The sequence below is a fragment of the Olsenella uli genome (assembly GCF_016899935.1).
Lineage (GTDB): Bacteria > Actinomycetota > Coriobacteriia > Coriobacteriales > Atopobiaceae > Thermophilibacter > Thermophilibacter uli_B.
On sequence record NZ_JACJJK010000010.1, the window covers coordinates 1 to 54,986 of the forward strand.

General features: G+C 71.6%; 57 protein-coding genes, 3 tRNA genes and 1 other RNA gene (1 of these 61 running past the window's edge). 19 read left to right on the forward strand and 42 right to left on the reverse strand.

All coding sequences use genetic code 11. The features are described from left to right. A partial coding sequence (locus H6A07_RS08755) for a hypothetical protein (RefSeq protein WP_204814545.1) occupies window positions 1-284 on the forward strand: 284 nt, incomplete at its 5' end. 155 nt (window positions 285-439) lie between these two features. Here the strand turns inward: H6A07_RS08755 and H6A07_RS08760 are convergent. From H6A07_RS08760 to H6A07_RS08785, 6 genes are all read right to left on the reverse strand, one after another. Then, window positions 440-1,141 carry an AAA family ATPase gene (locus H6A07_RS08760; RefSeq protein ID WP_239471193.1) on the reverse strand — a complete coding sequence of 234 codons (702 nt, stop codon included), beginning with the start codon at window positions 1,139-1,141 and terminating at the stop codon, window positions 440-442. An 18-nt stretch (window positions 1,142-1,159) separates the two neighbouring features. After that, window positions 1,160-1,642, reverse strand: coding sequence for an ABC transporter permease subunit (locus H6A07_RS08765; RefSeq protein ID WP_342636583.1), 483 nt, complete (start codon window positions 1,640-1,642; stop codon window positions 1,160-1,162). 24 nt (window positions 1,643-1,666) lie between these two features. Then, window positions 1,667-1,743, reverse strand: a tRNA-Glu gene (locus tag H6A07_RS08770). 3 nt (window positions 1,744-1,746) lie between these two features. Next, window positions 1,747-1,823: transfer RNA gene (locus tag H6A07_RS08775), tRNA-Glu, on the reverse strand. Between the two features lie 29 nt (window positions 1,824-1,852). After that, window positions 1,853-1,926 (reverse strand) — tRNA-Gln (locus H6A07_RS08780). 131 nt (window positions 1,927-2,057) lie between these two features. After that, a complete protein-coding gene (locus H6A07_RS08785) occupies window positions 2,058-3,452 on the reverse strand; it encodes a CCA tRNA nucleotidyltransferase (RefSeq protein ID WP_204814546.1) in 1,395 nt (464 codons plus the stop codon). A gap of 124 nt (window positions 3,453-3,576) precedes the next feature. Between H6A07_RS08785 and H6A07_RS08790 the strand changes: the two genes are divergently transcribed. Then, on the forward strand, window positions 3,577-4,941 hold the full coding sequence (locus H6A07_RS08790) for an aminopeptidase C (RefSeq protein WP_204814547.1): 1,365 nt from the start codon (window positions 3,577-3,579) through the stop codon (window positions 4,939-4,941). Window positions 4,942-4,986: 45 nt separating this feature from the next. Here the strand turns inward: H6A07_RS08790 and H6A07_RS08795 are convergent, their stop codons facing one another. Both H6A07_RS08795 and H6A07_RS08800 read right to left on the reverse strand, forming a co-directional pair. Next, window positions 4,987-5,631: an IMPACT family protein gene (locus tag H6A07_RS08795; RefSeq protein WP_204814617.1), complete on the reverse strand. Its 645-nt coding sequence runs from the start codon at window positions 5,629-5,631 to the stop codon at window positions 4,987-4,989. Further along, window positions 5,631-6,164, reverse strand: coding sequence for a glucose PTS transporter subunit IIA (locus H6A07_RS08800; protein ID WP_204814548.1), 534 nt, complete (start codon window positions 6,162-6,164; stop codon window positions 5,631-5,633). The genes H6A07_RS08795 and H6A07_RS08800 overlap by 1 nt, the downstream gene beginning before the upstream one ends. Window positions 6,165-6,276: 112 nt before the next feature. Here H6A07_RS08800 and rnpB point away from each other — a divergent pair. Beyond that, an RNA gene (gene rnpB / locus H6A07_RS08805) (RNase P RNA component class A) lies at window positions 6,277-6,637 on the forward strand. Window positions 6,638-6,981: 344 nt separating this feature from the next. On the opposite strand, the gene H6A07_RS08810 is transcribed toward rnpB, so the two are convergent. The 19 genes from H6A07_RS08810 to H6A07_RS08900 form a co-directional block, all read right to left on the reverse strand. After that, window positions 6,982-7,659 (reverse strand): DivIVA domain-containing protein, encoded by a 678-nt coding sequence (locus H6A07_RS08810; protein WP_204814549.1) that lies wholly within the window; start codon window positions 7,657-7,659, stop codon window positions 6,982-6,984. A 60-nt stretch (window positions 7,660-7,719) separates the two neighbouring features. After that, window positions 7,720-7,989 carry a YggT family protein gene (locus H6A07_RS08815; protein WP_204814550.1) on the reverse strand — a complete coding sequence of 90 codons (270 nt, stop codon included), beginning with the start codon at window positions 7,987-7,989 and terminating at the stop codon, window positions 7,720-7,722. Between the two features lie 31 nt (window positions 7,990-8,020). Beyond that, the gene (gene proC, locus H6A07_RS08820; protein ID WP_204814551.1) at window positions 8,021-8,833 is read right to left on the reverse strand and encodes a pyrroline-5-carboxylate reductase; all 813 of its coding nucleotides are present in this window, start codon (window positions 8,831-8,833) and stop codon (window positions 8,021-8,023) included. A 10-nt stretch (window positions 8,834-8,843) separates the two neighbouring features. After that, window positions 8,844-9,485 (reverse strand): cell division protein SepF, encoded by a 642-nt coding sequence (gene sepF / locus H6A07_RS08825; protein ID WP_204814552.1) that lies wholly within the window; start codon window positions 9,483-9,485, stop codon window positions 8,844-8,846. Window positions 9,486-9,524: 39 nt separating this feature from the next. Further along, on the reverse strand, window positions 9,525-10,253 hold the full coding sequence (locus H6A07_RS08830) for a YggS family pyridoxal phosphate-dependent enzyme (RefSeq protein ID WP_204814553.1): 729 nt from the start codon (window positions 10,251-10,253) through the stop codon (window positions 9,525-9,527). After that, the gene (locus H6A07_RS08835) at window positions 10,250-11,065 is read right to left on the reverse strand and encodes a polyphenol oxidase family protein (RefSeq protein WP_204814554.1); all 816 of its coding nucleotides are present in this window, start codon (window positions 11,063-11,065) and stop codon (window positions 10,250-10,252) included. The genes H6A07_RS08830 and H6A07_RS08835 overlap by 4 nt, the downstream gene beginning before the upstream one ends. A gap of 2 nt (window positions 11,066-11,067) precedes the next feature. Next, window positions 11,068-12,231 (reverse strand): cell division protein FtsZ, encoded by a 1,164-nt coding sequence (ftsZ, locus tag H6A07_RS08840; RefSeq protein WP_204814555.1) that lies wholly within the window; start codon window positions 12,229-12,231, stop codon window positions 11,068-11,070. A gap of 207 nt (window positions 12,232-12,438) precedes the next feature. Beyond that, window positions 12,439-13,491 carry a cell division protein FtsQ/DivIB gene (locus H6A07_RS08845; protein ID WP_204814556.1) on the reverse strand — a complete coding sequence of 351 codons (1,053 nt, stop codon included), beginning with the start codon at window positions 13,489-13,491 and terminating at the stop codon, window positions 12,439-12,441. A gap of 3 nt (window positions 13,492-13,494) precedes the next feature. Continuing rightward, a complete protein-coding gene (murB, locus tag H6A07_RS08850; protein WP_204814557.1) occupies window positions 13,495-14,412 on the reverse strand; it encodes a UDP-N-acetylmuramate dehydrogenase in 918 nt (305 codons plus the stop codon). Window positions 14,413-14,421: 9 nt separating this feature from the next. Next, window positions 14,422-15,828 (reverse strand): UDP-N-acetylmuramate--L-alanine ligase, encoded by a 1,407-nt coding sequence (gene murC / locus H6A07_RS08855; protein ID WP_204814558.1) that lies wholly within the window; start codon window positions 15,826-15,828, stop codon window positions 14,422-14,424. Between the two features lie 943 nt (window positions 15,829-16,771). Continuing rightward, a complete protein-coding gene (locus H6A07_RS08860) occupies window positions 16,772-17,902 on the reverse strand; it encodes a UDP-N-acetylglucosamine--N-acetylmuramyl-(pentapeptide) pyrophosphoryl-undecaprenol N-acetylglucosamine transferase (protein WP_204814559.1) in 1,131 nt (376 codons plus the stop codon). 8 nt (window positions 17,903-17,910) lie between these two features. Next, on the reverse strand, window positions 17,911-19,392 hold the full coding sequence (locus H6A07_RS08865; protein ID WP_342636584.1) for an FtsW/RodA/SpoVE family cell cycle protein: 1,482 nt from the start codon (window positions 19,390-19,392) through the stop codon (window positions 17,911-17,913). Beyond that, window positions 19,389-20,795, reverse strand: coding sequence for a UDP-N-acetylmuramoyl-L-alanine--D-glutamate ligase (gene murD, locus H6A07_RS08870; protein WP_204814560.1), 1,407 nt, complete (start codon window positions 20,793-20,795; stop codon window positions 19,389-19,391). Before murD ends, H6A07_RS08865 begins: the two co-directional genes overlap by 4 nt. 13 nt (window positions 20,796-20,808) lie before the next feature. Continuing rightward, complete coding sequence (mraY, locus tag H6A07_RS08875; protein ID WP_204814561.1) at window positions 20,809-21,840, reverse strand: phospho-N-acetylmuramoyl-pentapeptide-transferase; 1,032 nt, start codon at window positions 21,838-21,840, stop codon at window positions 20,809-20,811. Further along, window positions 21,837-23,276 (reverse strand): UDP-N-acetylmuramoyl-tripeptide--D-alanyl-D-alanine ligase, encoded by a 1,440-nt coding sequence (locus tag H6A07_RS08880; protein ID WP_204814562.1) that lies wholly within the window; start codon window positions 23,274-23,276, stop codon window positions 21,837-21,839. The genes mraY and H6A07_RS08880 overlap by 4 nt, the downstream gene beginning before the upstream one ends. A 13-nt stretch (window positions 23,277-23,289) precedes the next feature. Continuing rightward, on the reverse strand, window positions 23,290-25,074 hold the full coding sequence (locus H6A07_RS08885; RefSeq protein WP_204814563.1) for a penicillin-binding transpeptidase domain-containing protein: 1,785 nt from the start codon (window positions 25,072-25,074) through the stop codon (window positions 23,290-23,292). Window positions 25,075-25,085: 11 nt separating this feature from the next. Further along, on the reverse strand, window positions 25,086-25,568 hold the full coding sequence (locus tag H6A07_RS08890; RefSeq protein WP_204814564.1) for a cell division protein FtsL: 483 nt from the start codon (window positions 25,566-25,568) through the stop codon (window positions 25,086-25,088). Window positions 25,569-25,821: 253 nt separating this feature from the next. Further along, window positions 25,822-26,781 (reverse strand): 16S rRNA (cytosine(1402)-N(4))-methyltransferase RsmH, encoded by a 960-nt coding sequence (gene rsmH, locus H6A07_RS08895; protein WP_204814619.1) that lies wholly within the window; start codon window positions 26,779-26,781, stop codon window positions 25,822-25,824. 12 nt (window positions 26,782-26,793) lie between these two features. Further along, a complete protein-coding gene (locus tag H6A07_RS08900) occupies window positions 26,794-27,252 on the reverse strand; it encodes a division/cell wall cluster transcriptional repressor MraZ (protein WP_204814565.1) in 459 nt (152 codons plus the stop codon). 462 nt (window positions 27,253-27,714) lie between these two features. Here H6A07_RS08900 and H6A07_RS08905 point away from each other — a divergent pair, with 462 nt between their 5' ends. Continuing rightward, window positions 27,715-28,341 (forward strand): hypothetical protein, encoded by a 627-nt coding sequence (locus tag H6A07_RS08905; RefSeq protein ID WP_204814566.1) that lies wholly within the window; start codon window positions 27,715-27,717, stop codon window positions 28,339-28,341. Here the strand turns inward: H6A07_RS08905 and H6A07_RS08910 are convergent. The 4 genes from H6A07_RS08910 to H6A07_RS08925 all read right to left on the reverse strand — a co-directional run bounded on the left by H6A07_RS08910 (window position 28,338) and on the right by H6A07_RS08925 (window position 34,411). Next, window positions 28,338-30,725: a tetratricopeptide repeat protein gene (locus H6A07_RS08910; RefSeq protein ID WP_204814567.1), complete on the reverse strand. Its 2,388-nt coding sequence runs from the start codon at window positions 30,723-30,725 to the stop codon at window positions 28,338-28,340. The two genes, H6A07_RS08905 and H6A07_RS08910, sit on opposite strands and share 4 nt — an antisense overlap. 66 nt (window positions 30,726-30,791) lie before the next feature. Continuing rightward, window positions 30,792-31,688, reverse strand: a complete 897-nt coding sequence (locus H6A07_RS08915) for a tyrosine recombinase (RefSeq protein WP_204814568.1) — start codon at window positions 31,686-31,688, stop codon at window positions 30,792-30,794. Between the two features lie 8 nt (window positions 31,689-31,696). Next, complete coding sequence (locus tag H6A07_RS08920; protein ID WP_204814569.1) at window positions 31,697-33,346, reverse strand: CTP synthase; 1,650 nt, start codon at window positions 33,344-33,346, stop codon at window positions 31,697-31,699. 153 nt (window positions 33,347-33,499) lie between these two features. Beyond that, the gene (locus H6A07_RS08925) at window positions 33,500-34,411 is read right to left on the reverse strand and encodes a TIGR02452 family protein (RefSeq protein ID WP_204814570.1); all 912 of its coding nucleotides are present in this window, start codon (window positions 34,409-34,411) and stop codon (window positions 33,500-33,502) included. Window positions 34,412-34,842: 431 nt separating this feature from the next. On the opposite strand from H6A07_RS08925, the gene H6A07_RS08930 reads away from it, so the two are divergent. Further along, a complete protein-coding gene (locus tag H6A07_RS08930; RefSeq protein WP_204814571.1) occupies window positions 34,843-35,145 on the forward strand; it encodes a helix-turn-helix domain-containing protein in 303 nt (100 codons plus the stop codon). Here the strand turns inward: H6A07_RS08930 and recN are convergent. The 6 genes from recN to H6A07_RS08960 form a co-directional block, all read right to left on the reverse strand. Continuing rightward, complete coding sequence (gene recN / locus H6A07_RS08935) at window positions 35,142-36,785, reverse strand: DNA repair protein RecN (RefSeq protein ID WP_204814572.1); 1,644 nt, start codon at window positions 36,783-36,785, stop codon at window positions 35,142-35,144. The two genes, H6A07_RS08930 and recN, sit on opposite strands and share 4 nt — an antisense overlap. Window positions 36,786-36,819: 34 nt before the next feature. Then, window positions 36,820-37,674, reverse strand: coding sequence for an NAD(+)/NADH kinase (locus H6A07_RS08940; protein WP_204814573.1), 855 nt, complete (start codon window positions 37,672-37,674; stop codon window positions 36,820-36,822). A gap of 105 nt (window positions 37,675-37,779) precedes the next feature. Then, a complete protein-coding gene (locus H6A07_RS08945; protein ID WP_204814574.1) occupies window positions 37,780-38,517 on the reverse strand; it encodes a TlyA family rRNA (cytidine-2'-O)-methyltransferase in 738 nt (245 codons plus the stop codon). Between the two features lie 4 nt (window positions 38,518-38,521). Continuing rightward, the gene (locus H6A07_RS08950) at window positions 38,522-38,809 is read right to left on the reverse strand and encodes an exodeoxyribonuclease VII small subunit (protein ID WP_239471195.1); all 288 of its coding nucleotides are present in this window, start codon (window positions 38,807-38,809) and stop codon (window positions 38,522-38,524) included. Continuing rightward, a complete protein-coding gene (gene nusB / locus H6A07_RS08955; RefSeq protein ID WP_204814575.1) occupies window positions 38,809-39,336 on the reverse strand; it encodes a transcription antitermination factor NusB in 528 nt (175 codons plus the stop codon). The genes H6A07_RS08950 and nusB overlap by 1 nt, the downstream gene beginning before the upstream one ends. Window positions 39,337-39,343: 7 nt before the next feature. Next, window positions 39,344-39,706, reverse strand: a complete 363-nt coding sequence (locus H6A07_RS08960; RefSeq protein WP_204814576.1) for an Asp23/Gls24 family envelope stress response protein — start codon at window positions 39,704-39,706, stop codon at window positions 39,344-39,346. A 236-nt stretch (window positions 39,707-39,942) separates the two neighbouring features. Between H6A07_RS08960 and H6A07_RS08965 the strand changes: the two genes are divergently transcribed. The 14 genes from H6A07_RS08965 (at window position 39,943) to H6A07_RS09030 (ending at window position 50,923) form a co-directional block, all read left to right on the forward strand. Next, window positions 39,943-40,179, forward strand: coding sequence for a hypothetical protein (locus H6A07_RS08965; protein ID WP_204814577.1), 237 nt, complete (start codon window positions 39,943-39,945; stop codon window positions 40,177-40,179). 1 nt (window position 40,180) lies between these two features. Then, on the forward strand, window positions 40,181-40,654 hold the full coding sequence (locus H6A07_RS08970; RefSeq protein ID WP_204814578.1) for a hypothetical protein: 474 nt from the start codon (window positions 40,181-40,183) through the stop codon (window positions 40,652-40,654). Next, window positions 40,641-41,759 (forward strand): Mov34/MPN/PAD-1 family protein, encoded by a 1,119-nt coding sequence (locus H6A07_RS08975; RefSeq protein ID WP_204814579.1) that lies wholly within the window; start codon window positions 40,641-40,643, stop codon window positions 41,757-41,759. Before H6A07_RS08970 ends, H6A07_RS08975 begins: the two co-directional genes overlap by 14 nt. A gap of 22 nt (window positions 41,760-41,781) precedes the next feature. After that, window positions 41,782-43,074 carry a HesA/MoeB/ThiF family protein gene (locus H6A07_RS08980; protein WP_204814580.1) on the forward strand — a complete coding sequence of 431 codons (1,293 nt, stop codon included), beginning with the start codon at window positions 41,782-41,784 and terminating at the stop codon, window positions 43,072-43,074. After that, window positions 43,071-43,349, forward strand: a complete 279-nt coding sequence (locus H6A07_RS08985; protein WP_204814581.1) for a hypothetical protein — start codon at window positions 43,071-43,073, stop codon at window positions 43,347-43,349. The genes H6A07_RS08980 and H6A07_RS08985 overlap by 4 nt, the downstream gene beginning before the upstream one ends. Window positions 43,350-43,353: 4 nt before the next feature. After that, entirely contained in the window at window positions 43,354-46,869 is a 3,516-nt protein-coding gene (locus H6A07_RS10395) for an FtsK/SpoIIIE domain-containing protein (protein WP_204814582.1), read from the forward strand. Window positions 46,870-46,896: 27 nt separating this feature from the next. Then, window positions 46,897-47,178 carry a hypothetical protein gene (locus tag H6A07_RS08995; protein WP_204814583.1) on the forward strand — a complete coding sequence of 94 codons (282 nt, stop codon included), beginning with the start codon at window positions 46,897-46,899 and terminating at the stop codon, window positions 47,176-47,178. A gap of 20 nt (window positions 47,179-47,198) precedes the next feature. Next, window positions 47,199-47,714 (forward strand): hypothetical protein, encoded by a 516-nt coding sequence (locus tag H6A07_RS09000; RefSeq protein ID WP_204814584.1) that lies wholly within the window; start codon window positions 47,199-47,201, stop codon window positions 47,712-47,714. Window positions 47,715-47,728: 14 nt separating this feature from the next. After that, the gene (locus tag H6A07_RS09005; RefSeq protein WP_204814585.1) at window positions 47,729-48,508 is read left to right on the forward strand and encodes a hypothetical protein; all 780 of its coding nucleotides are present in this window, start codon (window positions 47,729-47,731) and stop codon (window positions 48,506-48,508) included. Between the two features lie 28 nt (window positions 48,509-48,536). After that, window positions 48,537-49,049: a hypothetical protein gene (locus H6A07_RS09010; RefSeq protein ID WP_204814586.1), complete on the forward strand. Its 513-nt coding sequence runs from the start codon at window positions 48,537-48,539 to the stop codon at window positions 49,047-49,049. A 24-nt stretch (window positions 49,050-49,073) separates the two neighbouring features. Next, window positions 49,074-49,592: a hypothetical protein gene (locus tag H6A07_RS09015; RefSeq protein WP_204814587.1), complete on the forward strand. Its 519-nt coding sequence runs from the start codon at window positions 49,074-49,076 to the stop codon at window positions 49,590-49,592. Then, on the forward strand, window positions 49,589-49,834 hold the full coding sequence (locus H6A07_RS09020) for a hypothetical protein (RefSeq protein ID WP_204814588.1): 246 nt from the start codon (window positions 49,589-49,591) through the stop codon (window positions 49,832-49,834). Before H6A07_RS09015 ends, H6A07_RS09020 begins: the two co-directional genes overlap by 4 nt. Window positions 49,835-50,237: 403 nt before the next feature. Continuing rightward, window positions 50,238-50,522 (forward strand): AbrB/MazE/SpoVT family DNA-binding domain-containing protein, encoded by a 285-nt coding sequence (locus tag H6A07_RS09025; RefSeq protein WP_204814589.1) that lies wholly within the window; start codon window positions 50,238-50,240, stop codon window positions 50,520-50,522. Continuing rightward, window positions 50,513-50,923: a putative toxin-antitoxin system toxin component, PIN family gene (locus H6A07_RS09030; protein WP_204814590.1), complete on the forward strand. Its 411-nt coding sequence runs from the start codon at window positions 50,513-50,515 to the stop codon at window positions 50,921-50,923. Before H6A07_RS09025 ends, H6A07_RS09030 begins: the two co-directional genes overlap by 10 nt. Before the next feature lie 118 nt (window positions 50,924-51,041). Here the strand turns inward: H6A07_RS09030 and efp are convergent, their stop codons facing one another. The 5 genes from efp to H6A07_RS09055 all read right to left on the reverse strand — a co-directional run. Beyond that, on the reverse strand, window positions 51,042-51,608 hold the full coding sequence (gene efp, locus H6A07_RS09035; RefSeq protein ID WP_204814591.1) for an elongation factor P: 567 nt from the start codon (window positions 51,606-51,608) through the stop codon (window positions 51,042-51,044). A gap of 242 nt (window positions 51,609-51,850) precedes the next feature. Beyond that, the gene (locus H6A07_RS09040; protein WP_204814592.1) at window positions 51,851-52,237 is read right to left on the reverse strand and encodes a DUF956 family protein; all 387 of its coding nucleotides are present in this window, start codon (window positions 52,235-52,237) and stop codon (window positions 51,851-51,853) included. Window positions 52,238-52,354: 117 nt separating this feature from the next. Then, a complete protein-coding gene (locus tag H6A07_RS09045) occupies window positions 52,355-53,299 on the reverse strand; it encodes a PTS system mannose/fructose/sorbose family transporter subunit IID (RefSeq protein ID WP_204814593.1) in 945 nt (314 codons plus the stop codon). 18 nt (window positions 53,300-53,317) lie between these two features. Next, entirely contained in the window at window positions 53,318-54,130 is an 813-nt protein-coding gene (locus H6A07_RS09050; protein WP_204814594.1) for a PTS mannose/fructose/sorbose transporter subunit IIC, read from the reverse strand. 13 nt (window positions 54,131-54,143) lie between these two features. Further along, on the reverse strand, window positions 54,144-54,986 hold the 3' portion of the coding sequence (locus H6A07_RS09055; RefSeq protein WP_204814595.1) for a PTS sugar transporter subunit IIB. The gene runs 168 nt beyond the window's last position; 843 of the gene's 1,011 nt are visible here — the last part of the coding sequence; its start codon lies beyond the right edge, outside the window — the gene reads right to left on this strand; it ends in the stop codon at window positions 54,144-54,146.

Sequence of the window (54,986 nt, forward strand, 5' to 3'; positions counted from 1 at the left end):
CCGCCGACCCCCTGACGCTCGCCCCCCTCACCCGGATCCGCAACCTGCTCGCCGGCGTCAGCGCGGGCTCCCTGGCGCTCTGGGCCCTGCTGAACCTCATCTCCAACGTCGTCTTCAACGGTACCCGGACCGCCGAGTACGGCACGACGGCCTACTATGCGGCGTCCGACATGGCCGCGAACATCAACCTCCTGGCGGGCGCGCTCAGCTACGTCGTCTCCGCCGCGCTCACCGCGCTGCTGGTCTCGATCGTGCTCATCGCGTATCGCAAGACGCTCAGGTAGCGCACGGTTCTTCTCGGCTACTCGCGCGCCATCGAAATAACGCGCTGAATCGTACAAGTACGTTATTCTCAACTGCGGATATAGATAGTTGTGCTTGATTCAGCACGTTAATCGGCGCCGCCTGCGCACACCGCCGCCGCGCGCGGCCGGCCCGCTCACTCCCCGCCCGGGGCCTCCGGCGCCCGGCGCTTCGCCAGTTCCTCGAGCTTGGCGCGGTAGGCCGCCTCGATGACCTCGCAGCAGCCCTCCCGGCCAAAGGCCGCGCGGTCCACCACCAGGCTCTTGTGGTCGTGCAGCCGGCACCTGCCCGCCGAGTAGCGCCGGTAGAACGCCTCGCGCTCGCGCTGCCGCTGGCGCACGAGCCGCTCGCCCCGGGCCCTGCTGAGCCCGCGCTTGGCGCGCACGATCTCCACGCGCGCGGAGAACGGCGCCGTCACCAGCACGGAGACCACGTTGGGGTTGGCGCGCAGGATGTACTCGGAGAGGCGTCCCACGATGATGCACGGGCGGCTGCTGCCCAGGTCCGTGATGACCCGGGCCACGGCGTCGAAGAGCTCGTCGCCACGGGTGCGGGCGTCCGCGCGGTCCGGGAGGAAGGCCCCGGAGGCAGCTGCGGGGCGCTCGTCGAAGGCGGCCACGTCATCCACCGAGGCGCCGTTGCGCAGGGCGGCGCGAACGAGGATCTCGTTGTCGTAGAGCGGCAGGCCCAGCCGCACGGAGAGCATCTTCCCTATCTCGTGGCCCTCCGCGCCGAAGTCGCGCGCGATGGTGATGACGACGGGCGCGTCCGCCACGTCGGCGAGCGCGGGGTCCGGCGGGGCCGCGGGTGCGACGGGCTTCTCGGGCATGGTCTGCATGGCGGTTCTCCCCTCTCGCTAGGCCGCGACCAGCCGTCGCTGGTAGGCGCGCACCAGAAGCGATATGCCGAACTTCAGCGCGAAGTACATCAGGAACACGAGGCCATAGAGCAGCAGCACCTGGCTGAGGCTCGTGGTGTAGCCCATCACGACCTTGGCGGAGAACATGAGCTCGGCCACGTTGATGCCCGCAAGGTACGAGGAGTCCTTGATGACCGTGGTGCACTGGCTGAAGAGCGCCGGGACGATGGTGCGGAACGTCTGCGGCAGGATGACGTGGCGCATCGTCGAGAAGAACCCGAAGCCCTGGCTCTGCGCGGCCTCGAACTGGCTTCGGGAGATCGAGTTGAACCCTCCGCGCACGATCTCCGCCACGACCGCGGAGGTGAAGATCGTGAACGCCAGCACCGAGACGAAGACGTCGGAGCCCTTGACCGTAAGGTAAATGACCGACGAAACGTGAGGAGGAGGCGGCGCTCGGGCAAGAAAAAGGGCCGACACCCTGAGGCACCGACCCTGAACGTTTGGTAGCCCGTACCAGATTCGAACTGGTGATCTCCGCCTTGAGAGGGCGGCGTCCTGAACCGCTAGACGAACGGGCCGTTTGGTAGCCCGTACCAGATTCGAACTGGTGATCTCCGCCTTGAGAGGGCGGCGTCCTGAACCGCTAGACGAACGGGCCACATATGCGATTGTGAGGCAAGCGGCAAATGGCTGGGACTGAGAGAGTCGAACTCCCGTTGACGGAACCAGAATCCGCTGTCCTACCACTAGACGAAGTCCCAATCTGCCACTTCGTGCGCCTCTCAGCGCAAGGAAGTACTATACGGGAACTCCCCCGGAAGCGCAACCGTCATTTTTTGGAGAAGTTGTGCGCTAAAACTTGCCTAAAAGGGGTCTGACCCCTTTTAGGCAACTACCAGCGGAGCCAGGCGAGAAGGGCGGCGCGCTCGTTGGGGACCTCGCCGTCCTTGACGGCCTCCAGAAGCTGCGCGAGGACCATGCCCACGCCGGGCCCGGGCTCGATCCCGCGCTCGCGGATCACGTCCGCACCGCCCACGGCGAGGTCGCGCACGCGCCACACCCCTCCGGCCGCAAGCTCGCGGCGCAGCGCCGCGCTCATGGCGTCGAGCTCCACCGCGTAGCCCATGCACCGCGGCGCCTTGGCGACCGCGTCCGCGCGCTTGAGGTCGAGCAGGGCAAAGGCCAGCGGCCGCGCCTGCCCCGGCGCCGCCGCCTCCAGCTCCGCGAGCATCCGCCGCATGGAGGGCGCCGCCGCGCGGATCTCGAAGTCGTGCAGCAGCACGAGCGCCGCTGCCGCACGCGTCACCTCTCCCGGAACCGCCAGGCGCCCCATCACGCGCCGCGCCACGCGCGCCCCCTCCTCCGGGTGTCCGAAGAAGTGCCCGCGCCCGGAGACGTCCTCGCTCCAGCAGGCCGGCTTGGCCACGTCGTGCAGGAGCGCCGCCCAGCGCAGCGCCGGCAGCGGCCGGCCGCCCGCGAACTCCTCCGCGCCCGCGCAGACGCGCGCCGTGTGCTCGAGCACGTCGTGGGCGTGATAGGGGCTCCTCTGGTCAAAGCCCGCCATCGGCCCGAGCTCCGGCACCGCGGCCGCGAGCACGGAAAACTCGTGGCGCAGCGCCCACGCCGTGCGCCCCGTAGCGAGGATCCCGTCCAGCTCCTGGCCGATGCGCTCCGAGGCGATGTCCGCGAGCCCCGGCGCGCACGCCTCGAGCGCGGCCTGCGTGGCGGGCTCGATCGCGGCGCCCAGACGGCAGGCGAAGCGCACCGCCCGCAGCACGCGCAGCGCGTCCTCCTCGAAGCGCCTCCGGGGCTCCCCCACCGCGCGGATGACGCGCGCCGCGAGGTCCTTCTCGCCGCCGAAGGGGTCGAGCAGGCCGCGCTCGGGGTGGAAGGCCATCGCGTTCACCGTGAAGTCGCGCCGCGCCAGGTCCTCGCGCACGTCCGTGACGAAGCGCACCTCGTCCGGGTGGCGCCGGTCCGAGTAGGTCCCCTCCACGCGGTAGGTCGTCGTCTCCACGGGGTGCCCGTCCACGACGGCCGTGACTGTCCCGTGGTCGGTCCCCGTCTCGTGCACGGCCATGCCTGCGGCGCGCAGCACGCGCGCGGTCTCCCGCCACGGGGCCGAGGTCGTCACGTCCACGTCGTGGCCCGGCCGGCCGAGAAGGGCGTCGCGCACCCAGCCGCCCACGACCCAGGCCTCGAAGCCGGCCGCCTCGAGCGCGTCCAGCACCCGCCGCGCGTAGGCGGGCAGCTCGCGCGCCAGGCGCGCCTCGGTCACGGCGTCCATGCGAGCACCTCCCCCGCGCTTCTCGGCCCCTCGTTCTTCTCGCCTGATTCTAGCAGGAACGACGCCGCGACCCGGCCCGCCCGTGCTATGCTCGCCTCGGACGCCCCCGTGAGAAAGGACCCACATGACCAGCCCCGCGATCAGCCCCATTACCGCCGACGACCTCGCCGCCGCCCGCGACGCCTTTGCCGCCGAGCGCGCCAGCGTCGTCGCCAGAAACGCCGTCACCTCCTCCGGCATCCGCGCCGCCGCGCGCGTGCCCGAGGCCGTGGCCGCCAACGCCATGACCTTTGACGTGGAGGTCCGCCAGGGCGAGCGCTGCGACCAGCAGCGATCCGGCCGCTGCTGGATGTTCGCGAGCCTGAACACCATGCGCCACCGCGTCATCTCCCGCTACGACCTCAAGACCTTCGAGCTCAGCCAGGCCTACCCCCTCTTCTGGGACAAGCTCGAGAAGAGCAACTGGTTCCTCGGGAACGTCCTGGACACCCTGGACGAGCCGCTCGACGGGCGCCTCGTGAGCTACCTCCTCTCGGACCCGGTCTGCGACGGCGGCCAGTGGGACATGTTCCGCAGCCTCGTCCGCAAGTACGGCGTGGTGCCCAAGGAGGCCATGCCCGAGACCGCGTGCTCGCGCAACACGCGCGAGCTGGACAAGTACCTGACGCGCTACCTGCGCGGGTGCGCGCGGCGCCTGCGCGAGAGCGCGGGGGCGGGCGTCGGCGGGGACGACCTGCGCGCCATGTGCGCCGAGATGATGGGCGACGTCCACCGTCTCCTGGTGACCTGCCTCGGCATGCCGCCCGAGCGCTTTGACGTGCGCCTGCGCGACAAGGACGACGAGCTCGTGCTCTCCGGCACCTTCACGCCGACCGAGTTCTTCGCCGAGGCCGTTGGCATGGAGCTCGACGACTACGTGAGCCTCATCTCCGCCCCCACCGCCGACAAGCCCTTCGGGCACGTCTACACCGTGAGCCGCCTGGGCAACGTCGTGGAGGACGGCGGCGTGCGCTACCTCAACCTGCCGGTCGAGCGCCTGAAGGAGGCGGCCGTGGCGCAGCTGAGGGACGGCCTGCCCGTCTGGTTTGGCTGCGACGTGGACCAGAGCTACGTGCGCGCGGAGGGCATCATGGACACGGCGGCGCTCGACGTGGACGCGCTCTTCGGCTTCCCAGTGGAGGGCTGCCTGAACCGCGCGGAGCGCCTGGACTACGGAGAGTCCCTCATGACCCACGCGATGGTCCTCGAGGGCGTGAACCTGGACACCGACGGGCGTCCCACGCTCTGGAAGGTCGAGAACAGCTGGGGCAAGGAGCACGGTCGCGACGGCTTTGACACGCTCTCCGACGCGTGGTTCGACGAGTACGTCTACCAGGTCGTGGTTGACCGGCGCTACCTCACGGAGGAGGAGCGCGCCGCCTACGAGACCGAGGAGGCCCGCGTGCTCGCGCCGTGGGACCCGATGGGCTCGCTCGCGCGCGTGCGGTAGCAAAGCTGACGGGGCGCGGCGCTCGGACGGCCGAACCGCGCCCCGCTAGAACTCCGCGAAGCGCGGCTCCCCCGCACGCGCCAGCTCCTCGCCGTTCGCGAGCTCGCGCACGGCCGAGCAGAACCGCTCCTCGTCGCCCGCGCGGAACACGCACGTGAGCTGCACGTCCTCGGCGAAGAGCTGCTCGGTCACGCGCCCGCCGGCCTCGGCGCACAGCCGCGCCACCCGGTCGTAGAGCGCGTAGGGCAGCTGGACCGTCACCGGGCAGACGAGCGTCATCTCTGAGACCGCACCGTTCTTCTCGGCCGCCGCCACCGCCGCCTGCGCCGCAGCGGTGTAGGCGCGCACGAGGCCCCCCGGCCCGAGCAGCGTCCCGCCGAAGTAGCGCGTCACCACGCAGCACACGTCCGCGAGGCCCGCGCCGCGCAGGACCTCCAGCACCGGCATCCCGCTCGTGCGGCTGGGCTCGCCGTCGTCCGAGCAGCGCTCGCGGCCGTCCGCCAGGACCCATGCGGGCACGTTGTGGCGCGCGTCATGGTGGCGGGAGCGCACCTCGGCGAGAAACGCCTCGGCCTCGGCCTCGCTGCCCACGTGCCTGAGCTGTGCGATGAAGCGGCTGCGACGGTCCTCGACCTCGCCCGTCGCCTCGGTGCCCGCCCGCAGCGTCCGGTAGCCGCCCGCCGGGCTCATCACGGGACGCACCTCATCACGGCGGCGCCGGCGGCGACGTCTTCCGCCGGGAGCACCTCGACGCGCGAGAAGTCGTCCGGGTTGGTGACGGTGACCACGACCGTGTCGTCGAGCCCGCGCGCCTCCATGAGGGAGCGGTCGAACCCCAGGACCGGCTCGCCCGCGCGGACCGCGTCGCCCTTGCGCACGAGCTGCCTGAAGCCCGCCCCGCGCAGCGCCACGGAGTCGAGCCCCACGTGGAGCAGGACCTCGGCGCCGCTCTCGGCGCGTATGAGCAGGGCGTGCCTGGTCTTGACCTCGGCGGCGACGACGCCGGTGACCGGCGCGTACGCCACGTCGCCCGCCGGCGCGATCCCCAGCCCGACGCCGAGCATGCCCCCCGAGAACGCCGGGTCGCCTACGTCGCCGAGCGCAATCGCGCGCCCCGTCACCGGGGCGAGCACGGCCTGGGGGTCCTCGGGGGTGGGCACAGGCTTGAGCGTCGGCTTGGCGCGGTCGGCGAGCGCCCGGCCCAGCTTGTCGAACAGACCCACGTACCTGCCTTTCCGCAGCATGCCGCCACGCGGGCGGCCCTTCACACGCAAGTATTGTAGAACAAGCGGAGGGAGCCGGCGCAAGGCGCGTTCATGGTAGAATCGACCACGCGAGGTGGGCCAGGCGACCGCGGGACGCGCTTGCGCGTCATGAGGAAAGTCCGGGCTCCCCAGGGCAGGATGCCGGCTAACGGCCGGGCGGGGTAACCCGACGGAAAGCGCCGCAGAAAAGAAGACTCCAACTGGCCGGCCCTCGGGCCGCGCAAAGGGAAAAGCTGAAACGGTGGTGTAAGAGACCACCAGCGTCGTGGCAACACGGCGGCTTGGCAAGCCCCATCCGGAGCAAACGCAAATAGGAGCGCCATGGTGTGGCCCGCACTGCGCTCGGGTTGCGCGCTAGAGGCGGTCGGTGACGACCGTCGTAGATAAATGGCCGCCCACGACAGAACCCGGCTTACAGGCCCACCTCGCACCTTCGTCGTTCTTCTCGCCCGCTCCGAGAATCCGGGGCCGTGTTCCGGCGGCGTCCGGGAATTAGGGGGCTTGTCCCGGGCGCTTCCGCAAATCCGTGGGGTTGCGCGCCGGAGGGGCCGTGCGGGCGCGCACGGTCGGCGATTCCCGGAAGAATCCGGGTCAGGGTCGGCGATTCTCGGAACGCTCTGCGCACGGTCCCGAATTCTTGGACGTCCCCGCAACAACCCCGGGAATTTCAGGAAGAGCCCCGACAGGCGGCCGAGAAGGACCGCGCGCCCGCCACGAAAAAACGACCCCGGGCCCTCACGGTCCGGGGTCGCGTGCGCTCGTTGCGCGCTGCGCGCTAGTCGAGGTCGCCGAAGTCGCCGGGGTTCACCGTCACGGCGGGGGCCGGCGTCGGGATGGGCGCAGCCACGGCGGCCGGGGCGCTCACGGGCGCGTCGGCGTGCGTGGTGCCGGCCGATCCGCTCGGCGCGCCGGAGAGGCTGGCCTGCGTGGGGAACATGGCCTCGGCGTCGTCCATGAAGTGCTGCAGGAGCTTCTTGTACTCGCCGCGGAACTCCTCGCGGGAGGCCTTGAGGCGGTCGATCTCGTCGAGCTCGTTCTGCTTCTCGGCGAGGGCCTGGCGGATGACCTCGCGGGCCTTGGCGTCGGCCTCGTTGCGGATGCGGTCGGCGTTGTCGCGGGCCTCGGAGAGGAGCTTGTCGGCGGACTGCTGGGCGACGATCAGCACCTGCGAGATCTGGCGCTCGGAGGCGGAGAGGTCGGGCACGGGCGCGGCGGCCTGCGTGGGCGCCGGCGCGGGGGCGGGGCGCTCCTCGAGGCTCGCGATCTGCGCCTGGGCGGCGGAGAGCTGCTGCTCGGTGGAGGTCAGGCGGCCCTTGAGGTCCGCGATCTTCTGGAGCATCGCGTCGACCTCGGAGGAGAGCTGCTCGAGGAAGGCGTCGACCTCCTCGGTGTCGTAGCCGTGCTTGGAGGGGGAGAAGGTCTGCTGTTCGATGTCTGCGGGTGTGATTGCCATTCCTGTTCCCTTTCCTTCGACGGGGGCGGGCTCGGCCCGCGCCCCTGTGTACACCAAATCTTACAGGAGAATCGTGTAGACGAGCCGCTCGATGACGCCCAGGACCAATATCGCCACAACGGGCGACCAGTCCACGCCCATAATCGGCGGGATGAAGCGGCGGAAGAGCCCGAGGTAGGGCTCCACCAGCATGCCCACCGCGCCGCGCAGGTCGTCGAAGAAGCCGCCGGGGCGCGCGGGCACCCACGACATGAGGCACCACGCGACGATGAGCCACCCGTAGATGTCAAAGAGCCGTTGAACGATCGAGACGAGCTGATAGAGTCCCATGACTGCCTTTCCTGAGGGCGCCGCCCGCCGGCTATCCTTCGGCGAGCTCGCGCGTGCGGGCGAGGGCCGCGTCGATCGCCGCGTAGGTCCCCTTCGTGAGCGGGCCCTCGAGCTCGTAGAGGGCCGCCGCGGTGGTCCCGCCCGGCGACGTCACGCGCTCCATATATTCCCTCGGGTGGACGCCCTCAGTCAGGAGCTGCTCGGCGCAGCCGCGCATCGTGGAGGCGACCATCTCGCGCGCGCAGGCCGCCGGGAGCCCCGCGCGGACGCCGGCGCGCGTGAGAGCGTCGACAAAGAGCGAGAAGAACGCCGGCGCGCAGCCCGAGACGGCGCCCGCGACGTCGAGCTGGTCCTCGCGCATGACCGCGACCGCGCCCAGGGCCGAGAAGAGCGTGCGCACGAGCTCCACGTCCTTCTCGCCCGCGCGCGACCCGGCCGTGACGGCCGTGGCGCCCGAGCGCACCTGGACGGGCAGGTTGGGCATCACGCGAACCACGCGCGCGGACGGCAGCGCCGCCTCGATCGCGGACACGGGGACGCCCGCCGCGATCGAGACCACGAGCCGCTCCCCCACCAGCGGCGCGAGCTCGGCCATGACGCCGCCGAGCACCTGCGGCTTCACCGCGAGCACGAGGACGTCGGGGCCGTCGGCGAGAAGCGCGGCGCCGTCCGGGAACGTGCGCGCGCCGAGCGCGGAGAAGGGCCCGAGGCGCGCCGGGTCGCTGTCGGCGACGAGCAGGCGCGCGGCGTCCACCGTGCCGGCCTCGACGAGGCCGCGCGCGATCGAGCCGCCCATGGCGCCCGCGCCGACGACGCCGACGCTCACCGAGAGCTGGTCTGCCATCGCGCGCCCCCTAGCGGACGAGGTCGCCGTCGGCGACCAGCTTGTCGATGTCGGTGGCCGTGAGCGTCACGCCCTGCGGCAGCACGGCGAAGACGCGGTCGCCGAGCTCGGTGACCTCGCCGTTCACGCCGTAGGAGAAGCCGAAGCAGAAGTCGAGGATGCGCTTGGCGCACTCGATGTTGGTGTTGCGGAAGACGACCACCACGGGCTGGTTGGTGCGCACGCGGCGCACGACGGTCTGCACGTCGTCGTAGGAGACGGGGCGCAGCACGTAGGGCGGCAGCTGCCCGGAGCTCACGCGGGAGGCGCGCCCCGTGGAGAGGTCGGTGGTGGGCTGCGGCGCGACGTCGTAGCCGGACGGGCCGCCGGCGACGGGCATGACCGGGGTCGGGTCGGCGTAGGAGGGGCGCGCGGGGGCTCCCTGGTCGCGCCCGCCCACGGGCCGGCCGGAGCGCGTGTAGACCGAGACGCTCTCCGCCTCGGGGCGCGGGGTCGTGCCGAGCAGGCGCCCGCTGCCGGAGGAGGTGTCGCGGCGCGAGCCGCCCTCGCGGCTGTAGCCGTCGTCCTCGTAGCCCTCGTCGTAGTAGTCGTCCTCGTAGTAGTCGTCGCCACCGCCGCGCAGGCGGTCCTTGATCGTGTCGAGGAAGCTCATGTGCCCTCCTTCGCTCGTGCGCCTCGCGGCGCAGCACCGTTAGTCGAGGTTGTACCCCGGGTCGAACACGCACCTTCCGAGGCGGACGAGGGTCGAGCCCTCCTCCACCGCGATCTCAAAGTCGTCGCTCATGCCGCACGAGAGCGTCTCGAGCGCAAGCCCCGTCCGCGCGCGCAGCTCGTCCGCGAGCTCCCGCAGGCCCGAGAAGGTCCTTCTCGCCGCGGACGGGTCGCCGGCCGGGGCCATCGTCATGAGGCCGCGCACCGAGAGCCCCGGCAGGGCCACGACCTCCTCCGCACACGCGCGCAGCTCGTCCGGCGAGAAGCCCGACTTGGAGGCCTCGCCGGAGACGTTGGTCTCGAGCAGCACGTCCGCGACGATCCCGCGCGCCGCGCAGCGCGTGGAGACGGCCTCGGCGAGGTGCGCCGAGGAGATCGAGTGAATCAGCCGGACCCGGCCGATCACCTGGTTGATCTTGTTCTTCTGGAGGTTGCCGATCATGTCGAAGGTCGCCCCGGCGGCCTCGGGCGCGCCCTCGAGGGCGTCGAGCTTGCGCCCGAGCTCCTGCGGGCGGTTCTCGCCGAAGCGCGACCATCCCGCGCGCAGGGCGAGAAGGACCGCGTCGACGTCGACCGTCTTGGAGACCGCGATGGCCTCCGTCTCGCGCGGGTCCCTCCCCGCGCGGGCGGCCGCCGCCGCGACGCGCTCGACGATCTCCTCGCGCCGGCTCCTCAGGAACTCCTCGTATGACCTCGGGTCGCCCGTCATCCGAGCGTCGCCTCCCCTGTTCTCATGAGTGCGATCGCGCCGTGGCGGCCGGTCTCGCCGCCCTCGGCGCGGTACGAGTAGAAGCGCTCCGTCGCGCTCGCCGTCGAGACGTCGCAGACCGCCACGTTCTTCTCGGGCACGCCGGCCTCCGCGAGCGCGGCGACCACGGCGGCGCCGAGGTCGAGGTGGCGCGGCGTCGGCACGACCGAGGGGCCAAACTCAGTAGCGAAGCGGGCGGCAAGGTCCTCGGAGACCTCGTAGTCGGCGGCGCCGACGTGCGGGCCCACGTAGGCGAGAAGGTCGGCGGGCGCGCAGCCGGCCTCGGCGCAGAGGGAGCGCACGGCCGTGCCGCAGATGCGCGCGACCGTGCCGCGCCAGCCGGAGTGGACGACGGCGAACGCGCCCGGGGCCGCGAGGACCACGGGGACGCAGTCGGCGAAGCACAGGAGGACCGGCACGTCCGGGGCCGTGCAGACCACGGCGTCCGCGCCCGCCTCGGCCTCGGCGCGCGCGGCGTCGAGCGCGGCCGGGTCGGCCGAGCGCACGACGACCACGTGGTCGCCGTGGACCTGGTGCGGCACCACGAGACGGTCGAGAAGGTCCTCGGCTCCGAGCGCCGCGAGCGCGCGACGGCGGTTCTCCGCGACGCGCGCGGGGTCGTCGCCGCAGCGCGCGCCGAGGTTGAGCGAGGCGTAGGGCGCCTCGGAGACGCCGCCCGTCCGCTCGGTGAACGCGAGCGTGACCCCGCCCGGACGGGAATCGTCCGAGAGCAGGGTCACGCCGCACGAGGTCTGTCGCGTGAGCGCGGCCATCGCTAGAGGCGGCTGCGCTTGAGGAAGTCGGGGATGTCGAACTCCTTGTCGTTGGACGAGGAGGCCGAGGCCGGGCGGCTCACGTTGATCGGCATGGAGGCCGGCTGCTGCGAGGCGGGCGTGGGCGCCGGGCGCACGTCGCGCGCGGGGGCCTGGCGCTCGCGGCGCGGGGCCATGTTGAGCGACGGGAGCGGCTGCTGCACGTTGGCGTCGTTGAAGCCGGTGGCGATGACGGTCACGCGGACCTGGTCGCCGAGGGACTCGTCGACGACGGTGCCGAAGATGATGTTGGCTTCGGGGTCGACGTTCTTGGCCACGAGGTCGGCGGCGTCGTTGATCTCCTGGATGCCGAGGTCCTTGTTGCCGGCGATCGAGAGGAGGACGCGGGTGGCACCGTCGATCGAGCTCTCGAGCAGGCGGCTGGAGATGGCCTCCTCGGCGGCGTCGGTGGCGCGGTTGTCGCCGGAGGCGGTTCCGATGCCCATCATGGCCGTGCCCGCGCCCTTCATGATGGTGCAGACGTCGGCGAAGTCGAGGTTGATGAGGCCCGGGACCGTGATGAGGTCGGTGATGCCCTGGGTGCCCTGGCACAGCACGTCGTCGGCCATGCGGAAGGCCTCGAGCATCGTGGTCTTCTTCTCGGAGAGGTCGAGCAGGCGGTCGTTGGGGATCACGATGAGCGTGTCCACGTTCTCGGAGAGGTTGGCGATGCCCTGGGTGGCCGAGGCGTAGCGCTTGCGGCCCTCGAAGGTGAAGGGCTTGGTCACGACGCCCACGGTGAGGGCGCCCACGTCGTTCTTGGCGATGTCGGCCACCACGGGCGCGGCGCCGGTGCCGGTGCCGCCGCCCTCGCCGGCGGTGATGAAGACCATGTCGGAGCCGGCGAGCGCGGCCTTAATCTCGTCGCGAGAGTCCTCGGCTGCCTCCTTGCCGACCTCGGGGTTGGCGCCGGCGCCGAGGCCCTTGGTGATGTCGGTGCCGATGTGGACCTTGATGTCGGCGTCGGAGATGGCGAGCGCCTGCGCGTCGGTGTTGACGGCGACGAACTCGACGCCGCGGATGCCCTCCTCGATCATGCGGTTCACCGCGTTGGTGCCGCCGCCGCCCACGCCCACGACCTTGATCACGGCGAGATAGTTGCTGAGGGTGTCGGTGTCCTTGATCATCGTGCTCTCCTTTTGCCTTTCGTGCCTCGTTGCGGAGCGTGCCTGAGGTCGTGCTTCTCGCTCGGTCCCGTGCGAGGCAAACCCTAAAGGTCAAGTTAACCCCGAAGCTTGGGATAAAGCGAAGCATATTTGCACACTTGAGGCTTGCTCGTCAAGTCGTGTGACGAATCTGTGGACGCCGCAGCTCGGAGGGGCTGCGAGCGGCCGTCACTCCCCCGAGGTCTGCGCCGCGCCCACGCCGTCGCCGGGCTGGACGTTGTCGGAGTCGAGCTCGCGGTAGGCGGGGCTCGAGGGAACGCGCACGTTGATGCGCACGACGTGACCGTCGCTCTGGGCGAGGTAGCCCTCGACGATGCGCTCCTTCTCGGAGATGTCGGTCGGCTCGCCGAGGGAGACCTCGACGCCGCTCTCCAGCACGCAGGAGACGTTCTCCGTCGAGGGGGCGCTGTAGCACGCGACCTGCGCGGCGAAGTCGTCCGAGAAGCCCTCCTGGAACTGGCGCACGGCGTCGAGCACGGCGTCGGTGGCCGCCGAGCCGGGAGCGGGGTCCACGGTGGAGGGGACGTCGGTGACGAGGAGGCAGCCGGCCTGCTGGGCGAGCGCGAGGGCGGCGTCGCTCACGGACTGCCCCTCCGCCGCCTCCACGCTGACGGGCTCGATCCAGGTGTTCTGCTCGCTCAGGTACCAGGCGACGGTCCCCGAGCTCATGAGCACGAGCATGGCGGGGCGCTGCTCCTCCACGCTGATCACGAGGGTGCCGGGGAAGGAGCGCGAGAAGCTCGCGGAGGCCACCCAGGGGTTCTTCCGGAGCGACTCCTCGATGGCGTCGGTGTCCACGTTGAGCAGGGTCGCCCCCTCGGGCACCTGGGCGAGGCTCTGGACGTCCTCGGCGCTCACGTGCTCGGTGGGCTCGAACTCGATCGAGGTGATCGCGAAGACCGGCGAGTTGCGCAGCGCGAAGAGCGCGACCACGGCGACGAGGGCGAGGGCGAGCAGGCCCGCCGCGACGAGCGCCGCGACCCTGAGCATGCCGGCGCGCTGGTGCCGGACGCGGCGGTCGCGGGGGCGCTGGGGCTTCGCAGCGGCGCGGCCCGGCCCCGCGAGCTGCGGGCCCGAGCGGCGGGCGGTCACGGGCGCCTTCGCGCGGGCGCGCGGCGCGGGCGCCTGGGCCGTGCGCGGCGCCGGGGCGCGACGGGCGCGCCCGGCGGCCTTGGGCGCCCGTCCCCGGGGCGTGGGCCGCCTGTCCTTCTCGCCCGCCATGGGCTAGCCCCCGAATCCGAGGAACTTCACCTCGGGGGAGAGGTCGATGCCGTAGCGCCCCATGACGGCGTCGTGGGCGCGCGTGATGAGGGCGAGCACGTCCGCGGCGCGGGCGCCGCCCCGGTTGACGATGAAGTTGGCGTGCGTCGGCGAGATCTCGGCGCCGCCGCACGTGAGACCGGAGAGGCCGCACGACTCGATCAGCGCCCCCACCGAGCGGTCGGGCGGGTTGCGGAAGACCGAGCCGCAGCTCGGCAGCGACAGCGGCTGGCTCTGGCGGCGCCGGCGCAGACGGGCGTCCATGTCGGCGGCGATCGCGTCCTTCTCGGCGGGCATGAGCTGGAGCGTGGCCTCGAGGATGACCTCCGAGGTGGGCAGCGTCGTCGTGCGATAGCCCCACTCGACCTCCTCGCCGGCGTAGCGGTGCATCCCCTCCCCGGGCCGGTACACCACGAGGTCACGGACGCGCCGGCCGATCCACTCGCGCCGCGACCCGGCGTTCATGGAGAGCGCCCCGCCGAGCGTGCCGGGGATGCCCGCGCACGGCTCGAGCCCCGAGAGCGAGGCCCGCAGCGCCTCGTTGACCACGCGGGAGAGCGCGGCGCCGGCGCCGGCCGTGATCGTGCGGTCCTCGGCCGAGACGTTCACGCGCGTGAAGTCGCCGTCCAGGACGATGACGCAGCCGTCGTAGCCGGCGTCGTCGGCCAGGACGTTGCTCCCCTTGCCGAGCACGACCCAGCGGACGTGCTCCTCGGCGAGCACCTCGACGGTGCGCACGAGGGCAGCGTAGTCGCGCACGCGCACGAACAGCGCCGCCGGCCCGCCGATGCGATAGCTCGTCCGGCGGGAGAGCGGCTCGTCGCGCGAGACGTCGGCGTCGACGGCCCCCGAGAGGCTCATGTAGGCGTTGAAGACGCTCAAGCGTGCCCCCTAGCGGCCCGCGCGCTCGCGCATGGCCTCGATGAAGGCGGGGCCGATTGCGGTCACGTCGCCGGCGCCCTGCGTGATCAGCAGGTCACCGGGGCGGCAGGTGGCGCAGAGGTCGTCAATCAGGGCGTGGCGGTTCGGCACGTACGCGACGTCACCGACGTGCCCGCGGGCGCGCACGGCCGAGACGACGGTCTTGCCGGAGACGCCCGGGATGGGCATCTCGCCCGCGCTGAAGACGTCCATGACGCGCAGGACGTCGGCGTGGTCGAAGGCCGTGCCGAACTCGTCGGCGAGCGCCTGCGTGCGGCTGTAGCGGTGCGGCTGGAAGACGCACACGATCCGCTCGAAGGGCAGGTCGGCGGCCGCGCCGAGGGTCGCCGCGATCTCGGTCGGATGGTGGCCGTAGTCGTCCACGACCGTCACGCCCGCGACGTCGCCGACGTGCGTGAAGCGGCGGCGCGCGCCCTTGAACTGGGAGAGCGCGGCGGCCGCGTCCTCGGCGTCGAGGCCGAGCACGCCGGCCACGGCGATCGCGGCGGTGGCGTTGGCCATGTTGTGGCGGCCGGGGTTGGCAGCGATGGTCACGTGGACGTTCTTCTCGCCGCCCGGCAGGCGCACCGAGAAGCTGCTCGCGAGCGCGTGGTTGGACGGCTCGGGGACGCACACGTAGTCGCAGGCGGGGTCGAAGCCGTAGGTCACGACGCGCCGGCCGGTGGAGCGGGCGAGCTCCACGTAGCGGGCCACGTCGCCGTTGACGATGACCGTGCCCTCGTCGCCGACGAGGCCCATGAACGTGCAGAAGGTCTTCTCGATGTTCTCGAGCGTGCCGTAGTGGTCGAGGTGGTCGGCCTCGATGTTGGTCACCACCACGACGCGCGGGTTCAGGTAGAGGAAGGAGCCGTCGGACTCGTCCGCCTCGCAGACGAAGTGCTCGCCGGAGCCGTTGCGGCCGTTGGTGCCGTAGCCCTCCACCACGCCGCCAATCAGAAACGACGGGTCGAGGCCCATCTTGTCGAGCATCGTGGCCACCATCGAGGAGGTGGTCGTCTTGCCGTGCGTGCCGGCGACGGCCACCGTGGTGGAGGCGCCGGAGAGGTAGGAGAGCATCTTGGCGCGCGGCCAGATGGGGATGCCCAGCTCGCGGGCGCGCACGACCTCGGGGTTGGTCTCGGGGATCGCCGTGGAGGTGACCACGACCTGCGGCGCGACGACGTCGATCGTGGCCGCGTCGTGGCCCACGGTGACGTCGATGCCGGCCGCCTCGAGCTCGCGGACGTAGTGCGAGCTCTTGAGGTCCGAGCCCGTGACGCGGCATCCGCGCTCGTGGAGCACCAGGGCGATGCCGCTCATGCCGGCCCCGCCGATGCCGATGAAGTGCGCGCTGGTGACGTTCTGCATGTCGGACATTCTGCCGACCCTCCGTCCTTCTCGGTGCATATCGCATCTACTGTAGCCCAAACGGGCGCCGCCCACGCCGGCTTGCGCCCTCGTGCACAAATCCCGCTTGACGCGCTGCCCAAGAAACGGCGCCCTTGTCCCAAGGCGTTCCGTGAATCGGGGACGTTGGTGCAGGACGTTCCGGGAATCCGCGACGTTGTCATGGGGCGTTCTAGCAATCCGGGACGTTGTCACGGAATCTTCCGGGAATCGCGGGGGTTGCGCGCCCAGCGGGCCCGCAGGTGTAACAAGCCCAGCGTTTCCTGGGGCACCGCGCGACAAGGGCGGCGATTCTCGGAGCGCGCCGGGCCACGGCCAGGGATTCCCGGACGGGCGCGTGCCCACTCTAGAGAACGGCGACCTTGTCCCAGGGTCGTCCAAGAAACGGCGCCCTTGTCCCGGGGCGTTCTAGCAATCCACGCCCTTGTCCCGAGGTGCTCCAGGAATCCGGTCCCCTGTCGCAAAAACATCCAAGAATCCGAGAGGTTGCGCGGCCGACGCGATCCGCAGGCGTGTCAAGCCCGGCGTTTCCCGGACGGCGGCGCGACAAGGGCGGCGATTCTCGGGGCGCAGCGGGACGCGGTCGGGGATTCCCGGACGGACACGTGACCGCTCCAGAGAGCGGCGACCTTGTCCCGAAGCGTTCTAGCAATCCGCGCCGCTGTCCCAGGGCGTTCCGGGAATCCGCGACCTTGTTCCGGGACGTTCTAGCAATCCGCGGCGTTGTCACGGGACGTTCTAGCAATCCGGGAGGTTGGCGCGGAATCGTCCGGGAATCCGGGGGGTTGCGCGGCCGGCGGGCCCGCAGGCGTGTCAAGCCCGGCTTTTCCCAGACGGCACCGGGACAAACGCGGCGTTTCCTGGACGGCGCCGGGACAAGGCCCCCGATTCTCGGGCGGGGCGAGAAGAACGCCTAGCGTAGGCCCGCTGCGGCCTCCACCTCGTCGGCCAGCGCGGCCGCCGCGCGCGACTGGCCGAGGCCCAGCGCCGCGGCGCGCATGGCCTCCCGGCGCGCCGGGTCGTCCACGAGGCCGAGCAGCGTCTCGGCGAACACGGGGTCGTCGATGCGGTCATCCGGCAGGAGCTCGGCGGCGCCGGCGTCCGTGAGGAAGCGGGCGTTGGTGGTCTGGTGGCCGGCCGTGGCGTGCGGGTAGGGCACGAGCAGGCTCGGCACGCCCACGGCGGCGATCTCCGCGATCGAGGAGGCGCCGGCGCGCGAGAGCACGAGGTCGGCGGCCGCGAGCGCCTCGCCCATGTTGGAGATGTAGGGCATCACGCGCCAGCGGAGCTGCTCCTCGGGCGTGAGCGCGAGCGCGGACACCGTCTCGTCGAAGCCGTCGGCGCCCGTGGAGTGCACCACCACGAGCCCCTCGCGGGAGAGGAGCTCGCGCTTGAGGCGGCAGACGCCCTCGTTGATGTGGGCCGCGCCGAGCGAGCCGCCAAAGACGAGCAGCACCGTCTGGTCCGCGCCCACGCCCAGCGCCGCGCGGCCCGCCTCCCGGCTCGCGTGCGTCACGCTGCGGCGGACCGGGTTGCCGGTGAGCACCACCGACGGCGCGCGGCGCCCCTCGCGCTCGAAGACCGCGCGGGCGGCCGGCACGGAGATGCACACGGCGGCCGCGTGCGGCGCGAGCGCCTTGTTCGCAAGGCCCGCCACGGAGTTCTGCTCGTGGAGCACGTAGGGCACGCCGAGGCGGTGGCAGCAGTTGAGCAGCGCCATCTCCACGTAGGCGCCGAAGCCCACGGCCACGTCGGGCGCTCCCTCCTCCGAGAAGAGCCGCGCGATCTTGGCCTGCGCGCGCCGCATGCGCACGAGCGAGCTCACGAGCGTCCACGGCCGCTCCCGGTCGAAGCCGCTCACAACGACCGGCACCAGCTCGAAGCCCGCCTCCGGGACGAGGCGGCCCTCGAGCTTGGCCGTCTGCCCGAAGAACCGCACGCGGTGGCCGCGGTCGCGCAGCTCCTCGGCCAGCGCGAGCGCCGGGTTGATGTGGCCGGCCGTGCCGCCGGCCGCGATCGCGATCTGGAGGTTCTTCTCGCCCATGCTCGCTCCTATCGTCTGGTCCTCGGGCCGGAGCCGCGCCCGCGCAGGCGCTCCGTGGCGCTCGGGCCGAGGTCGATCCTTCTCCTGCCGCCGCTCTCGCTCACGCGCCCGCGCGGGGCCCCCCGACCGCCGCGACCGGACGAGCCGCCCTCCACGACGCGCAGCCCCGAGCCCGACCGCGCGGAGGGGCCCGGCGCCGAGGTGCGCGCCGAGCGCGGCGTCGCCTCCCCGACCAGCGAGAGGCCACCCGAGTCGACCCGCTCGTCCACCTCGCGCCAGGAGCGGCGCGCGCTGTCGTGGGCGGTCTCGGGCAGGCGCGAGTGCACCGAGACTGAGACCACGAGCCCCACGAGCATGAGGCTCGCGAGGATCGAGGAGCCGCCGTAGCTCACGAACGGGATCGGCTTGCCCGAGAGCGGGAAGAGCCCCAGAACGCCGAACACGTTGAGGAAGAGCTGGATGACCACGATCGAGGTGCACCCCGCCGCGACGAGGCGCCCGGCGAGGTCCGGGGCGTGGCGGGCGATCTGCAGGCCCGCCCAGAGGAACACCATGAAGCCGGCGATCAGGCCGAGCGTGCCCACGAGCCCGCACTCCTCGCCGATCACGGCGAAGATGAAGTCGTTGTGCGCCATGGGGAGGTAGGCGTACTTCTGCCGCGAGAAGCCCACGCCCACGCCGAAAAGGCCGCCCGACCCGAAGGCGTAGAAGCCCTGGATGAGCTGCCAGCCGTTGCCGTAGGGGTCGGACCAGGGGTCGAGCATCGCGAGGAAGCGGGCGCGGGAGTAGTCGTCCTTCAGCGAGAGGAAGAGGAAGAGCGCGCCCGCGAGCACGAGGATGAATATCAGAAGGCGCTTGGGCAGGCCCGCGAGGTAGCCCATCACCACGAGCGTAAGGCCGCAGACCATGGTCGTGCCCTTGTCCGGCTGCATGATGATGAGCAGGAGCGGCAGGCACACGCCCACGCCCAGGAGCATGAGAAAGTGGGACCAGTCGAGCGAGCCCCGCTCGAAGTAGGCCTCCGCGAGGTTGGCGGCGGTGAAGATCACCGTGATCTTTGCGAACTCCGACGGCTGGAGGTCAAAGAAGCCGAGGTCGATCCAACGCGTGGCGCCCATGCCGTTGTCGGTGCCGAGCACGATGACGGCGAGCAGCAGAGCGAGCGTGACGACCCAGACGGGCATGAGGGCGCCGCGGACCCAGACGTGGTAGTCCACCTTGGCGAGCGCGACGGCGATCGCGGTGCCCAGCGCGACGAAGGCGAGCTGACGCTTGAGGTAGTAGGCGGCGTCCCCGGTGGCATTGAGCGCGGTGACCGAGGAGGCCGAGAAGACCATCAGCGCGCCGAAGGCGACGAGCACGGCCACGACCGCGAGCAGCACGAGACGCGGGCGCATGAACCGCTCGGGGACGCCGAACAGGCTCCGCTCCCCCCGCTCCCGGGCGCCCCCGCGCGGCGCACGCCCGGCGACGGCCCCCCGCGCCGTCACGCGCCCGCCCCCTCGGCGAGCTCGCGGACCAGCCGCTTGAAGAGGAGGCCGCGCTCGGCCATGTCGGAGAACTCGTCGAAGGACGAGCACGCGGGCGAGAGGAGCACCGTCTCGCCGGGCCGCGCCGCAGACGCGGCGGCGGCGAAGGCCTCGCGCAGGTGCGGCGCGCGCAGGACGCAGAGGCCGGGCGCCTCCCCCTCGAGGGCGCGGGCGATCCGCTCCCCCGCCTCGCCGAAGCAGACGGCGACGCGGCAGCGCTCGCGCACCGCCCGGACGAGCGGACCGAGCTCGGTGCCCTTGTCGTGGCCGCCGAGCAGAACGACGACCGTCCCCGGCTCGAAGGACGCGAGCGCCTTGACCACGGAGTCCACGTTGGTGGCCTTGGAGTCGTTGACAAAGCGGACGCCGCCGACCTCGCCGGCGGGCTCGATACGGTGCTCGATGGGCGAGAAGGACCTGAGGCCGTCACGGACGTCGTCCGCGCCGACGCCGAGCTCGAGCGCGACCGCCGCGGCGGCGAGGGCGTTCTCGGCGTTGTGGCGGCCGAAGATCCTGAGCTCGGAGGCGTCCACGAGCGCGAGCTCGACGCCCCGGCGGCGCACGACGAGGGCGTCGTCGCGCAGGAAGGCCGCATCGGGCGCGTCCGGCTCGCCCTCGACGCTCAGGCGGCAGACGGCGAGGCCGCGCGCCTCGGCGCGCCCCGCGACCGCGCGGCACCACGCGTCGTCGACCGAGACGACGGCGAGGTCGCCCGGCGCGAGGTTGGCGAGGGCGCGCTCCTTGGCCGCAGCGTAGGCCTCCATCGTGTGGTGCCACTCGAGGTGGTCGGGGGTCACGTTGAGCAGCACCGCGACACGCGGGTGGAAGAGGCGCGTCGTGGCGAGCTGGAAGCTCGAGAGCTCGGCCACGAACCAGGTGCGCTCCCCGCGCGCGGCGAGCGCCTCGGTCGGCGTGGTGCCGATGTTGCCGACCGACGCGGCGTCGAGCCCGCCCCGGCGCAGCAGGTGCGTGACGAGCGAGGTGGTCGTGGTCTTGCCGTTGGTGCCGGTGACGGCGACCCAGCGCTCGGGGCTCTCGCGCCAGGCGAGCTCGGGCTCGCCGATCACCTCGGCCGCGTGGGCGGCGGCGGAGCGGAAGAACGCGGAGGAGTCCGGGATGCCCGGCGAGGCGACCGCCAGGTCGAAGCGGCCCTCGACCTCCTCGGTGCCGCAGACGACGGTGACGCCGAGCGCCTCGAGCGCACGGGTCTTCTCGCCCGGCGCGGACGAGGCGCCCCCGAAGAGGGTGACCGAGGAGACGCGGGACGGGACGAGCCCCTGCAGGTAGCGCGCGACCGCCTCGCCGGTGCGGCCGAGGCCCAGGACGGCGATGTCGCCGAGGAACCGCTGAGAGCTGACGGCCATGGTGCTCGCCCCCCTACCCGAGCTGGAAGTAGAGGGCGAAGCCGAGCGCGGCAAAGGCGGCGGAGACGATCCAGAACCGCACGACGACCTTGTTCTCCTTCCAGCCCATCTTCTCGAAGTGGTGATGGATCGGCGCCATCAGGAAGACGCGCTTCCCGGTGAGCTTGAAGCTTATGACCTGGATCATGACCGAGAGGGCCTCGCAGATGAACAGGCCGCCCATGATGAGCGAGGTGACCTCGGTCTTGGTGAGCACGGCGAGCGAGGCGAAGGCGGCGCCGAGCGCGAGCGAGCCGGTGTCGCCCATGAAGATCGAGGCGGGGTAGCAGTTGTGCCAGAGGAAGCCCACGCAGGCGCCGGCGATCGACGCGGCGAGGATCGCGAGGTCGAGCTCGTTGTAGCGGAACGCGACCATGGCCATGAACAGCATCACGACCATCGTGCAGCCGCCCGCCAGACCGTCCAGGCCGTCGGTGAGGTTGACGGCGTTGGAGAGGCCGGCCATGAGCAGGAACACGAAGGCGAGGTAGACCCAGGGGACCATGACGCTCGCGCCGCCCACGACGAAGGTGGTGGAGAGGGCGCCCAGGTCGATGACGAGGCCGCCGGGGAAGCTGATCGTGGGCTCGATGCCGCAGACGTTGACGGCGACGAGGCAGAAGGTGACGGAGATGAGGATCAGGCCCGCCATCTTCTGGGAGGGGGTGAGCCCGAGCGAGCGGCCGTGCGCCACGCTCTCGATGTCGTCGAGCAGGCCCAGCGAGCCGGTGACGAGCGTCGCCCCGACGGCGAGCACGAGGCCCGGCGTCCACTCGGCGACGAGCGCGCACGTGACGACCACGCCCACGAGGATGACCACGCCGCCCATCGTCGGCGTGCCCTGCTTGACGAGGTGGCGCTGCGGGCCGTCGGCGCGGATCTGCTGGCCCACGCCCTCATGGCGCATGAGACGGATGAAGGGCGGCATCAGAAGGCCGGTCACGAGCGCGGCGATGCCGACGGCGAGAAACACCTGGTAGGTGGGATAGGCGGGATTTCCGATCATTGGGCGAGCACTCCCCTCACAAAGCGGTCGAGACCGGCGGCGCGCGAGGCCTTGGCCAGGACGAGGTCCCCGTCGGCGAGGACGGGGCCGATCACGGAGACGGCCTCCTCGACCGTGGCGAGGCGGCAGATGGCGTCCTCGGAGAGCCCCATCGTGCGGGCCGCCTCCGCCATCTCGTCGGCGAGCGCGCCGCCGACGATCACGAGCAGGTCGACCCCCGTGGCGGCCGCGTAGGCGCCCACGTAGCCGTGGAGGCGCGCGGCCTCGTCGCCGAGCTCGCCCATCTCGCCGAGCACCGCGATGCGGCGGCCCGTGCAGGCCATGCTCGCGAGCACGCCGAGCGAGGCGGCCATCGAGGCGGGCGCGGCGTTGTAGGAGTCGTCGATCACGCGGGCGCCCGAGGGGGCGACGCGGACGTCGAGGCGCATCCTCGTGGACGGCATGGCCGCGATCGCGGCGAGCGCGGCGTCGCGGTCGAGCCCCGCGCGCCAGACGAGGGCGAGCGCGAGCAGCAGGTCGTCGACGGGCGCGCGGCCGGGCATGGGCAGGCGCAGCGAGCCGGACCAGCCGTCCGAGCACGCGAGCGTGACGCGCGCGCGGCCCTCCTCGTCGAGCTCGAGCGCCGTGCGGCGCACCGCGTCGGCCGCGCCGCGCCCGACGAGCATGACGTCGACGCCTGCGGGGCGCGCGAAGCCGTCGGCGATGAGGGGGGTGAAGTCACCCGAGGAGCCGAGCGCGAGGGTCGCGGGGACGTCGGAGCGGCCGACCATGCCCGAGACGATCTCCGCCTTGGCCCGGGCGATGTTCTCGCGGCTGCCGAGAAGCCCGATGTGGCTCGTGCCCACGTTGGTGACGCAGGCAAGCGTCGGGCGGCAGGCGGCGCTCAGGCGCGCGATCTCCCCGGCGTGGTTCATGCCGAGCTCGCAGACAAGCACCTCGGCGTCGTCGGGGGCCGAGAGCACCGTGAGCGGCAGGCCGATCAGGTTGTTGAGGTTGCCGCGGGTCGCGTGGGTGCGCCGCTGCGCGCCGAGGGCGGCGGCGAGCATCTCCTTGGTCGTGGTCTTGCCGACCGACCCCGTGACGCCCACGACGAGCCACTCCGGGTGCGCGTCGCGCACGCGGCGGGCGAGGCGCAGGAGGAACTCCTCGCAGTCGTCGCCGGCGGCGCGCAGGACGGCGCAGCCGAGCGAGGCGAGCTCGTCGAGGTCGGCCGGGGGCACGTCGCGCGAGGCGACGACGGCCGCCGCGCCCAGCCGGGCGGCAGGGACGAGGTAGGCGTTGCCGTCGACCCGCTCGCCGGCGAACGCCACGAAGACGCGGCCCTCGCTGGCCTCGCGGGAGTCGATGACCGCCTCCCCGCAGACCTCGCGCGAGCCGGGAGAGAGCACGGTGGCCCCCGTCGCGGCCGCTATGTCGGATACGCTCAGTCGAATCATGATCACACTCCGATCAGGACGCCGGGTTGACGCCCAGGATGCCCATCGCCTGCTGCGCGATCTCGCGGAAGGCGACGCCTGCGGAATCGGACGAGAGGTAGGGCGTGTTGTTGAGGCCCACGTAGAGGAGCACCTGCGGGTCGTCCGCGTTCGCGAAGGCGCACAGGGACGAGACGTAGGACCCCTCCCGGTAGCCCCCGTCCTCCGAGGCCTGCTCGCCCGTTCCCGTCTTGCCGGCGAAGTCGTAGCCCTCGACCTGCCCGGTCGTGCCCGACCCCTCCGTCATGACGCCGCGCATCATGTCGATCTCCTGGGCCACCGTGTCCTCCGAGATGACGCGCTCCCCCGTCGGCCACTCCACCTGTTCCTCACCACGATACACGAGGAAGTGGGGCGTCGTTGGGACGCCGCCGTTGGCGACCGCGGAGAAGGCGCGCACGATCTGGACCATCGGGATCGCGAGGCCCTGCCCGAACGCCATCGACCCCGCCGTGGCGCCGTCGTACTCGTCCAGCGAGCGGACGATGCCCGCGACCTCGCCGGGGAAGTCGATCCCCGTGGCCTGGCCGATCCCGAAGCGCTCGACGCCCTCGGCGAAGCGCTCCGACCCGATGACCTCCTGGACGAGCTGCGCCATGGCGGTGTTGGAGGAGCGCACGAGCATCTCGCGCACGCTCATGTCCATCGTGTAGTCGCGCCCGTCGACGTCGGTGACCTGGTCGCTGCCGACCGTCACCGCGGCGGGCACGGTGTAGACGGTGTCCTCGGTGAAGAGCCCCGCCTCGATGCCGATCGAGGTCGTGAGCACCTTGAAGACCGAGCCCGGCTCGAAGGCGCTCGAGACGAGCTTGAGGTTGAGCGACGAGGCGTCCTCGAGGTCGGAGAAGTCGGGCAGGGGCGTCGAGCAGGCGGCGAGGACCTCGCCGGTCGTGGGGTCGGTGACCATGACCGAGCCGGACTCGGCCGAGTAGGTCTCCACGGCCCCGTCTATGACGCCCTCGCACACGCCCTGGAGGTCCACGTCGATCGAGACGACCAGGTCGGTCCCGTCGACGGCCTCGGTCACCTCCGAGGCGCCGCCGGCGATCGGGGTCCCGTCCAGGCCCGTCTCCATGAGCATCTCGCCGTCGGTGCCGGTGAGGACGTCGTCGTAGTAGAGCTCGAGGCCCGAGAGCCCCGTGCCCTCGGTGCCCACGTAGCCGATCACCTGGGCGGCGGTCGTCCCGTAGGGGTAGACGCGCTTGGTGTCCGAGGCGAAGTAGACGCCGCCGAGCTCCCGTTCCGCGAGGCGGTCGGAGAGCCGCTCGGCGACCTCCTGGTCGACCTGGCGGGCCACGTAGACGAAGGTCGTGTCCTGCGTGAGGAGCTCCATGTAGTCGGGCTTCTCGCCACCGAGCGCCTCGACGAGCAGGTCGGAAACGCCGGAGGGGTCCGAGACCGCCTTGGGGTTGGCGTAGACCGTCTGGCACTCGACGCTCATGGCGAGCGCGTTGCCGTTGCGGTCGTAGATCGTCCCGCGCCGGGCGTGGAGGGTCATCTTGTTGCTGCGCTGCGCCCGGGCGGCGGCGGAGAAGTCCCCGTGCTTGACGATCTGGAGGTAGGCGAGGCGCAGGGCCGCGACCGCCGAGAACCCGAGGAAGGTCGCCCGGGTCACCGCGAGGCCGTGGTCGGAGCCGCCGGACCCGGAGCCGCCCGGCCGCGCCGCCCTCGCGCGGTACCGCGCACGAGAGGCCTCGTCGTACGAGGCCTCCGGCTGCGTGCGCCGGCCGTGCCGGCTCTGTCTGTTCCTGCTGCTCACGGAAAAGAAGTCTACGACACGTCCGCCTGGGTCGGCGCGGCGTCCGGCGTCTGCGCAGCATCCCCATCAGGGGCGTCCGCGTCCGAGCCGAGCTCGATCGTCACCGCGTCGCCGGTGAGGACCATGCCGTAGTTCTGCGTGGCGATGCGCGAGATGCGCGCGTTGCTCGAGAGGACCGAGCGCTGGACCCTCAGCTGGTCGTTGAGGCTCGTCGACTCCTCGATCTGGGCGGAGAGGTCGGCGTTGGAGCTCAGGAGCGAGACCGTGGCGGCGGAGATGCCGACGCGGACCATGCCGAGGGCCACGAGGGCCGCCGCGACCACGAGCACCGCGCGCAGACGGGCCACGAAGGTCGGCGACACGCCGGCGCGGGCGCGGGCGTCGAGCCCGCCGCCGGTGACGACCTCGAAGGAGGGGGCGGCCCGGCGCTCGAGGCGCTCGCGCCTCTGCTCCGCCGCCTCCATGTTGTATGCCTCGGACCCCTGGTACCTCATAGCAACTTCCTCGTATCACTCGGCGCGCGCCGATGCTGATCATCTAGGCAGGTACGCTGGGAACTTGAGGGTTACTTGATGCATAATCCTCAAGGTGTACTTGAGCGACCTTAAGAGTTCATTCAGAGATGGTTGACAGTTCGTTTAGTGTTCGGTGGTGGTGCGGTTATGGTTCGTGCTGCTGCGTTGATGCTTCGTTTCTCTCGCTCTCTCATAGACGGCTCGCGCCGGCCATGACACCTTGGGTCCCCCTTCAGGCGACGTCGAGCTTGACCGCCACCCGCATGAGGGCGCTGCGCGACCTCGGGTTGGCCGCGACCTCCTCGCCGGAGGCGACGAGGGGCCTTCTCGTCCTGACGCTCACGATCGGCACGTGACCGCACACGCACACCGGAAGGTCCGGCGGGCAGGTGCACCCCTGGGAGAGCTCCGAGAAGACGTGCTTGACGATCCGGTCCTCGAGGGAGTGGTAGGAGATCACGCAGATCCTCCCGCCGGGGTTGGCCCAGCGGACGGCCGCGCGCAGCCCCCGGTCGAGCACGTCGAGCTCATGGTTGACCTCGATGCGCAGGGCCTGGAACGTCCGGCGGGCGGGATGTCCGCCGGTTCTTCTCGCCGCCGCGGGGATCGCCGCCTTGATGACGTCCACGAGCTGGAGCGTCGTCTCGATCGGCGCCTTGGCGCGCCGCTCGACGATCCGTCGGGCGATGCGGGCGGCAAAGCGCTCGTCCCCGTAGACGCGAAGGATTCGGGTGAGGTCTGCTTCGTTGTAGGTGTTCACGACCTCGGCTGCGGTAAGGGTGTGGTTCCCCGAATTCATGCGCATGTCGAGCGGGGCGTCCTCGTGGTACGAGAAGCCGCGCTCCGGGATGTCGAGCTGGGGCGAGGAGACGCCGAGGTCGAAGAGAAAGCAGTCGACCCCGGGCACCTCCGCCTCGACGAGAAGCTCGTCGAGGTCGCCGAAGTTGCCCTTGAGGAGGGACGTCGCCGCCTGCGGGACCTCGCGCTCGAGGCGCTCGGTCGCCGCCGCGAGCGCCATGTCGTCCTGGTCGATGCCGATCGACAGGCCGTCCGGCGCCACGCGCCTCGCCAGCTCCACGGTGTGCCCCGCGCCCCCGAGGGTGCAGTCGCACACCACCTCCCCCGGCTGGGGGTCGAGCTCGGCGAGGACCTCGGCGAGCATCACGGGTACGTGCCGATATTCTGCTGTCAGGACCCTCACCCCCTAGTCGTGGAAGAGAAGCGCGTCAAGGTCGTCCTCGAGGCTCTCCTGCGTCGCGTTCCACTTCTCGGCGTTCCAGACCTCGAAGTGGTCCCCGGCGCCCACCACCGTGACGGCGTCGGTGAGGCCGAGCTTCTCGCGCGTGCCGGGCTTGGCCACGTCGAGCTTGCCGAGGGCCACGCGACCGGCGGAGTCGATGTCGACCTCCACGGCGCGCGCCCACAGCCCCGTCCTCAGGCGAACGTCATCGCGGCTGCGAGGGTCGAAGTGGTGGTCGCCGTACTCGAAGAGCCCGTCGACGTACGCCTCGAACCCCTCGGGGGTGAAGCCGTTCACGCAACCGTTGAGCGGGACGAGGTATATCGTCTTCTTGTCGCCGTCCACGAGCTGCTTGCGGAAGACGGCCGGCAGGGTGACGCGCGCCTTGGCATCCACGGACATCGGATACGACCCGGCAAGCATGTCACCCTCCCTCCGAGACGAGAACCCTGCCCCGAACGGAGCGTGAGAACACTATACGCGAATCGCCACACTTTTTGACACGAGACCACACCTTCCCACACCCCGTGGTTGAAATCTGGGCGTGAGCGGTCTTTGGCGGCGCGCCGCGACCCAAGATGTGGGGTCCTCAGACGCGCGCGGCCACAAGCGGGGCGCCCGTCTGTTCGCCTTTCCGGGAACAGATTGTGTGGGTGCGATGAATCCGCAGCTCACGACGGCTTTTTCTGTTCTTCTCGGCCTTTTCCCAGCTCAGGGGGCCAGCGGGGGACATCCGATCCGGTGGGGCGCCGTCCCACGCTCGCGCGCCCCGCCCTCCCCCGCTCGCGGAAGCCCTGCAGGGCGGGCGGCGCGGCGCCCTATACTTGCGCCAGGAACCGCTCAGAAGGCGCGGCCGCACGGCGCGCTCCGAGAGATTGGCCGCCCATGCTCACCCGTCGTGCCCTTCTCGCCCTGTCCGCAGGGCTGCTCGCCGCGCTTCCCGGATGCGCCGCGGGCGGCCCCGACCCCGCGCCGGAGCCGGACGGCGGCGCGCGGACGCAGCCGGTGCAGATGCGCCTCACCGTCCCGGCCTCCTACCTCGCGTTCACCGGGAACACGGCCGAGGGGACGGCGGAGGGCTACGAGAGCTACTCAGACGGGGAAATCGACACGAGCGTCCTCGAGGACGGCTCGCTCGAGCTCTACCTCACCGACCACTGGTACGGGCAGCTGCGCGCCCAGTGGGAGGACGAGCTCGCTGACGGGACGGACGCGCTACGCGGGCGGGACGACGTCACCAGCGTCGAGGTGACGGAGGGCCGCGACGACGTGAGCGTCACGGCGCGCGCCACCTTTGCCGAGCGCGCCGACGCCGACCTCTACCGGGTCGTCGCCGCCTGCGGCTTCCTGCAGCTCCTCGACCCGGAATCCGACGGGCAGGGGGACTGGGCGGTCGAGGTCAGCCTCGTGGACGCCGAGACGGGCACGGAGGTCGTGCGGGGCACGGTGCCGGCCGACGAGCTCTCCTACAGTCGCGAGAGCTGGGACGCGGCCGTCTCTGCGGGGCCCTAGGCGCCGAGCGAGGCGAGCACGTCGGCGAGTGCGTCGTCGCGCCGGTCGGCCGCCTGCAGGTACGCCCGGAGCAGCGGCTGGGCCGCCGAGAAGAGCCCGGCCTCCGTGCAGGCGACGGCCGCCGCACGGAGGCGCTCGGAGAGCCGCCCCGTGTCTCCCGTGGGCAGGCCCGCCCTCTCCAGCACGCGGGCGAGGCGCTCCCCCGTGAGCGCGGCCGGGTCGAGGCGACTCGCGGCCAGGGCCTCGCGCTCGCGCTCCGCGAGCAGGCCGAGCTCGCGGCGGGCGGGCCCCGCCTGGGCGCGGCCCAGCTCGACGCAGCGCCGGTAGCAGGCGACGGCGGCCTCCACCATGCCGAGGTCGTAGGTCAGCGCGGCAAGACGGTAGAGGCAGAGGGAGAGGCCGTCGACGGTCGGGCAGCGCGTCGCGGCCTCGCTCACCGCGCGCACCGCCTCGTCGGTCCGTCCCAGATCGCGCAGGCAGTCCGCGCGGGTGATCGTCGCCTCGACCGTGCACGGGGCGAGCGCCACGGCGCGCTCCGCATGGGCGAGCGCGCGGTCGAGGTCGCCGGGAAGGCCGCGCCGGCGCTCGAGGACCGCCGCGTACTGGTGCGCGAGGAAGTACGCGTCCGGGACGAGCCGCACGGCGCGGCCGTCGGCGCAGTCGAGGTTGTAGGCCACGCGCTCGGGGATCGAGCGGAAGTAGCGATGGGCCGTCCGCTCGTCGTCGCGATAGGCGCCGGCTGCCTCGATGGGCGCGAGGGCGTCCTCGAGCAGGTTCGCGACCCTCGAGAGCTCCTCCTGGTCCTGCTCGTCCGTCGCAGGGACGAGGGGCCCCGCCTGGCGCACGGCGCGCTCGAGCGCCGAGCCGCCGACAAAGCACTCGATGAGGCCGTTGGTGTCCTCTACGTCGAGCTCGCCGGCGACCAGGGCGCACGTCGTGCGCTCGCAGGCCTCGACGACCGAGGCGTCCGTGGCGGACGCGCGCAGCTCGGAGAGGGCCGCCACCGCGTCCTCCGTCGTGTCGCCGAGCCCGCCGAAGTCGTCCGCGACGCGCTCCCACGCGTCAAGGCGCACCACGCTCTCCGCGATGCCGAGCTCGGAGCGCCGGTGCGCCCCGCAGGCGCGCACGACCGCCTCGGGGCAGGGCTCGTCGGAGAGCTCCACCGGGCGATAGCGCTCGGCCGGGCGCAGCTGGGCGTCGACGAACGACAGCAGCGGCGCGACGGGAGCGAGCCAGCCGTCCGCAGCGGGGCGATAGCGCAGCTCGGCGGAGGGCTCGGGCAGGCCGCCCTCGCGCGAGGCGGCCACCATGCGCTCGAGCGAGGAGCGCGTGATCTCTGCGGAGAGGACGCAGTCCACGCTCCCGTCCTCGTGGCAGCTGACGACCACGCGGCGAATCGCCGGCGAGGCGGCGAGCGCCGTACGGGCGACGAGCAGCGCCAGGTCATACGCGTAGGCCCGGGCGAGCGCGACGCGCTCCGCCCCCGGCGCGAAGGAGAAGGCCGCCGGCCGGGGCACGGCCACCCGCACCCCGAGCAGCCCCTCGGAGACGTTGAGCCGGAAGTCCGCGACCATGCGGAAGGGCACCGGCAGGTTCTCCAGGGCGTCGGCGAAGGCCGCGCGCACGGCCCACTCTCCCCCGGGGGCGGCGCCCTCGGTGACGGAGGCGAGAAAGCGGCTGCCCGGATGGCGCACGGGCTCCAGGCGGGAGACGCCGGCGAGAAGGACGCGCAGCCGCTCGTCCAGCGTGGCGGGCGACCGGGCCATCTTGGCCGCGTCCTGCCCGAGGTTGAGGGCCGCCTCGACGGCCCAGACGCGGTCCACGTCCTCCCGGGACGGCCACGCGTCCTCGGGCACGAGCCACCAGCGGCCGCTGCGCGCGAGCCTGCGGGCGCGGCAGCGCGGCTCGCCCGTCCAGTCCGCAATCCCCGTGCGCCGCACGAGCTCGCGCTGGTCGGCGGGCAGCTGGTCGGGGGCGTCCGCGACGAAGTAGCGCAGCGTCGCGAGCGCGTCGTCCGAGCGCGGGAGCACCTGGTCGAGCGGCGCGATGCCGCCGTCCGCACGCGCGGGCGCGGGCCTCGGCGCAGGTGTGGGCGCGGGCGCCGCGTCCTTCTCGGCCTCCCGGGGCGCCGGGGCCGCCCGCAGGCGGTCGCGCAGCCGCAGCGCCACGACCAGAATCCCCAGCACGACGAGCGTGACCCCCAGGAGCATCCCCCGGGCGACGTCGCGCATCTCGGAGGCGTCGCGCCAGCCGGTCCCGGTGTAGGACGGGTCGTTGCCGATGGAGGCGTACTGAGAGAAGGCGTAGACGAGGACGAGCGCCCCCGCCACGACCATGCCCGCGCCGAACCACGCGGGAATCGGACGATCTCCGGACCGACTCATGGGCACCCCTCACGTCGAAGAATCCGCCCCCAGTATACGTGGAAAAGGGACAGTCCCTTTTCCACGTCAGCTGCGGGCGCGCGGGTGGGCGGAGAGGTACACGCGGCGGATGTGGGTGCGGTCGAGGTGCGTGTAGAGCTGGGTCGTGGCCACGTTGGCGTGCCCGAGCAGCTCCTGGACCACGCGCAGGTCCGCCCCGCCCTCCAGGAGGTGCGTGGCGAAACTGTGGCGCAGCGTGTGCGGGTGCAGGCCGGAGATCCCCACGACGCGGCCGTACTTCTCGACGATCGCATGGACGGACTGCCGAGAAAGACGTCCGCCCCGGGCGTTGAGGAACACGGCGGGGCAGGGCACCCGCCCCGCGAGCGCGCCGCGCCCCTCGTCGAGGTAGCGGCCGAGCGCGTCGGCCGCCGCGCCCAGGACGGGCACCACGCGCTCCTTGGAGCCCTTGCCCAGGACGCGCAGGAGCCCCTCGTCCAGGAGCACCGCGCGCTCGTCGAGCCCCACGAGCTCGCTCGCGCGCAGGCCGCAGCCGTAGAGCACCTCCAGCACGGCATGGTCGCGCAGGCCCGCGGGCGTGCGCGGGAACGGCTGGTCGAGCAGGCGCGCCGCGTCCTCGCGCGAGATGACGTCGGGCAGGCGGCGGGGCTTGGCCGGCAGGGGCAGGTCGGCGGTCGGCAGCGTGCGCGCGATCTCGTCGGTCAGCATGAAGCGGTGGAAGCCCTTGACGGCCGAGGCGGCGCGCTCCACCGACGAGGCGGCCAGGCCGGCCTCCGTGAGCGCGGCGACGTGCGCCTCCACGAGCTCGAGCGTCACCTCGTCGGGCCGCGTGACCCCGCGCTCGGCGAGCCACGCCACGTAGCGCGCGAGGTCGCGCCCGTACGAGGCGACGGTGTTCTCCGAGCAGCCCCGCTCGACGGCGAGGTAGCTCAGATACTCCTCCCGGGCTCGCGCGAGGTCCACGGCGCTCCCTACTCCGAGGCGACCACGTCGTGGCGGTCGCAGCCCTCGTGGTGCGCGATCGCGGCGCGCACGAACTCGCGGAAGAGCGGCGCCGGGCGGTCCGGGCGGCTCTTGAACTCGGGATGGGCCTGGCTCGCCACGAACCACGGGTGCGTCTCCTCCGGCAGCTCGACCATCTCAACCAGGCGCTCGTCGGGCGAGAGGCCGGAGATCTTGAGCCCGGCCTCGGTCAGGCGGTCGCGGTAGGCGTTGTTGACCTCGTAGCGGTGACGGTGGCGCTCGTAGACGAGCGGCTCGCCGTAGGCCTCCTCGGCGAGCGTGCCGGGCACGACCTTGCACGGGTAGGCGCCGAGGCGCATCGTGCCGCCCTTGTCGGTGATCTCAGCCTGGTCGGGCATGATGTCGATCACTGGGTGCGGCGTCTCGGGGTCGAACTCGGCCGAGCTCGCGCCGACAAGCCCGCACACGTCGCGCGCGAACTCGCAGACCGCGACCTGCAGGCCCAGGCAGACGCCCAGGTAGGGCACGCGCTCGGTGCGCGCCCGGTGCGCGGCGCAGATCTTGCCCTCGATGCCGCGCAGGCCGAAGCCGCCGGGCACGAGGATGCCGTCCGCGTCGCCGAGCACCTCCTCGACGTTCTTCTCGCTCAGCGCCTCGCCGTCCACCAGCTGGATGTCCACGTGCCGGCCGAAGAGCACGCCGGAGTGGTGCAGCGCCTCGATGATCGAGAGGTAGGCGTCGGGCAGCTGCGTGTACTTGCCCACCACGCGGATGCGCGTCGCGTCCTCGCGCGCGTTGGCCGCGTGCATGGCGTTCGTGAAGGCGTACCAGCCCTCCATGTGGCTCTCGCGCGCCTCGAGGCCCAGCCGCTCGCAGACCTTGAGGTCGAAGCCCTGGTCGGCGAGGTGCGCCGGCACGTCGTAGATCGAGGGGCAGTCGGAGTTCTCAAAGACGTGGTCGGCGGGCACGTCGCAGAAGCTCGCGATCTTGGCGCGGATGCCCGCGTCCACCTCGTGGTCGGAGCGGCAGACGATGAAGTCGGGCTGGACGCCCATTGAGCGCAGCTCACGCACGGAGTGCTGCGTGGGCTTGGTCTTGACCTCGTGCGCGGCGGCGATGTAGGGCACGAGGCTCACGTGAATGAGGCAGGTGTCCTCGGCGGGCTGCTCGCGGCGGAACTGGCGGATGGCCTCGACGAAGGCCTGGCCCTCGATGTCGCCGATCGTGCCGCCGAGCTCGGTGATCACCACGTCGGCGCCGGTCTGCTCCTCGATGCGGCGGAAGCGTCCCTTGATGGCGTCCGTGACGTGCGGGATGACCTGCACGGTGCCGCCGAGGAAGTCGCCGGCGCGCTCGCGGGAGATGAGGCTCTGGTAGATGGCGCCGGTCGTGAAGTTGGACTCGCGCGTGAGGTTCTCGTCGATGAAGCGCTCGTAGTGGCCGAGGTCGAGGTCGGACTCGTAGCCGTCCTCGGTGACGAAGACCTCGCCGTGCTGGAACGGGCTCATCGTGCCCGGGTCCACGTTGAGGTAGGGGTCCGCCTTCTGCATCACGACCTTGTAGCCGCGCGCCTTGAGCAGCCTGCCCAGCGAGGCGGCGGTGATGCCCTTGCCGAGCGATGAGACGACGCCGCCGGTCACGAAGATGTGCTTTGCCATGGGGACCTCCCGCAGAATCCGGTTTCGTTTCCACGGGTCTCCATGGTAGCGCGCGCCGGGGCCGGCGGCGGGTCCGTTCGCCGATTCCGTCGCACGCGCGAAACATTGCGACACGCGCCGGACACGCGGGACCGGCGGACGCCGGGCGGGACGCTACAGGTACCGGCGCCAGTCGTCGTCCTCGTCGTCGGCGGCGGAGGCGCTCGCGGCGGCCTCGGCGGCGGCCCGCTCGGCACGGCTCACGTACGGCGCGGCGTTTGCCTCCGGGAACGTGGCGAGCGCGTGCTCGAAGACCTCGAGATGCTCGTCCGCGCGCCCGCGCGGCACGGCGAAGGTCACCTCGCGCGCGGCGTGGGTGCCGCCCGCGAGCTCCGCGCGGAACGTCTCGGCGACCACGGCCGCGTCCCAACCAAAGACGCCGCAGCCAAAGGCCCCGAGCACGAGCTTCTCGTGGCCGAGCTCGTCGGCGAGCGCCATGAACAGCCGCACGCGGTCGCGCAGGGCGGCGAGCAGCGCGTCCTCCCCCACGTGGTAGTCCGCGCGGGCGCGGCGCGCGTCGGGGGCGGCGGCCACGATCACGTCGGCATAGGAGTGGTAGCCGTCCCGCTCGAAGCGCACGCGCGGCACCACGAGCGCGCGGTTGCGGTAGAGGTGGCAGTTGACGTAGCGCCGGCGGTTCTCGGCGTACCAGGGGCCCTTCTCGCGCAGGACGTTGTAGAGGAAGCTCGCCGAGCAGAGCGCCTGCTCCTGACCCCACGAGCCGCGCTCGTAGCCGCCGCCGGGGTACAGGAACGAGGCGAAGTCGAGCACGGCCAGGTCGCACGCCGAGGCAAGCCCGCGCCCGCGCGCGAGCACTGCGGAGACCGTGTCCTCGTCCACGACGGTGACGGTCGGCACGCACGGCTCCGCCACCGGGACGGCCGGGGCGCCGTCGTAGGTGCGCACGTCCCTGACGCAGGAGGCGATCTCGCCCGGGAAGCGGCGCGCCATCTCCTCGACGTGACGCCGCGCCTGCTCCGCCCGACCGGGCCCGCGCCCCTCGCGTCGCGCGTTCTTCTCAGCCATGCGTGCCCCCTTCCTCGTGGTTGGTGCCATTCTCGCACAGCGGCAGAACGCGGGCGAGAAGAACCTCGACGCGCGGCGATCCGAGAATCACCGGGGTTGTCCCAGCGCCGTCCGGGAATTGGCGCCCTTGTCCCAAGCGATTCCGAGAATTGCCGCCCTTGTCGCAAATCGATCCGTTTTTCCGGGCCAGTGCGCAGATCGGGCGCGCGCATCCTGGGGTTTTGTGACCGGGGGTGCGACAAGAACGGCGATTTCCGGACGCACACGTGACAAGGGCGCCAATTCCCGGAACCCGCCAGGCCAAGGGCCGCGATTCCGGGAACCCACCGGGACAAGGGCACCGTTTCTCGGAAGCCCACCGCCGCCCGCGGCTTTGGGATTGCAACACACGTATGGTGGCCCAGCCCACCGCTTGGTCCGATATTCGTCCTATGGAACTCAGATCGGACAACGTCCCCGACTTCAGGGACCATGCGACGCGCCTCGGCTACCGCCTTCGCGACCTGCGCCGCGAGCGGGGCCTGAGCCAGGAGACCGTCGCCCATCGGGCCGGCCTCGCCCTCTACACCTATCAGAAGTTCGAGAAGGGCGAGTCCAAGCCCGGCACGCCGATGAACCCCACCTATCACACGCTGCTCTCACTCGCCTGGGTCTTTGACCTGGACGTCAGCGAGCTCCTCGACCTGGACGGGTCGGGCCGGCGGACCCCGGGGCGCCCGGGCCCGCAGGGCTAGCGGGCCGTCTCGGCACGGGCGGCGAGCATCTCGCGCGCGAGGTCGCGGCTCGCCTCGCCCGTGTCGCCGGAGAGCATGCGCGCGACCTCGGCGACCCGGCGCTCCCCGGAGATCTGGGTGAGCGTGGTCTCGGGCACGCCGGCGTCGCCCGCGCGCTTCTCGACGAGATAGTGTCGCTCCGCCGCGACCGCCACCTGGGCGAGGTGCGTGACCACGATCACCTGGTGCGTGGCCGCGAGCCGTGCGAGCACGCTCGCGAGCGCGACCGCCGTCGCGCCGCCCACGCCGGCGTCCACCTCGTCGAAGACCAGCGTCTCGCAGGCGTCCGCCTCGCCGAGCACCACCTTGAGCGCCAGCATCACGCGGCTGACCTCGCCGCCCGAGGCGATCTTGCGCAGCGGGCGCGCCGTGAGGCCGGCCCCCGGCCGGTAGAGGAACTCCACGCGCGAGGGGCCGCGCCGCGTCCACTCCGCGCGCGGGAGCCGCTCGAGCTCGACCTCGAGGCCGGCGGTGCCCATCTCGAGAAACGCCATCTGCTCGGAGACGGCGGCGGAGAGGCGCGGGGCGGCCTCGGAGCGCGCGGCGTCGAGGGCGTCGGCGGCCCCCGCCAGCGCGGCCTCGCGCCGCTCGAGCTCCTGCGCCGCACGCCGCTCGAGCTCGCCGCCGTCGCTCGCGGCCGCGACGACCTCGCGCGCCTCGTCGCGGCGGCGGAGCACGTCGGACATGGCCGGCCCGTAGGCGCGGCGCAGCCCCTCGAGCGCGGCCAGGCGCGTCTGGAGCCGGTCGAGCTCCTCGGGGTCGAAGTCCACCTCGTCCGCGTAGTCGCGCAGCTCGGAGGAGACGTCCTCTATGTCGATCAGCGCGCTCTCGAGCGCGGAGGCCCACCCGGAGAGCCGCTCGTCGTAGCGCGCGGCCTCCTCGAGCGCCCGCACGGCGTCGCCGAGCGCGTCGCAGGCGCCGTCGTCGCCGGAGAGCCGCTCGCGCGCGCCGGCGGCCGCAGACATGAGCGCCTCGCCGTGCTCGACGCGCGGCAGCTGGGCCTCGAGCTCCTCGAGCTCCCCCTCGCGCGGGTCCACCTCGTCGATGCGCCGCAGCACGAAGGCCGCCTCGTCGAGCCGCTCGCCGGTCGCGCGGCCCATCTCCCGCACGCGCTCGAGCTCGGCCGCCGCCTCCTCGGCCGCCGCGAGCGCGACGCGGTACGCCTCGAGCGCGTCGGCCGCCGGCGCGCCGGCCCACGCGTCGAGCAGGTCGACGTGGACCGCCGTGGAGAGCAGGCGCTGGTGCTCGTGCTGCCCGCAGAGGTCCACGGTCGCGCCCACGCGCGCCGCGAGCTCGCGGACGCTCGCCATGTGGCCGTCCAGCTCCACGCGGCCGCGGCCGTCGGCGCCCACGCGGCGGCGCACCACGGTGCCGTCCTCGTCGTCGCCGGGCAGGAAGAGGCGCCCTTCGACCTCGAGCGACGGCGCGCCCTCGCGGACCATCCCGGCGTCGGCGCGCTCCCCCACCAGGAGCTTGATCGAGGAGAGCAGGGCCGTCTTGCCGGCGCCCGTCTCGCCCGTCAGCACCGTGAGCCCGGGCGCGGGCTCGATCGTGGCGTCGCGGATGAGCGCGACGTCGCGCACGTGCAGCTCGTCGATCATCGCGCACCCCGCCCGTTCTTCTCGCCCGACGCGATCACTTGCCCACCTGCCCGTAGAAGACGCGGGACACGGAGTCGTAGAAGCTCTGCGAGCTGCGGTCCAGAAGCACGAGATCGCCGGGGCCGCGCCGCACGACGGCGCGCACGCCCGTGCCGCCCTCGTGGCGCACCGGCTGGCCGTCGGCGAAGAAGTGGCGCATGGCCGGGCGCTCGGGGCTCATCTCGATCTCCACGACGTCCGCCGGCGAGGTGAGGAAGGCGCGCGCCATGATCGTGTGCGGCGCGATGGGCACGCAGACCATGCCCGTGAACTCGGGCGTCACGATGGGGCCGCCCGCGGCGAGCGCGTAGCCGGTGGAGCCGGTGGCCGTGGAGACCACGAAGCCGTCGCCACGCAGGCGGTCGATGTGCTTGCCGGAGACCGAGACGTCGAACTCCACCATGTCGCCGGCGCCGCCGCGCGAGAGCGCGAAGTCGTTGAGAGCAAAGCTGTGCGTGACGTGGCTCGTACCGTCCTCGGCAGCGAACTCGCACTCGATGTCGAGCGTGGCGCGCCGGGAGACGTGCAGCTCGCCGGCCAGCGCGTCGCGCACGGTCTCGAGCAGGTCGTCGGGGCCGGCGGCGGTGAGAAAGCCCAGGTGGCCGTAGGAGATGCCGAGCACGGGCGTGCCCGAGTACCCCACGATGCGCGCCGCGCGCAGCAGCGTCCCGTCGCCGCCGAGCGAGACCACGAGGTCGCAGTCGTCCGCCGAAGCGACGACGTCGGGCATAAGGCGCTTGTCGTGGGCCCACGCGACGTCGACGCCCTCGTCGTCGAGCCACCGCTCGAGTCGACGGGCGCTCTCGACGGCGTCCTCGCGCACGTAGTTGGGGACGATCAGCACCTTCACGGTCGCAGGCCTTTCTCTCGCTGCTCACTTGGGTCAGTATACCCCGCCGCACCCGGACGGGACGCGCCGGAGGGGCGCGGGGGGACGGGGCGAGAAGGACGGGCGCTAGGCGGGCAGGTCGCCGCAGAGCAGGTACTCGACATTGCCCTTGTGGCCGGTGATCGGGCTCTCGCAGCTGCCGCGCACCGCAAGGCCGGCCTCCTCGAAGGCGGTCCGCACGCGCTCCAGCGCCGCCACGCGCACGGACGCGTCGCGCACCACGCCGCCCGCGCCCACGTCCTCGCGCGGGGCCTCGAACTGCGGCTTCACCAGCGTGAGGAAGGTCCCGCCCGGCCGCAGCAGCGCGAGCACCGCCGGCAGCACCGCGGTCACCGACGTGAACGAGACGTCGCACACCGCGAGGTCGACGACGCCCGGGCCCAGAAGCGCCGGCACGTCCACGACGTTGGTGCGCTCGAGCAGGCGGACGCGCGGGTCGCCGCGCAGCTCCCAGGAGAACTGCGCGTAGCCCACGTCCACGGCCACCACGGAGGCGGCGCCGCGCTTGAGCAGGCAGTCGGTGAAGCCGCCGGTGGAGCAGCCCACGTCCAGGCAGGCGAGCCCGGCCGGGTCCACGCCAAAGGCGTCCAGGCCGCGCTCCAGCTTGAGGCCGCCGCGGCTCACGTAGGCCGCGCGGCCACGCACGCGCAGGGGGATGCCGGGGCGCACCTGCTCCCCGGGGGCGGTGAGGCGACGGTCGGTCGTGGAGACGTCACCGGCCATGACGGCGCGCAGGGCCTCGTCAACGGACGAGAAGAACCCCTGCTCGACGAGCTCCGCGTCGAGCCGGCGGCGGCGCGGCACGGCCCTACTGCCCGTCGGGGGCGCCCGCGTCGCCGGCGGCGTCCGCGGCGGCGCCGTCCTTCTCGCCTGCGGGCTGCGCGTCCGCGTCGGCGAGGCGGGACTCCTCCTCGGGCGAGAAGTCCGTGGCGTCCACGAGGCTCACGGCCTTGGAGCCGAGCGCGATCGCCTCGTCGAAGAGGTCGAGCGAGCGCTCGAGGGAGACGTCCTTGTCGCGGACCTGGCCGACGAGCTCGTCCAGGCGCTCGTTGATCTGGCCGAAGGTCTGGTAACGGGAGACGTCGACGCGCGCCATCAGGCGTCCTCCCCCGCAGCGGGATCGGGGTCGGCCTCGGCCTGCGCCGCGGCCTCGGCGGCGTCGGCGGCCTTCTCCGCAGCGCGCTCGCGTGCCGCCGCGACCACGTCGACGCCGGCCTCGAGGTCGTCCGTCACGCGGCCGAGGATGCCGTTCACGAAGCGCGAGGACTCGTCGGTGCCGTAGGCCTTGGCGAGCTCGACGCACTCGTCAATCGTCACGGCGAGGTCGACCTCGTCCACGTAGAGCATCTCGTAGAGCGCGAGGCGCAGGAGGTTGCGGTCCACGGCGTTCATGCGCGAGAGCGACCAGCCGGTGGAGCGCGCCGCAATCACGGCGTCGAGGTCCGGCCGACGCTCGTCGGCGCCGAGCGCGAGGCGGCGGGCGTAGTCCTCGAGCGGGCCCTGCGAGAGGGCGTACTCGCCGTCGAGGACGTCGATCACGGCACGGGAGTTGGCCTCCGCCTGGAACAGCAGCTGGAGGGCCTGGCTGCGGGCGAGGGTGCGCCCGCCGAAGTGAGTGCTCAAGGTGCGGTTACTCCTTGGGGAAGACGAGGCTGTCGATGCAGACGTCCACGGCGGAGACGGCGACGCCGATCTGCTCGGTCACGGCGCGGGCGACCTCGGCGCGGACGTCGTCGGCGAGCCGGGTGAACGGGTAGCCGTAGAAGACGGCGAGGTGGACCGTCACGTGCAGGGCGTCGTTCTCGACGAACGACTCGACGGCCCGCTCCGGCGCGACGCTGCGGCTCGTGAAGACGCTGATCAGGCTGGACGCGATGTCGTTGCCCCCGACGGAGGCCACGCCCTCGACGCGGCGGGCCGCGATGGAGACGATCGTGGAGACGACACCCTTGGAGATGCCGATGCCAGAGACGAAGAGCTCGCTATCTGCCATGAAGGACCCCCTTGCTCGGTTCGTGCGGTCATTCTGACAGTATAGCCGTTGTCCGCCCGCGCTGCGCCCGCGCCCTCCCGCCCGCGCGGCGACGCGTCTCTCGTAACAATCGGGCCCGCTCTCGTAACATCCGGCACCCGCCCGCTGAAATCATGAAGGGGTTCGGGGGCAGACGCCGCCCGGACGCCAGAACGGCATCGACTCCCGTCATGTGTCATGCGAGAAAGGGGACGGACATGATCACAATCCCTCAGGGCCCGCTCGCGGCGCCCGCCACCGACGACGACGCGGCGGCCGCCCGCCGGCGCAGGATCGCCGAGATGCTCCGCGACGGGGACGACGTGATGGTCACCCCGAGCGGCACCCTGCACGAGCCCGGCCAGGCCGCGCCCGACGGCTCCGCCGCACCCGCCGCCTCGGGGGCCGAGGCCCCCGTCGAGCTCGTCGTGCCCACCGGCAAGCTGGCGGCCTGACATGGCGTCCTTCTACTGGTACGAGCGCAACCCGCAGCTGCTGGAGGCCGAGAAGGGCGCGATGGCCCAGTTCTTCCCCGGCTTCCGCCTCGAGAAGCTCGACGACGGCCGGCTCTACTGGGTCGGCAACGTGAACCCGCGCGGCAAGGCGGGCGGCACCTGGACGCTCATGGCCATCTACGAGCACGACCATCCCAACAACCACGCCCGCTACGGGTCGTCCGTGCGCGTCTACACCGTCAAGCCCGACCTCAACGAGCTCTGCCGCGCCGCCGGGACCCTCCCCCACGTCCTGCGCGACGGCCGGGGCGACCTCTACCTCTGCACCGCCCGCCAGCAGGACGTAGACAGCGGCGAGCGCGACGTCACCTCCGCCGCCAAGTCGCTCGGCTGGGCCGTCAAGTGGATCTTCCTCGTCGAGAGCTGGCTCGCCGGAGAGATCTCGGACGAGGTGTTCAACCATGGCACCTATTAGCCTGCGGGCCCTCCTGCGCCGCCTGGGGCTCGGCGGCCGGCAGGCCCCGCCGCCACGCCCCGGGGCGGGCGTCCGCGCGCCCCGGCCCGTGCCCCACGCCGCCGAAGACGCGGCGCGGCGCTCGCCGGCGGCCGCGACGGGCCACGCCGGGCCCTTCTCGCCCGCGGGCCTGCGCGTCCGCTTCACGCGGCGCGCCTGGGCCTCCGTCCTCTCGGAGACCCTCACCGAGGTCGGGACCGAGACCGGCGGCATCCTGCTGGGATACCGCGACGGGAGCGACTGGCTGGTGGTCGAGTCCATCGACCCGGGCCCCAACTCGGTCTTCCAGATGGCGTACTTCGAGTACGACCAGCCCTACGTCACGCACCTCGCCAACCGCATCTCGCGCCTCTACGAGCGGCAGCTCGACGTCGTGGGCCTGTGGCACCGCCACCCCGGCTCCTTCGACCGCTTCTCGGGCACCGACGACGGCACCAACGCCACCTACGCGCAGCTGAACCCCCGGGGCGCGCTCAGCGGCCTCATCAACGTGGACCCGGAGCCGCGCCTCACGCTCTTCCACGTGGCGGCGCCGCTCTCCTACACGCGCGTGCCCTTCGAGGTGCTCGACTGGCGGGAGAGCCTCGACGCGGCGCCGCTGCGCGACCCCCGCGAGCTCGCCGCGACCGTCGCCCGCGAGAACGCCCGGGCGCTCTCCGGCGAGGAGACGGCCACAGGGACGATCGAGGTCGCCGCGCCCGAGCTCTCCCTCGAGACGCTCGCCGCGCGCTGGGCCGCGCTCGTGGCCTCCGATGCCGTGCCCGCCGCCCCCGGGCTCGTCCGCGACCTCGCGGTCTGGACCGACGACGAGCTCGCCGCCGCGAGCGACGAGCTGCAGGGGGACGCGGCCTTCCTCGCCGAGCGAGGCGTCTCCCTGAGCATGCGCGCCGGCGCGGACGACTCCGTCGCGCTCTCGGCCACCCGCGGGGGCGAGCGGCTGGGCCTCGGCGCGCTCGCGCTCGACCGCGCCTCGGGGCGCCTCCTCCTGCTCGTCCCCGACGACGCCTCCCGCGCGCTGCCCTACTCGTCCGGCCGCATCGAGCGGGCGCTGCGGGAGCGCCCGTAGGCCGTCCCCGGAAGGAGAGCCCATGCAGACGGCAACCCAGAGAAGACACCTCCGCGCGCTCGTACCGGGCACCCTTCTGGACGCGCGCGCGACCGGCCCCGTGCGCGGCGTCTACCACGCCGACTCGGGCGTGCTCAACCTCTTTGCCCCGGACACCCCGCAGTGGGAGGCCGCCGGGGAGGTCGGGGCCATCCTCGGGAGCCGCGACGAGCTCCCCGCCTGGGCGCGCGCCGTGGCGGACCGGGAGCTCCGCGCGCCCCTCGCCAAGGCGGACCTGCTCGCCCTCATACGCGGCGAGCAGGACGCGGCCGCCGAGAAGGACCGCGCGCCCGAGGAGAACGCGCCCGAGGGCGCGGCCTTCTACCTCTTCTGGGAGGCGGAGGACGGCACCGAGCCGGCCCTGCGCTGCGTGGGCCCCGAGGGCGCCCACGAGGTCGAGCGCTACGACCTGCACCGCGAGCTCTTCTCGCGCAACACCGGCATCCTGGAGACGAGCCTCATGGCGCGCAAGCGCGTCGTCATCCTGGGCTGCGGCTCGGTGGGCAGCCTCGTGGCGCTCGAGCTCGCCCGCGCCGGAGTGGGGGGCTTCCTGCTCGTGGACACCGACGTCCTCGAGTACCACAACCTCTGCCGCCACCAGTGCGGCGTCTCGGACGTGGGCCGCTACAAGGTCGACGCCGTGCGCGACCGCATCCTGGACATAAACCCCGCTGCCCGCGTGCGCGCCGAGCGCGGCCGCGCGGAGGACCTGCCGCGCGAGGTCTGGGAGCGGTGGGCGGTCCCGGGCGAGACGCTCGTCGTCGGCTGCGCGGACAACCGCGAGGCGGACGTCTACGCCAACGGGCTCGCCGTGCTCTACGGGGTCCCCTTCCTCTCCGTCGGCTTCTGGGAGCGCGCCTTCGCCGGCGAGCTCTTCTACTGGCTGCCGGGGCGCGACCAGCCCTGCTACCGCTGCGCGCTCGGCGAGGGCGGCGGCCTCTCGCAGCGCGTGAGCGCCAACCACCACATCTACACCAACCAGAGCGACCTCGCGGCCGTGAGCTTTGAGCCCGGCATCTCGGCGGACATCGACTTCGTCACGGTCGTGGGCGTCAAGCTCGCGCTCGACATCCTGAACGAGGGCGAGGGCGGCTTCACGCAGCGGCTGCTGCCCACGCTCAGCCAGTACACGCTCGTCTGCAACACCAACGACCCCGCCGTCGGCGGCCCGATGGCGGAGATCTTCAGCTACCCGCTCCAGGTGACGACCTCGCTCAAGGTGGGCTTCCGCGACGGCTGCCCGCCGTGCCGCTGCGTCGGAGAGGGCGAGCGGTGAGCGACGACACCCGAATCGAGGCGGAGCTGCAGAGCAGCATGCGCGCGCTGGGCGAGACGAGCTCGACCTTCGGCCGCAGCTGGGGCGCCTTCAAGAGCGACCTCGCCGGGGACCCGCACGTCCCCGAGCTCGAGGGCGCCTACGTGGCCCCGATGCTGCGCTCCCAGACCGAGCTCGTGGAGGCGCTCGACGCCCTCAGGCGGGCGGCGCGGCGCTTCGAGGAGACGAGCGAGGCGGCCGAGAAGGACGCCCGCGCGCACGACGGGAGGAGATGAACCCGTGGCCATCCCCCACCTGCAACGAGTCGACGCGGTCCTCCACGACCTGGCCGGCTACGCGCTCGACAGCGCCAAGGAGGTCCTGCACGTCGGGGCCGACGTCGCCGAGACCGTGGTCGAGCTCGAGGAGGAGGACCTCCACGCCATAGAGGCCGCGACCACCCAGTTCAGCGAGCGCCTGGGCGCCGAGTGGGACGCGACCGTGGTGCCCCTGTTCGGCCGGATGGACGACGCCGCCATCCGAGTCGACGCCGCGGACGCCTACGCGCGCTCCGTCTCGCCGACCTACGCGCAGGCCCGCGCCGGCGCGCCCGGCCTCGGCGAGGCGCGCGCGAGCGGCGAGCGGCGCGGGACCGACGCCCCGCTCGAGGATCTGGTGAGCCAGATGGAGGCACTCGCTGCGCAGGCGGAGCGCCTGCGCGACCAGGTGACGCAGAACGCGCGCCTGCCGCGCCTGCTCCAGGACCGTTCGCTCGCGACGGCGCTCGCGGACGTCGTGGAGCAGGCGAAGGACTGCTACCTCTGCACCGGCGACGACCTCATCCGCCGGGAGCGCGAGCGCCTCGTCGCGCGGCTGGAGCGCGCGTGCGCACCTCGCTCCAACGCGCAGGAGGTCGAGCGCATCCAGGCCGCCGGCGCGCGCAAGCAGCACCGCATCGCCGACGGCGCACGCGAGGGCTTCGCGCGCATCCTCTCCCCGCGCGACGTGGACCTGCTCGACGAGCTCGCCAACCTCTCGGTCGAGGGCGTGGCCGACCCCGGCGCGCGCACGAGCGACTTCCTGCTGCTCGGCTGGCTCGTCCACGAGCTGCCGGAGGGGCCGTTCACCCCCGAGTTCACCGACGTCACGCCCGTCCTTCTCGACATCCCGCGCGCCTTCCGCGCCTGCTACGGGGACCGTCTGGACGACGGCCGCCTGATCGTCCCCCAGCTCGTCGACCGCAGCGACAACTGCTCGGTCGCCGTGGCGGGCAACCGCGCGGACGCCCTCCCCGCCATCTCCGCCCTGGCCGCCCTCGAGCTCGCCGGGACGCGGGCGGGGTGCCAGCGCTTCGTCGTCATCGACTGCTCGCCCGGGCACCTCGGCCTCGCGCAGTGGCTGCCCTTCGTCGAGTCCTGTCCCCAGCTGCTCGACGAGCCGCTGCTCTCCTCGCTCGACGAGGCGGCGCCCGTCCTGCAGCGTCTCGCCGAGCGGGCCGTGAGCGCCACCTACGACTCGGCGCTCGACCTGGCGGAGCGGACCGCCGCAGAGGACGGCTCCCACGCCCCGCTCACCACCGTCATCGCGATCAACGTGCCGTGCCTTCTGGACGAGGCCCACATCGCGCCGCTCGTGAACATCGCCCAGCATGGCATGCACGCCGGCGTGAACCTGATCGTGAGCACGCTGCCGGCCGACGACCGGGACCGCCGTCGCGGCCTCTACGACCTCCTGCAGAGCATGCCCGAGGAGAGCCTCGTCATAGACTGCCCCGATGGGGACAGCTACGCCGTCTGGGGCAACCGCCTCGTGCTCGAGCCCACGGACTGGTCCGTCCTCGGCCGCGTGCGGGAGGGCCTCGAGCGGGCCGAGCGGGCGGCCGAGCTGCGCTACCGGGGCATCGCGGGGCTCGTCCCCGCCGGGGAGGTCGGGCGCGGCGACGCCTCGGAGGCGCTCCGCGTGCCCTTCGGCCTCGCGCCGGACGGCTCGGCCGTGGCGCTCGAGCTCGGCGACGCCGTCGCCGCCGGCCTCTCCCACTTCGCGCTCGCCACGGGCACCACCGGCACCGGCAAGTCCTCGCTGCTGCACACGCTCATCCTCTCCGCCCTCTCCCGCTACGCGCCGAGCGAGCTCGAGCTCTACCTGCTCGACTTCAAGCAGGGCGTGGAGTTCGAGGTCTACCGCAGCTACCGCCTGCCGCAGGTCCGCGTGGTCGCGCTTGACGCCGACCAGGCCTTCGGCGTGAGCGTGCTCGAGGCGCTCGACGCCGAGCTTCGCCGGCGCGCCCAGCTCTACCAGGACCTCGGCGTCACGAGCTACGCCGCCGCGCGCCGCGCGACCGCAGAGCCCCTCCCCCGCGTCCTCGTGATCCTGGACGAGTTCCAGGTCCTGCTGAACGAGGCCACCGACCGGCGCGCGGCCAACCGCGCCGCCCAGATCATGCGCACCTTCTTCCAGACGGCGCGCGCCTTTGGCATGCACTTCGTCATGGCGACCCAGGCGCTCTCGTCGCTTGGCGCCGGCTGCAGCATGGGGCTCTCCGACCTCTCGCAGGTGAACGTCCGCATCGGCCTCAACAACTCCGAGGCGGAGCACGCGCGCCTGTTCGGCGAGCGGGCGGCGCGGGACGCGCGCCGGCTCATCGGGGACGCCAAGGGCTCGGGCGCCTACCTCGTGGACAAGGACGCCGCCGAGCCCGACGTGCGCGCCTTCCGCGTCTGCTACTGCGACGACGCCGAGAAGGACCGCGTGCTCTCCGAGGTCCAGGCGCGCTGCGCGGATGTGACGGCCGAGCCGACCTTCGTCTATCGCGGCACGGACATCCCGCGTCTGAGCGCCTCGCCCGCCTTCTCCGCGCCCGGCGGCGCGCCGGCGGAGCGCGGGCGGGCACGCCTGATCCACCTCGGCGAGTCGGCGCGCATGGGACGGCAGGCCGCCCTGGAGCTCTCGCGCATGCGCCGCTCCACCCTGTTCGCGCTGACCTCGGACGTCGAGACGTGCGACCGGCTCGCGGCGACCTACGTCGCCGGCGCCGCCTGGGACGCGCCCGCAGCGGACGCCCCGAGCGTCTACGTGCTCGACGCCCACGTCATCGGGGGCGACGGCGCCGCGCCGGCCGTCGAGGCCGTCTGCCGTTGGGCGGGCGGTCGCGCGTGGGTGGCGCGGAGCGCCGCCGAGGCGGTGGCGCTCCTCGACGAGCTGGCCGGCCTCCTCGAGGGACGCGGGCAGGACGGCGCGGGCGAGGGCCGCACGGCCCACCTCGTCCTCGTGGACCACCAGCTCTCGGAGCCCCTTGCCGCCCTCGTGGAGGGCCGCGAGCTCTCCCCCTGGCGCGCCGACGACGAGCCGGCGCCCGCAGGCGCGCCCGCGCCCGAGCCGGCGCGGCCCGCTGCAGGCGCGGTCCCCGGTGTCGAGGGCCTCGACGCCCTTCTCGCCCGCCTGGACGCCCTCTCCGCCGGCGCCGACGCCCCGGCCGAGCCGGCCGCCCCCGCAGCCGCGCAGGACGCCCCCGCGCGCCCGCGCGCCGGCCGCGACCTGCTGGCGCGCCTGCTCGACGCCGGCCACGCGCGCGGCGTCAACGTGGCGCTCTTCTCGTCCGACTACCTCGTCGTGCGGGACCTGCGCTACGAGGTGCTGCCCAAGATGGCGTGGCGCGTGGTGAGCGGCCTCTCGGACGACCAGTGCCACGCGGTCGTCCCCGACGTGAACCCCGCCGCGCTGCGGTCCAACACCGCCGTGCTCTGGGACGGGGCGCACCCGGCCCTCGCCTTCAAGCCCTATCGGATCGACGCGGAGAGCCTGCCCGCGCTCCCCTAGCGCGGGCGTCGCAGAAAGGAGCGCCGCATGGCACGCGGACAGCAGGCCGTCGAGGCGATGAACGACATGGTCAAAAGCCTCACCCGGACCCTCGAGCAGCAGAACGAGCTCTGCGAGGGGCTCGTGAGCAACTACGAGGTGGTGCTCGGCCAGTGGAACGACGAGAAGTGCGAGGAGCTCGGCAACGTCATCCGCGACATCGTCGTGAAGATGCGCGCCCCCTACGCCGACATCCACGAGTGCGTCACGCGCATCCAGCTCCTGCGCGGCGCCCTCGAGGACTATCTGAACACCCACGTGTCCGCCTAGCGACCGGGGGCGGAGGCAGCATGAGCTACGACCTGGAGAGACTCGCGGCGTTCCGCGAGAGCGCCCGACGCCTCGACGAGGTGACGCGCGAGCAGGACCGCACCGTCGAGCGCATCATCGACGACGCCGAGCGCGCGATCGACGAGCGCGTGCGCGCGCAGCGGGAGCGCCGCGAGGAGGCCGAGCGCACCGCGCGAACCGCCCGCGACGAGCTCTGGCGCATCGACCGCGACGAGCGCTACGCGCGCTCGGACGACGAGAAGCTCGAGTACGTGGAGCGGACGCGGCGTCAGTCCGTCCTTCTCGCCGAGGCGGAGGCGGAGGCGACCGAGCGCGCCCGCCGCGCCGCCGCGTGGGAGGACGAGCTCGACGACTGCCGGCGCGAGTTCGAGGAGGCGGCCTTCCGCGTGCGCCAGCTCCTGAACGGTCCGGGCAACCGCTACGCAGAGTCGCTCGGGATGGCCGTCATGCGCCTCGAGGAGGCGCTCCAGGCCTACTACGACACCGACGTGCACGTCAGCGGCATGCAGCGATAGAGAAGAGGATGACGATGATCAAGCTTCCCAACGCCCCCGACGAGCGCCTCCAGACCGGCACGACCGTGCCCCTGCCCGCGCTCAAGACCGCGCTCGAGCGCGTGATTGGCCAGACCGGCTTTCCCGCGACGGTCGAGCTCACCCAGGCCAAGCCGGCGGGCTTTCTCAAGGACCCGATCGAGTGCCTCGTGATCGCGCACGCCACGGACCGCAAGAACTACCAGCAGGTGGTCCTCACGCAGGCGCAGGCCGCCGTGTCGGCCCGACTCATGGTCTACTACGTGGGCAACAACAAGTACACGCGGGCCATGCGCGCCGGAGAGATGGTGCAGCACCCCTCGCTCACGACCGACCTGATCTCCGGCGTGACCCGCATGCTCAACGCCGACAAGGCCCAGCAGCAGGAGATGTACTTCGAGGACCTGGGGGGCGTGGTCGTGCAGGCCATCGAGCTCGTACGCAGCGGCGAGGTGCGCGCCGAGGCCCCGCGCCCCGCGGCCGCGCCGGCACCGGCCCCACGTCCCGCTCCGGCCCCGCAGCCCGCACCCGCGCGGCCTGCCCCGCAGCCCGCCGCCGCGTCGCGGCCCGAGCCACGGCCGGCGCCCGCGCCCCAGCCTACCTACCGGACCGTCCCCATGGACCAGGTCGCCGGCGAGAAGGTCCGCGCCACGTGCGCGTGCCCCGACTGCGGAGCCGCGCTCACCGTGACGGTCCCCAACGCAAACTGCCTCGTCAACATCACCTGCACCGAGTGCGGGCGCACGTTCCCCATGGAGGTCCGTCGCCACAGCTAGCGACGGGCCGCACGCACGAAGGAGTCACATGGTCGACCACAGCCACCCCCGCATCCGGATCGGTTCCGACGGGACCATCCGGATGGACGACAAGGACAAGAAGAAGACGAACGTCCAGGTGCGCGCCGACGGCACCATCCACGTCGGTGACGCACATGGCCCGCAGACGGCGACGTCACAGGGCGTCACCCAGGGCGACTTCCGCGTCCTCACCTGCCCCAACTGCGGCGAGCGCCTCCGCGCGATCGAGCCCAACCGCGACGTCACCGTGGAGATCGACTGTCCAAGGTGCCACAAGACATCCTTCTTCCACCTCACGGCCGTCCCGGGCGCCGCGCCGACACCGGCGCCGGCACCGGAGAAGAAGCAGGTCGAGAAGGGCAACGGCTGCCTCGTGAGCCTCCTTGGTGCCGCCTTTCTGGGCGTCTTCTGGGGCTTCGTCTGCGGCGTGCTCGGCATCCCCCTGCCCCCTGACATCGTCGGCTGGGTCGTGGCCATCATCTCGTTCTTCTACCTCTGGCTCGCGGCCGACCCGCTCTAACCTCGACACGCCCTCAGGAGACCCATGACACGTCACGACCACCCACGTATCCGCATAGACGCCGATGGCACCATCCACCGAGACGACGAGCCGACCGAGCCCAACACGAGCGCCGACGCCCCTGTCCGCGACGCCGCGCAGGTCGCCGCCGAGCGCGTTGCCTGCGCCACGGCCCAGTCCCAGCGCACGGCCCCAGACGACGTTGGCTATCTCCTCCTCACCTGCCCGAGCTGTGGGACAAAGATCCGCATCGCCCGGCCCGCCGACGCGCACACCACCATCCGGCTCACCTGCCCGAAGTGCCGCCGGGAGCACGTCTTCCGCCTCGGCGACGACCCAAAGCCCGCCTCCGCGCAGAAGAGCCCGTCCTCCCTCAGCCTCAAGGGCTGTCTCCTGGCATTTCTCGCCTTTGAGGGTTCCGCCGTCGCCCTCGTGGCCCTCCTCATGGGCCTCGGACACCTCGGCATCTTTCTTGCCATGGTGATCGGAGCATTCATCGCCCTTCTCGTCTACTCCGCCTACGTCAAAAGGAAGTCATCGTGAGCGACACCAAGCCCAAGACCGCAGCCCCCAAGACCGCCGGACGCAAGGTCTCCGTGGGCTCCGACGGCACCATCCACGTGAAGAACGCCCCCAAGACCGCAGCCTCTTCCCAGCAAACGCCGCAGCCCCAGCCCGCCCAGGAGGACAACGGCGGATGCGCCGGCTGCCTCGGTCAGCTCCTCGGCCTGTTCCTCTGGGCCATGATCATCATGTTCGTGCTCCACCTGCTCGGGCTCGCGTAGGAGCATCGTGCCGTGCGCCCGAACTTGCCTAAAAGGGGTCTGACCCCTTTTAGGCATCTCGTCGTCGCCGTCTTTGGATGACAGTCACTTCGAGACACCACGCACGACCAACTGAAGACGCCTTCGTACCAGAGAAAACTCACCTCATCCCAAGATTGTGCACTCGCAGGTCAGACACTCCCGTTCGCCGATGCGTTTTCAAATCTCTTTTCCATCACGAGCAATTGACCTGCCCCGTCAGGTTCGCGCCAGCTCCCTGGCAGACAGGGATTTCTCCAAACGTATAGGCTCTCCCCACAGCTTGAGAGCCAGGGGGGCAAACATGAGCCAAAGGCAGCGGCAGCTTCGGCGAAGGTTGCGATATCCTTCTGGTAAGGAATTCCTTACCAGAAGGAGCGGAGCCGTGGCAGATGTGATTGACGTTGTAAAGATAACCTCCAAGGGGCAGATAACACTGCCCGCCAGCGTGAGGTCGGTCCTTTCCGTCGGGGAGGGGGATCGGGTCATCTTCATCCGAGCCAACGACGGAAGCATCCTGTTGCGAAACAGCAATCTCGAGGCGCTCCTCGAGGCGCGGGACGCGTTCGAGGGCGCTGCGGAGGAGGCCGGACTCTCCACAATGGAGGATGTAACCCAACTCGTCAAATCCGTGCGCTCGACACGTCGAGATGATGCGTCATGCGGGTGATGCTTGACACGAACGTCCTCATCTCCGCCATCATCTTTCGTTCACCCACACTGTCCGGCGTTGTCGAAATCGCCTCAAGACCGGGAAACCGTCTGCTGCTGCCCACGTTCGTCCTCGACGAGTCACGGGAGGTCGTCAGCAGGAAGTGGCCAGGGCGACGTGCGGCATTCGAGAGGTTCGTCTCAGCCCTCTCGTTTGATGTCGTGACCACCCCGCAGGGCAGCTCCGAGGACCTCCCCTACATCCAGGACCCAGATGACTACCCCGTCCTTCTCTCGGCACTCACAGGATGTGCCAATGTGCTCGTTACCGGCGACAAGGACTTCGGGGGCGTGGAGGTCCCCGATCTGGCAATCATGACGCCAGCCGAGTTCGTCAAGCGCTTTGGATGCGACAGCTAAGCGGTACGCAAGATGAGCTGCTGAACTTGCCTAAAAGGGGTCTGACCCCTTTTAGGCAAAAAGGGGCCGCCCCGGTCTTTCGGAGCGGCTCGAAGTCGCGCGTTCTTCTCGCCCGGCGCTAGACGCGGCCGACGAACTTGCCGCCGTCGCGGGTGTCGACCTTGATCTTCTCGCCCACGTTGAGGTAGAGCGGGACCTGGATCACGGCACCAGTCTCCACCGTGGCCGGCTTGGTGCCGCCCTGGACGGTGTCGCCCTTGAAGCCGGGGTCGGTCTCGGTAATCTCGACCTCGATGAACATCGGGGGCTGCACGCCCAGGAGCTCGGTGTCGGCGTAGAGGAGCTGGGCGTTGTCGTTCTCCTTGAACCACTTGGCGTTGTCGCCGATGAAGTCCGCGGAGAGCTCGACCTGCTCGTAGGTCTCGTTGTCCATGAAGTAGTAGGTGGCGCCGTCGTTGTAGAGGTACTGCATCTCCTTGGTGATGAGCTGCACGTTCTCGAACTTGGTGCCGGCGTTGCAGGTCTGGTCGATCACGCGACCGGTCTTGAGATCGCGGATCTTGTAACGGACGAAGGCACCGCCCTTGCCGGGCTTGACGTGCTGGAACTCGACGATCGTGTAGTACTTGTCGTTGATCTTGAGGCCCATGCCGTTCTTGAAGTCTGCGGTGCTGATGGTTGCCATGTTGCGCCTTTCCGTCGTGCTCACATACGTGCGATATTCTAGCACCCCGGGCGCCCTGCGCGCAGATTCCATGATGGCGGCGTTACCAGAAATCCCGAGTTACGCACACTCGTCGCAGCGAAGGAGCGCGCGCTACTCGGGATTATTGTCCGAATTGCCATGAATCCCGAGTTACGCATGACGAGAAGCGCGCGCAACTCGGGATTTCTGGAAACGCCGGCCAGGCAAGAAGAGCGCGGCGCCTACCCGCGCCGGAAGAGGCGGCGGAACAGCCCCGCAAACCCCGCGCGCATGACGCCGAAGAAGGTGGCCGAGCGCACGATCTTCTCGCCGCCGATGTGGTCGCGCACGGCGCGCAGCAGCCGGTGGTTGTTGCGCCCGGAGAACGAGAAGTGCCCGTTCTCCCTGGTGAAGACCGCAAAGCGCGGGATCACGCGGCCGCCGAACATCACCGAGGCGTCGATGTGGTCGATCTGGTCCCAGGGGATCTGGATGTAGTCCTCGACGTTGCGCTCGTTGTAGAACTCGAGCGCCTTGTCCCCCACCATCATGGAGCCGGTGACGGAGAGGCCCGTGAACATGGTCGCAGGCATGGTGAGGTCAACCTTGGTGTTCTGAGACTGGGCCATGGGCCCTCCTCCCTGGGAAGAGCGATCGAGCGAGAAACGCGAGGGGCCGCGCCCCGCACGACGTCATTGTGACACGTCTTGCGAGGGCGCGGCCGCCTGGGACGAGCCGGTCGGGCCTTAGAGCAGGCCGACGAGATGACCCACGATGCCCACGGCGAACATGCCGATGATGATGACGATCGGGGAGACCTTCTTCTTGAGCAGCCAGCAGCACAGCAGCGTCACGCACACGGCGGCAAGACCCGGGATGAGGCTGTCGAGGTTCTGCTGGAGCGTGGTGACTTTGACCTGCTCGAGACCAGTAGAGCCGAGGGAGGCGTACTGCGAGAGCGCGCTGTGAATCGCGTCCGCGACGCCCTGGCCACCCTGGCCGGCGGTGTCGGCGATGGCGGTCCAGTCAATGAAGGCGCCGTCGGACTGCTCGACGCGGGAGACCACCGGCGCGAAGGAGATGGACACCCAGCGCTGGACCAGGCCACCGATGACGAACATGCCGAGGATGGAGGCGCCCTCGGTGATCTTGCCCATCAGGCCACCGGAGAGGTCCTTGGTGATGGAGGTGCCGAGCTTGTAGCCAAACTCCTGCGTGTACCAGATGAACGCCATGCGGATGAGGTTCCAGAGCACGAAGAACAGGATCGGGCCGACGATGTTGCCCTCCATGGCGAGCGACGCGCCGAGCGCGCCGAGCAGCGGGCGGAGGGTGAACCAGAACGCCGGGTCACCGACGCCGGCGAGCGGGCCCATCATGCCGACCTTGACGCCCTGGATGGCGGCGTCGTCGACGGGCGCGCCGTTGGCGCGGTCCTCCTCGAGGGCGAGCGTGACGCCCATGACGGGGGCCGAGACGTACGGGTGCGTGTTGTAGAACTCCATGTGACGCTTGAGCGCCGCGATCTGGTCATCCTTGTTGGGGTAGAGCTTCTTGATGGCCGGGATGATGGAGTAGCACCAGCCGCCGTTCTGCATGCGCTCGTAGTTCCAGGAGCCCTGGAGGAACTGGTGGCGCCAGGCGACGGACATGCGGTCCTTCTTGGACAGGGTTACCTTGTTCTCTGCCATGTGTTCTCTCCTCCCTTCCTACTCGTAGTCGTCCAGGATGTCGCCGAGCGGGTCGCCCGAGCCGGCGGCGCCGGCACCGGCCTTGGCGGCCTCCTTGAGGCCCAGGTAGATGAGGGCCAGGGAGATGCCGATGACGCCGAGGGCGATGAGGGTCAGCTCGGAGATGGCGGCAACGCAGAAGCCGAGCGCGAAGAACGGCCAGACCTCGTTGGTGGCCATCATGTTGATGACCATGGCGTAGCCGACGGCCGCGACCATGCCGCCGCCAATCGTCATGCCCTCGTTGAGCCACGCGGGCATCATGTTGAGGGCGCCCATGACGGCCTCGTCGGGGATGAAGCAGAGCGCGGCGGCCGGGATGGCGATGCGGATGCCCTGCATGCAGATGGCCGCGATCTGCCAGGCCTCGATGGCCGCGAAGTTGCCCTTGGCCGCAGCGGCGTCCTGGGCGTGGACCACGGGGATGGCGAGCGTGCGGACGATCATCGTCAGGAAGAGGCCCGCCACGGACAGCGGCACGGCGACGGCGATGGCCGTGGTGATGGCCTCGCCCTGGTCGGCCCCACCGTTGAGGGCGATGACCATGAGGATGGCCGAGGCCACCGAGGCGAGCGCCGCGTCGGGCGCGACGGCGGCGCCGATGTTGGCCCAGCCGAGGGCCATCATCTGGAGCGTGCCGCCGAGGATGATGCCCGCCTCGAGGTGACCGGTCACCAGACCGATCAGCGTGCAGGCCACCAGCGGCTGGTGGAACTGGAACTCGTCAAGGATGCCCTCCATGCCGGCAAAGAAGGCGACAATGACGATAAGGACGATTGCGAAAACCGACATGCTTCCCTCCTTCTTATGCCTGTGCGGCCTGTGCGGCGAGCTCGGACTTGGCCTTGCTCATCATGGCCTCAAAGTTCTCGGGCGAGTCGGCCGGAACCTTGCGGATGTCAAACGTGACGCCCTTGGCCTGGAGCGCCTCGAGGCACTCGACGTCGGCCTGGTCCATGGCGATCGCGTTGGTGACGACGACCTTGCCCACGGAGTGGGCCATGGAGCCGATGTTCACGTTCTTGATGTCGACGCCGCCCTCGATCGCCTTCAGGACGTCCTGCGGGGTCTCGAAGAGCAGGAAGGCCTTGGTGGCGCCGAAGCGCGGGTCCTTGGAGACCTCGATCATCTTGGAGATGGGGATGACGTGGGCCTTGACTCCCGGGGGCGCGGCCTGGACGATCATCGTCTTGCGGAGCTCGTCGTGAGCCACGCCGTCGGAGACGACGATGATGCGGTCGGGGTTGATGGCCTTGGTCCAGGCCGTGGCCACCTGGCCGTGCAGCAGGCGCGTGTCGACGCGGCAGTGCGCGATCTTGATGTGGCCGTCGCCGAGGACGGTTCCCGGCGGGATGGCGCCGACCGGGGCGGCAGCGGGGGCCGCCGGAGCCGCGGGCGCGGCCTCGGCCGGGGCGAGCTCCTCCGGCTTGATGCAGACGCCGGCCTTGGCCTCGGGGTAGATGGCCTTGGCGACCTCGGCCGCGGTCTCGGCGCCCATGCGCTCGCCGTACGCGGAGACGAGCATCGGCAGGTTGAGACCGCCGACGGCGACCCAGTTCTCGTGGCCCTCCTCCCCGAGCAGCAGCGACACCTGGTTCCAGGGGGTGCCCCCCTGGAGGTCGACGAGGAACAGGACCTGGTCCTGGTC

Excerpts from the sequence above, each read along its gene's own strand:
- H6A07_RS08880 (WP_204814562.1), bottom strand. The coding sequence starts at position 23,276 with ATGATTCGACTGAGCGTATCCGACATAGCGGCCGCGACGGGGGCCACC.
- H6A07_RS08925 (WP_204814570.1), bottom strand. The coding sequence starts at position 34,411 with ATGGCTGAGAAGAACGCGCGACGCGAGGGGCGCGGGCCCGGTCGGGCG.
- H6A07_RS08760 (WP_239471193.1), bottom strand. The coding sequence starts at position 1,141 with ATGCAGACCATGCCCGAGAAGCCCGTCGCACCCGCGGCCCCGCCGGAC.
- H6A07_RS08835 (WP_204814554.1), bottom strand. The coding sequence starts at position 11,065 with ATGGCCGCGCTCACGCGACAGACCTCGTGCGGCGTGACCCTGCTCTCG.
- H6A07_RS08790 (WP_204814547.1), top strand. The coding sequence starts at position 3,577 with ATGACCAGCCCCGCGATCAGCCCCATTACCGCCGACGACCTCGCCGCC.
- efp (WP_204814591.1), bottom strand. The coding sequence starts at position 51,608 with ATGGCAACCATCAGCACCGCAGACTTCAAGAACGGCATGGGCCTCAAG.
- mraY (WP_204814561.1), bottom strand. The coding sequence starts at position 21,840 with ATGATCGGAAATCCCGCCTATCCCACCTACCAGGTGTTTCTCGCCGTC.
- H6A07_RS08785 (WP_204814546.1), bottom strand. The coding sequence starts at position 3,452 with ATGGACGCCGTGACCGAGGCGCGCCTGGCGCGCGAGCTGCCCGCCTAC.
- H6A07_RS08920 (WP_204814569.1), bottom strand. The coding sequence starts at position 33,346 with ATGGCAAAGCACATCTTCGTGACCGGCGGCGTCGTCTCATCGCTCGGC.
- sepF (WP_204814552.1), bottom strand. The coding sequence starts at position 9,485 with ATGAGCTTCCTCGACACGATCAAGGACCGCCTGCGCGGCGGTGGCGAC.
- H6A07_RS09000 (WP_204814584.1), top strand. The coding sequence starts at position 47,199 with ATGAGCTACGACCTGGAGAGACTCGCGGCGTTCCGCGAGAGCGCCCGA.
- H6A07_RS09010 (WP_204814586.1), top strand. The coding sequence starts at position 48,537 with ATGGTCGACCACAGCCACCCCCGCATCCGGATCGGTTCCGACGGGACC.
- murC (WP_204814558.1), bottom strand. The coding sequence starts at position 15,828 with ATGTCCGACATGCAGAACGTCACCAGCGCGCACTTCATCGGCATCGGC.
- H6A07_RS08950 (WP_239471195.1), bottom strand. The coding sequence starts at position 38,809 with ATGGCGCGCGTCGACGTCTCCCGTTACCAGACCTTCGGCCAGATCAAC.
- H6A07_RS08830 (WP_204814553.1), bottom strand. The coding sequence starts at position 10,253 with ATGACGGGCGACCCGAGGTCATACGAGGAGTTCCTGAGGAGCCGGCGC.
- H6A07_RS08905 (WP_204814566.1), top strand. The coding sequence starts at position 27,715 with ATGCTCACCCGTCGTGCCCTTCTCGCCCTGTCCGCAGGGCTGCTCGCC.
- H6A07_RS09015 (WP_204814587.1), top strand. The coding sequence starts at position 49,074 with ATGACACGTCACGACCACCCACGTATCCGCATAGACGCCGATGGCACC.
- H6A07_RS08815 (WP_204814550.1), bottom strand. The coding sequence starts at position 7,989 with ATGGGACTCTATCAGCTCGTCTCGATCGTTCAACGGCTCTTTGACATC.
- H6A07_RS08975 (WP_204814579.1), top strand. The coding sequence starts at position 40,641 with ATGGCACCTATTAGCCTGCGGGCCCTCCTGCGCCGCCTGGGGCTCGGC.
- H6A07_RS08970 (WP_204814578.1), top strand. The coding sequence starts at position 40,181 with ATGGCGTCCTTCTACTGGTACGAGCGCAACCCGCAGCTGCTGGAGGCC.
- H6A07_RS08965 (WP_204814577.1), top strand. The coding sequence starts at position 39,943 with ATGATCACAATCCCTCAGGGCCCGCTCGCGGCGCCCGCCACCGACGAC.
- murD (WP_204814560.1), bottom strand. The coding sequence starts at position 20,795 with ATGGCCGTCAGCTCTCAGCGGTTCCTCGGCGACATCGCCGTCCTGGGC.
- proC (WP_204814551.1), bottom strand. The coding sequence starts at position 8,833 with ATGGCAGACCAGCTCTCGGTGAGCGTCGGCGTCGTCGGCGCGGGCGCC.
- H6A07_RS08995 (WP_204814583.1), top strand. The coding sequence starts at position 46,897 with ATGGCACGCGGACAGCAGGCCGTCGAGGCGATGAACGACATGGTCAAA.
- H6A07_RS08930 (WP_204814571.1), top strand. The coding sequence starts at position 34,843 with ATGGAACTCAGATCGGACAACGTCCCCGACTTCAGGGACCATGCGACG.
- H6A07_RS09040 (WP_204814592.1), bottom strand. The coding sequence starts at position 52,237 with ATGGCCCAGTCTCAGAACACCAAGGTTGACCTCACCATGCCTGCGACC.
- ftsZ (WP_204814555.1), bottom strand. The coding sequence starts at position 12,231 with ATGATCAAGGACACCGACACCCTCAGCAACTATCTCGCCGTGATCAAG.
- H6A07_RS08910 (WP_204814567.1), bottom strand. The coding sequence starts at position 30,725 with ATGAGTCGGTCCGGAGATCGTCCGATTCCCGCGTGGTTCGGCGCGGGC.
- H6A07_RS08890 (WP_204814564.1), bottom strand. The coding sequence starts at position 25,568 with ATGAGGTACCAGGGGTCCGAGGCATACAACATGGAGGCGGCGGAGCAG.
- H6A07_RS08980 (WP_204814580.1), top strand. The coding sequence starts at position 41,782 with ATGCAGACGGCAACCCAGAGAAGACACCTCCGCGCGCTCGTACCGGGC.
- H6A07_RS09045 (WP_204814593.1), bottom strand. The coding sequence starts at position 53,299 with ATGGCAGAGAACAAGGTAACCCTGTCCAAGAAGGACCGCATGTCCGTC.
- H6A07_RS09030 (WP_204814590.1), top strand. The coding sequence starts at position 50,513 with ATGCGGGTGATGCTTGACACGAACGTCCTCATCTCCGCCATCATCTTT.
- H6A07_RS08810 (WP_204814549.1), bottom strand. The coding sequence starts at position 7,659 with ATGGCAATCACACCCGCAGACATCGAACAGCAGACCTTCTCCCCCTCC.
- H6A07_RS08860 (WP_204814559.1), bottom strand. The coding sequence starts at position 17,902 with ATGGGCGAGAAGAACCTCCAGATCGCGATCGCGGCCGGCGGCACGGCC.
- H6A07_RS08795 (WP_204814617.1), bottom strand. The coding sequence starts at position 5,631 with ATGAGCCCGGCGGGCGGCTACCGGACGCTGCGGGCGGGCACCGAGGCG.
- recN (WP_204814572.1), bottom strand. The coding sequence starts at position 36,785 with ATGATCGACGAGCTGCACGTGCGCGACGTCGCGCTCATCCGCGACGCC.
- H6A07_RS08845 (WP_204814556.1), bottom strand. The coding sequence starts at position 13,491 with ATGGCGGGCGAGAAGGACAGGCGGCCCACGCCCCGGGGACGGGCGCCC.
- H6A07_RS08960 (WP_204814576.1), bottom strand. The coding sequence starts at position 39,706 with ATGGCAGATAGCGAGCTCTTCGTCTCTGGCATCGGCATCTCCAAGGGT.
- H6A07_RS09005 (WP_204814585.1), top strand. The coding sequence starts at position 47,729 with ATGATCAAGCTTCCCAACGCCCCCGACGAGCGCCTCCAGACCGGCACG.
- H6A07_RS09050 (WP_204814594.1), bottom strand. The coding sequence starts at position 54,130 with ATGTCGGTTTTCGCAATCGTCCTTATCGTCATTGTCGCCTTCTTTGCC.
- H6A07_RS08900 (WP_204814565.1), bottom strand. The coding sequence starts at position 27,252 with ATGCTTGCCGGGTCGTATCCGATGTCCGTGGATGCCAAGGCGCGCGTC.